The following is a 57131-nucleotide window of genomic DNA, read 5'->3' on the forward strand; positions in this document are numbered from 1 at the left end:
GACCTCTAGCGTCGGGTCCTCCAACTGTTTCAGCGCATCTTCGCCGTTTTCGGCCTCAAGCACAGTATAACCGCGCATCCGCAGCGCCCGGCTGGCAAAGGCGCGCACCGGAGCCTCATCTTCGACCAGCAGCACCACGCCTTCGCCTTGCCGCAACACCACTTTCTTCTGCACCGGAGCCAGCACCTCGGTCTGTGCAGCACCTACGAAAATCGGGAAATATAGCTGAAACACCGAGCCTTCGCCTTCGGTCGAATCAACAAAAATGAAGCCGCCAGACTGTTTGACGATGCCGTAAGCCGTTGAAAGCCCAAGTCCCGTACCCTCACCAACGCGCTTTGTGGTGAAAAACGGCTCAAAGATTTTCTGCAACCGCTCTGGCGGAATACCCACACCCGAATCGCTGACCCGGATCAGCGCATACTCGCCCGCAGGCACCACCGCCCGGTCTCGCCGCATCTCATCTCGCAACGTCAGCGCCTCTGTTTCAATCCGAATCGTGCCGCCGTCAGGCATTGCGTCGCGCGCGTTCACCACGAGGTTCATAATTACCTGCTCCAACTGGCGTTTGTCGGCGCGGATCGGCCCCAGATCAGCGGCATGGCCCAGTCGCAGTCGCACCCGCTCTCCGACCAGCCGATTGAGCAGATGCGCCAATTCCGACAGCACATCCTGCAACTCAATCCGCTCTGGCTTCAGGGTCTGCTTGCGCGAAAACGCCAGCAACTGCCCAACCAAAGCCGCCGCTCGGTTGGCATTTTGATGGATCTGAATGAGATCGGCATATTCGCTATCACTGCTGCTGTGGCGCAGCAAAAGCAGATCGCAATGTCCCGAGATCGCCGTCAGCAGGTTGTTGAAGTCATGTGCAACACCGCCCGCAAGTTGGCCAATCGCTTGCATTTTCTGGCTTTGAACAAATTGCGCTTCGAGGGTTTTTAGCTCGGTTGCATCCTGCAATACGGCCAGCACACCCGGGCGGCCCAAATCGACAATGCGGCGCAGCGTCACCTGCAAAAACACTTCGCCACCCAGCCTGCTTGCGCAAAGCACCTCTGCTCCGCCGGGGATGCGTTCGTTTGCCACATCCGACAACCAATCACCGACCGGGCGGCCCAGCCCCTCAAACAAATCGTGCAGCATTTCGGGCGCACCATCCAGATGCAGCAAATCGCGCGCGGCCTTGTTGGCCTGTCGCAACGCACCGTTTACCTCAAATTTCAGCAGCGCCACCGGTACATGCTCAAAATCCGCCGACATGCTTTCGTCGTTCGGATGCCGCGCCACGGGCAGCAGATAAATCTCGCGCCGCTCTCCAACACCCTCAACCTCGGCCAGGATCGCGCGCACCGGGCCCGTCGCTGCCGACACCTCAACTTCTTCGCCCGAATGCAGCGTACTCGAAGTGAAAACCCGGTCCAGCCGTTTTGGCCGCCCGCCGAGCAGCCTGCGCATCGCGTCATTGGTGAACAGCACCACGCCCGCCTTGTTCGCCGTCAACATCGGCAGGCTCAGCGAGTCCGCACCGCGCCCCGCCGTACTGCGATCCTGAAACTCCTCCAATCGCCACAAATAGCGCGACGGCGTCACCTGATGCACCGAAAGCCGCAGATGGCCGCGCCGCGTCGCCACATCTTCACGCGCCGAACCGGAATGGCTCGCCCGCGCTTGCAGCCGGTACAGCACGGCCGAGGGCGCGGCAAAATGATCTTTCAGCGCCGAAATCAGCGTGCCGCTGTGGGTCGCACCAAAACGATGCTGCGCCGCAGTATTTTGAAAGCCGATTTGGCCCTGCTGATCCGTGGTAAAGCAGGGTGTTGCATCAAGTCCGACCAACGCAATCAGCCGGGCCTCTGTCTGCTGCGCCCCGCGCAGCTCGAACCAGCCCGAGCTTTGCTGCAACACCGCGAGCGCAGAAAACGTCAGCCCGCCCGTCAGAAACATCAGCTGCGTCACAAGTTGCGCCGTCAACATAATGCCAGCCGCACAGCAAATCGCCGCTGCGATCAGCACTTCCAAGCCGATATTCTGATGCCTGCCCGGCAAAAATACCTTGGCCAGACTTGTCGTCGAACTGGCCACTACGCCCTCCGATCCGGGATTCGTTTCGTATAATTCGGTCGCATCATTCTGGCGGGCAAAGTGTTAAGCGCGGCTTAACCGCATCGCTTGTAACGCAAAATCACGTTCAGATAGAGTGAAAATCGTGTCTAAGTTGTGTACGAACTCAAACTTCACGCGTCAATAGCGCCACAAAGAACCCATCCGCGCCCTGCAGCGGTGAAAATCGGCGCTGTAACGGGTTGAGCCAACCTGAATGCTTCGCCAGAAACTGCGCAATTTGCGCTTCGTTCTCGCAATTCAGCATCGAGCAGGTCGCGTAAGCCAGCGTACCATTCGGAGCCAAAAGCCCCGCCACGCTGTCCAAAATCCCCGCCTGCATCTCGCACAAAGCCGTCAATCGCTCTGGCGTCAGCGCCCATTTGCCTTGCGGATCACGCCGCCAACTGCCCGAGCCCGAACATGGCACATCTGTGAGGATCACATCGTAACCCTCTCCAATCGCAGCAGTTTCCACGATACTAATCGCAGCGCCAGCCCGCGCCGCCCGCACCGGAATGTCGCGCATCCGCCGCGGGTCCACATCATGCGCCACCACGCTCGCCTTCGCCTGCGCAGCCATCGCTAAAGCCTTGCCACCGCCGCCACTACAGTAGTCGAGCACGCGCTGTCCGTCCTCCAACGGCAGCGCCTCAATCACCGCTTGGCTTGCCGCATCTTGCAACTCTACCAGCCCCTCCAGATACGCTTGCGATTTCTGGATTTTCCGAGCATTTTCCGTGACTTCCAAGGCTGTCTTCGCTAACGGATGTGGCCTCGTTTCAATCTCCTCCGCCGCCAAAGCCGCCTGCGCCGCCAGCAGCGAAGCTTTGCCCAAATTCACCCGCAGAAACACCGGAGCACGCCTGCGCAGCGCATGCATCACGCCGGCAAAATCATCCCCCAACGCCGCCTGCAACGATGCCGCCAACCACTCCGGGCAATCCAGCCCGACGTTGCCCTCGGGCGTAAATCCCGCATCGGCATCTCCCAACACAGCCGGAGCATGACCTATCCCAGTAAACCACTCCGCCGCATCCAAACCCCGATCCCGCAAGCCGCCTAGCACCAACCCGCGCCCGGTTTCCGAACCGCCAAGCGCCGCATACGACCGCTTACACCGCAGCGCATCGAACACCAGATCGCGCACCGCCGCCCGATCACCCGAGCCTGCAAATCGGCTCGCCCGCCCCCAGTTCGTCAGCGCCTGCTCTGCGCCCGAGCCCGCCAAAATCCGGTCCAACACGTCGATGGCGGCCGAAAGTCGCGCTTGCGGTGTCATGGCCTACCCCTTTAACCCGTGTTTCACGCCTCCCTACCGCGCCCGCGTTTTTCCCGCAACCAAACCCCGGGCCACTCAATCCCCTACCGCCAAATATCCCGCCCCAAATCAGTGCCACCCGCATGATCCCGCCGTTTCAAACCACACCTCTGGCAATTCCCACCGCACCGCCCCATCTTCACCCCAAGCGAGGTGCCATGCCCAATCCCCAAACCGACCATATTCCGCTCTCAAAGCAACTGCTCCGCCTCGTTCAATCCGGCACCTCCGAGCGGGTCAGCCTTGGCGATCTGGTCAGCGGCATCAAAACCCATGCCCGCGCTACCTTGTTGATATTGTTCGCGATTCCGAACCTGCTGCCCGGTCTGCCCGGCACCTCTGCAGTCACCGGCCTGCCACTGGTTTACCTGACTTTGCAGATGATGCTGGGCCGCCCCGCTTGGTTGCCCGGTTTCATCGCCAACCGCTCGCTCTCGCGCGCCAATCTGCTCGCGATCCTGACCCGCGCCGCGCCCTACCTCGCCCGCGTTGAGAAAGTCCTTCACCCCCGCCTGCCGAGCCTGACCTCCGAGCACGCTCAACGGATCATGGGAGCCGTCGGCATCCTGTTAAGCCTGCTGGTGATGCTGCCGATCCCCTTCGGCAACTTCTTCCCCGCCTTGGCCATCCTGATCGCCGCCCTAGGACTGCTCGGCCATGACGGCTATTTCATCCTCACCGCCGCAATAATCGCCATCGCCGCCGTGGTCATGCTGGTCGCAGTCTACTGGGCGCTGATCGCCGCCGTGATCTACATGGCATTCAGCACTACCGCTTGAAACTCGCTCCAAAACGCAAAAAGCCCCGCGCAAACGGGGCCTTCTGATTTCATTTAGCCGCCTCAACCGACGCGGTAATTCGGGCTTTCGCGGGTAATCTGCACATCATGCACATGGCTTTCCTTCAAGCCCGCTCCGGTAATCCGTACAAATGTACAACCCGAGCGCATCTCCGCCACCGTCGCACAGCCAGTATATCCCATCGCCGCCCGCAAGCCGCCTACCATCTGGTGAATGACCTGCGCCGCCGTGCCCTTGTAAGGCACCTGACCCTCAATGCCTTCAGGCACCAGCTTGTCAGAAGCCGCGTCTTTTTGGAAATACCGATCCGCCGAACCGCGCGCCATAGCGCCCAAAGACCCCATGCCACGATAAGATTTATACGACCGCCCGTTGAACAAAATCAACTCACCCGGCGACTCGTCAGTCCCCGCAATCGCAGAGCCAACCATCGCGCAAGATGCCCCCTCCGCAATCGCCTTGGCGAAATCGCCCGAGTACTTAATGCCGCCATCCGCAATAATCGGCACATTGCCCGCAGCACCAGCCGCATCCATGATCGCCGTCAGTTGCGGCACGCCCACACCCGCAACAATCCGCGTCGTGCAAATCGAACCCGGACCAATCCCGACCTTCACCGCATCCGCGCCAGCGCCGATCAGCGCCCGCGTAGCCTCAGCCGTAGCGACATTCCCCGCCACAACCTGCACCGTATTGGACGCCTTCTTGATCCGCTCCACCGCAATCGCGACCCCAGCCGAGTGACCATGCGCGGTATCAATCACCACCATATCGACGCCCGCTTCGATCAGCGCCATTGAGCGTTCAAAGCCCGCATCGCCAGTGGTTGACGCAGCAGCCACCCGCAGACGCCCCAACTCATCCTTGCAAGCCTGCGGGTTCAGCACCGATTTCTCGGTATCCTTCAGCGTCAAAAGCCCGGTCAGCTTACCCGCGCCATCCGTCACCAACAGCTTCTCAATCCGCCGCGCCTTCATCAGCGAAATCGCCTCATCCCGATCAATCGGCTCGCGCAGCAATGCCAAATTTTCAAACGACATCATCGCATGAACCGGCGTTTTATCATCCGACGCAAACCGCATATCGCGGTTGGTCACGATGCCCAAAACCCGGCCCTCTTTATCCACCACCGGAAAACCAGTGATCTGATAACGCTCCATCAAAAGCTTGGCGTCGCCCAAAGTTTGATCCGGCGTCAGCGTAATTGGTTGATAAACCACACCACTTTCAAACCGCTTCACCCGAGAAACCTCACGCGCCTGCGCCTCAGTATCCAGATTGCGGTGAATGACCCCGATGCCACCGGCCTGCGCCATAGCAATCGCCATGCGGCCCTCGGTCACCGTATCCATCGCCGACGACAGCAGCGGAATGTTCATCCGAATGCTTTGGGTGACAAAAGTCGAGGTATCCGCCTCGCTCGGCAAAACCGAGCTCGCTTGCGGCACCAGCAAAACGTCATCAAATGTGAGCGCCTCGCGAATCTCCATGTTCACCTCCAACGGGGTCTAAGGGGAGTGTTCGTTTGACGGTTCCCATTTTCACCGATCCGCAGGAATGGCAAGGCCCAAACGCTGCTTGCGCAGAAAATCAGCCCATGCACACTGCGGACAAATCGGGGGAAACATGCGCGTCGCCATTATCGAAAACACCGCCATCACCCATCACGGTCAAGTCGGCGTGGCTTTGCACGAAGCCGCCGCCACCATCGACCTCTATAAACCGTGGCTGGATGGCCGCCTGCCCCGCCCCAACAGCTTCGACGCGCTGATCTCTTTTGGCGGCGAACAGACCGCTTTGTCCGATCACAGCCACCCGTATCTGCCCGATCTCGCAGCCCTGCTCTACGACACCGCGCTCTCCGGCAAAGCCACCCTTGGCATCTGTCTCGGCGCGCAAGCGATGGCCCGAGGCGCTGGTGCAACCAACACCATCGGCACCAACCCCGAGTTCGGCTGGTGTCAGATCGCCCTCACCGATCAGGGCCGCGCCGACCCCGTCCTAGGCCACCTGCCCGCCACCTTCCCGATCTTCGAATGGCACGCCGACCACTTCACTTTGCCCCCCGGCGCCATCCATCTCGCCACCAATCCCGCCGCCCTAGTACAGGCGTACAAGATCGGCCGCGCAGGCTATGCCACCCAGTTCCATTTTGAGGCCAACCGCGCTGTCGTCGCCGACTGGACCCGCCATTTCCCCGACCTGATAGAGGCGCATCGCCCCGGCTTCATCGCCAATCTAGCCGACATCTCCACCGAGAAAGGCGTCCCCGCCGATGCCCACGGCCTTGCCATCGCACGCGCATGGGTAGCCCTGATCTAACTCACCGATCAGCGCCACCCAAAGCTTAACAAACCCAAAACTCAACTCCGCAACCCACTGATTTCCCCCACTTCCAGAATGCTCCCAACTTGGGAGCACCCCAAAACCCTCACTTCAAAAACGGAAACCAATCCTCGCGCAGCACCTGCCCGGCGACCATCCCATGCCCCGGAAACGGCGGCGAAGTCGGCCCCGGCCGCTCCACATACCGCGCATCATCGCCCAGAACCCGCAGCGAAAACGCCCGCCGCCGAGTCCCCGCCTCATTGCCCCGCGCGCCATGCAGGGTGCGATAATTGAACGCCACCGCATCCCCCGGCTCCATCTCCCACTCCCGCACCGGCATCGCTTCGGCATCCGGGTCCGGCACCGCCATGTAGAGATCCGGGTTCGGATAAAACGAGGTTTCCGACAACCAGCGCGTCGGCAACACTTCTTTCGGCCACAGATGCGACCCCGCCACACAGCGCAAACTCGCCTGTTTCACCGGATCGAGCGGCGACCAAAACGATACATTTTGCCGCCCCTCGACGAAATAATACGGCCCATCCTGATGCCAAGGCGTAGCGCGAGACGTGCCGGGTTCCTTCACCAACACATGATCGTGGAACATCTGAACGCGGCTCGAACTCATCAACTTAGCCGCCACATCCGCGACCTCAGACTGTTTGATCACCCGCTCAAACTCCGGGATGCGATCCCAGTTGCAATAGTCGTCAAAGAACCGCCCCGAATCCCCCGGCCGCAAATTCTCCGCCGCATAAGGCCCCGGCTCGGCCATATTGCGCGCCACCCCGGCCCGCAATTCCTCGACCCAATCCGCCCAAAGCCCCTTAACCAGCACCACGCCATCGCGCTGATACGCCTCGACCATCGCATCGGTAACTTCAACCATCACGGCCTCCTGATTTCACTTGCCCTCAAACATGGCCGAGCCCAATCATAGCCGCAAATAATACCTTTCAATGCAGGTCATAACCAAATGCTATCCCTCACCCTGCGCCAACTGGAATACGCCACCGCCGTCGCCCGTCACGGTGGCGTGACCGCAGCCGCCCAGACACTAAACGTCAGCCAGCCCGCCCTGTCAGTCGCCATTGCTCAACTGGAAACCCTGCTGCAACGCCCGCTTTTCCTGCGCCGAGCCGGTGGCCGCCTGACCCCCACCGCCTTCGGGCGCGGCTGGCTGGAACTGGCTGAGGTACAACTGACCGCACTTACCCGCCTCACCGACCCCAACACCGCCGCCGAAGACATCCGCCTCGCGGTGTTTGAAGACCTCGCGGCTGGCTGTCTGGCACCGATCCTGAACCAAGTAGCCCAACGCGCACCGCAGTTGAAGATCACCCCGCAAGTGATGGATTTTGAAACGCTTTCCGAGGCTCTGCACAAGGGCAAAGCCGACCTCGCCTTGACTTGGGATCTTGGTCTGCAAAGCGATATCGCCCGCCAGACCCTTGCCCGCATCGCCCCCCATGCGATCCTGTCGCCCGATCACCGACTTGCGCAAAACCCAAGCCTGAGCCTCGCCCAACTTGCGGAAGAACCGCTGATCTTAACCGATCAGGGCCTTTCACTCGGTCATATGCGCGGACTGTTCGCGCAAGCCGGGCTGACCCCACAACTCCGCCACCGCACCGCCTCGCTCGATTTGATGCGCAGCTACGCCGCCAATGGCCTTGGCATCGGCCTGTCCTACACCAACCCCGCCGCCCGCCTGAGTTCCGATGGGAAACCCTTGGTTACAAGGCCCATCAGTGATGCCGGGACCGAACCACTTATCCTTGCGCACCTTGCACAAAACCCGCCCTCTGCCGCAGCGCAGCAACTAAGCGCGCTGATCCCAGAGGCGCTGCCAGTCGCATTGCGTGGCGAATCACCGCTGATTATTTGATACCGCTTTGAGCCGGCCCAGCCATCGCAACCTACTGAATTAATTTAAAGTGCTGAGAATCAGGCGAGGCTAAGTATAACCGTCGTTCAAACACTTTGACCCCCCCGCCCATGGCGGCTAGTGTCGCCCCGCAACCTGACCCCTCAATCTGACTTGGGTATCCGACCCCGATGAACCTAAAAGAACTGGCGCAAAAGCTGAACCTCTCGCCCACGACCGTCAGCCGCGCGCTGAACGGTTATCCCGAGGTTAACGATGTGACGCGCGACCGTATTGTAGCGGCCGCCAAGCGCTACAACTACCGCCCCAATACCCGCGCCATTCGGCTGGCTACCGGGCGTGCGATGGCGGTCGGCCATGTCATTCCGGTTGCCACCAAAAGCGAGATTATGAATCCGGTCTTTGGTGACTTTATCGCCGGCGCGGGTGAGGTTTACGCCGCAAATGGCTATGATATGCTGCTGTCCGTGGTCGCAGATGAGGCCGAAGCCGCCGCCTACCGCGATCTGAAATCGCGCGGCGCGGTTGATGGCGTGATCGTCCACGCCGTGCGCACCTATGATCCGCGCATCGCCTGTCTGCAAGACTTGGGTCTGCCGTTTGTCACCCATGGTCGGGCTACCGGTATCGAGGTCGATTATTCCTGGGTCGATGTCAACAACCGCCGCGCCTTCCTGCGCGCCACCGAGTTTCTGCTGGATTTGGGCCATAGCCGCATCGCCTTGATCAACGGCAAAGAGGAAATGGACTTCGCCATCCGCCGCCGCACCGGATATGTTGATGCGTTGCTGGGGCATGAGATTGCGCGCGACGCCGACCTGATGACCAGCGATGAGATGACCGAGGTCTCCGGCCACCGCGCCGCCAAGCGTATGCTGGCGCTGGATAATCCCCCAACCGCTTTCGTTGCCGCCTCTATGCTCTCCGGCATGGGCGTGCGCCGCGCGATTGAAGGTCAGGGCCTTAAACTCGGTCGTGACGTCTCAGTGATCATCTTCGACGACGAACTCAGCTATCTGCGCAACGGCGAAGATTTGCCTATTTTCACCGCCACACGGTCTTCTGTGCGCGATGCCGGGCGCATTGCTGCTGAAATGCTGCTTGCGCTGGTCGCCGACCCACTGCAAGCCCCACTGCAACGCCTGCTAGAGGCCGATCTGATCATCGGCCAATCCACCGGCCCTGCCCCGCGTAAGTAACGTAGTTTCAACGGCCTGCGGGCTAAAGCTAAGACAATGAGGTCACAAATGTCCAAGCCCCTTGCCCTCGTTGCCGATATCGGTGGCACCAACACCCGCGTCGCTTTGGCCGATGGAAAAGTGGTGCGCCAAGCCAGCATCCGCCGCTATGCCAACGCCGAGTTCACCAGCTTGGAGCCGGTTTTGACCCGCTACATGGCCGAAGAAGGCTTGAAATCGGTCGATGGCGTCTGCGTCGCCGCCGCTGGTCCGGTTCGTGATGGCGTAGCCGTGATGACCAACCTATCGTGGGTGATCGACGCCGCTTTGCTGATCCGCGCCACGCAGGCTTCCCAAACAGCGATCCTCAACGATCTACAAGCGCAAGGCCATGCTTTGGGCCATATCGCCCCCGAATTTCTGCGCACCCTGATCCCCGGTCCGCAGCTGGCTGGTGCCACGATGCTGGTGGTCGGCGTTGGCACCGGTATGAATGCCGCCCCGGTGCATGATACCGCCCAAGGTCGCCTCGTCGCCCCGTCAGAATGCGGCCATATCGCGATGCCAGTGCAGACCGAGCAAGATTTCCGCCTGTCGCGCTTTGTCGCCCACTGCGGCACCAATGCGCATGGTTACGCCGGGGTTGAGGACGTTTTGGCGGGCCGTGGTCTGGAACGCATCCACGCCTTCATCACCGCCGAGGCTGGCCATCCGCAAGATCTGAAAGCCGCCGCGATCATGGCCGCCCTTGCTGCCAATGACCCTCTCGCGCGCGAAACTGCCAAGCTTTACATGCACTTACTCGGTCAGGAGCTTGGCAACCTCGCGCTGATCCACCTGCCGTTCGGTGGCATCTACCTGATCGGCGGCGTCGCCCGCGCCATGGTGCCTTACATGGATGAGATGAACCTCGCCGCTGCTTTCCGCGACAAGGGTCGCTTCGCCGAGTTCATGCAAAGCTTCGCGGTCTACGCGGTTGAAGACGATTTCGCGGCGCTCACCGGTTGCGCCGCTTACCTGGCCAGCGGTGGCCGGGATTAACCCCCGGTTAAGCCCCCAGCCGATCCGCGATAAAGCTTAACGCCACCTGCAAGCCATCTGGCGCAATGCCATGCCCGGTGCCTTTCATCACATGACCAAACACTTGGAAGCCATTGGCGACCAACGCGTTTCCCGCAGCAGCCATTTCTGCGAATGGCACCACCGGGTCTTGATCGCCATGTATCAGCAGCACCTCAGGCTTCACCTGAGCTTCAGCGCCTAACAGCTCGGGAAACATCAGCATTCCTGAAATCGCCAGTACTCCCGCCAGCACATCAGACCGCCGCGGTGCCACGTGCAGGCTCATCATCGCGCCTTGCGAAAATCCCACCAGCACCAGCGCCTTCGCCTCCAAGCCTTCCTCTGCCAACCGGGCATCCAGAAATCCGTTCAAATCCTCGGCAGCGCGCGCCAGACTGGCTTTGGCCACGCTTTCCGATGACCCATCAAACCGAGGGATGCCAAACCACTGCCGCCCGAACGCAGTACCAGCACAAGCCTCGGGTGCATCCGGCGCGTAAAACACCGTTTCGGGCAGGTGCGCCGCTAACGTACTCGCCAGCCCCAACAAATCCGCGCCGTCGGCACCGTAGCCATGCACGAACACCACCATCGAGCGGGCAACCCCTGAAGCCGCCGCCACGCGCCCGAATTTCAACTCTCTCATCGGATACCTTCCCGCGATTTTGCCACATGATAATAAGCCCATAGCACCCGGGCTGCAACGCTGCGCCACGGGCTCCACGCTTCGGCCATCAGCCGGAAAGCCTTTTCCGAAGGTCGCTCCGAAAGCCCGAGCAGCAGTTTCGCGCCTTCCTGCAACGCCAAATCACCCGGCGCAAACACGTCCGCGCGGCCCAAGGCGAACATCGCATAAATCTCGGCTGTCCAACGCCCAATCCCCGGCACCGCGACCAGTTCGGCAATCACCACCTCATTAGGCATCGCCCGCAAGGCTATGAAATCAATGCCAGAAGCCGCGAGCGCCCGCGCATAGCGCGCTTTCTGCCGCGACAGCCCAACGCTGCGCAAATCTTCATCCGAAGCCGCCAGAACACCCGCCTGATCGACCACGCCGCCAGCTTCCATCCGCGCCCAGATCGCATTCGCCGAGGCCACCGAAACTTGCTGCCCAACAATCGCATCCAAAAGCGCGGTAAATCCATCGGCATGACGCCGCAGCGGCAGCGCGCCGACCAGTTCCAGCGCCTGCGCAAACCGCACATCCGAGGCCGAAAGCCACGCAGCACCCTCGGCCACGCAATCCAAACTCTCAATAATCCGCCCGACCATAATCCCTCCACCCCCGCTCAAACGATAAGACCAGAGCGAATCCCCCTTGCCGACACCAAAACCCACCCCTACCGATGGCATATGACGACAGATCAAGACAGCCTCGCCCGCCGCAACGTATATGTGCTCGTTGCCTCTCAAGCCATTCTCGGCGCGCAACTGCCGATGATTTTCATCATAGCCGGGTTGGCGGGCCAAAGCCTTGCGCCCAATCCCTGCTGGGCAACCCTGCCGATCTCGGCCATGGTGATCGCTTCAATGCTGACGGCGACGCCAATTTCTGCGTTTATGGCGCGCTACGGTCGGCGCGCGGGCTTCGTCGCGGGCACATTGGGCGGCACCTTGGGCGCGTCAATCGGCGCTACGGGGCTTTATCTTGGCTCGTTTAGCATCTTTGTGCTCGGCGCATTCTTTTCTGGCATTTATATGTCAGCCCAAGGCTTTTACCGCTTCGCAGCCGCCGATACCGCATCCGATGCCTTCCGCCCCAAAGCAATTTCTTGGGTAATGGCGGGCGGTCTGCTGTCTGCAATTGTTGGGCCTGAACTGGTAAAACTGACGAATTCTCTGTTGGTCGTGCCGTTTCTGGGCACATATCTCACCATCATCGCACTGAATTTGGTCGGTATCTTTTTGTTCGGCCTGCTTAAAATTCCCAAACCGCCAGCGCCAATCGCAGGCAGCGCCCTGGGCCGCAGCCGAGCCGAACTGATCCGCACCCCAGCCATCGCGGTTGCGGTGATCGTTGCCACGGTGTCTTATGCGCTGATGAATTTGGTGATGACCTCGTCGCCGCTGGCCGTTGTCGGCTGTGGTTTTCAGAAATCTGACGCCGCGAACGTTGTGATGGGACACGTCTTGGCGATGTATGCGCCTTCCTTCGTTACAGGCCATATCATCGCCCGTTTTGGCACCCAAAGAGTGATGGCAGTGGGCCTGATGATCCTCGCCGCTGCCGGAGCAGTTGCGATGGCTGGCGTCGATATTTTCAACTTTTTCGCAGCGCTGATGCTGCTGGGATTTGGCTGGAACTTTGCCTTCATCGGGGCCACCACCATGCTCACCACGCTGATTGTCCCCGCCGAGCGCGGCCGGATGCAAGGCATGAACGACCTCATTGTGTTTGGCGGCGTCACCCTTGCCAGCTTCTCGTCGGGTGGCCTGATGAACTGTTCTGGCAGCTCGGTGCAAGCTGGTTGGCAGGCGGTAAACCTCGCGATGTTGCCGTTCTTAGTGTTGGCAGGCGGCGCGCTGATCTGGCTGGCGCTGCGGCCAAAGCAGGTCAGCGAAGCATGATCCGCGCCGCGACCCCCGCCGATCTGCCGCAGCTTTGCACCATGGTCCACGCCCTCGCCGACTATCACGGCGATACCGCCACAGCGACGGTCGCCGACCTGCGACGCGATCTTTTTGGTGCAACGCCGTGGCTGCACGCCTTGGTTTTCGCCGAGCCGCGCCGCCTGCTGGGCTATGCCGCCCTCACGCAGTTGGCGCGGGTGCAATACGGCCAACGCGGCATGGATTTGCATCACTTGTACGTTTGTACGGACTATCGAGGCGATGGCATCGGTAAGGCGCTATTGGCCGCCACCCTCGACTACGCGAGGCATAATAACGCAAGCTATGTGACGGTGACAACGCTGCCCGGAAACGCCATCGCACAGGCGTTTTATCTGGCACAAGGCTTTCAACCAGCCCCAACCACGGGCTTGCGCTATGCTCTCAACCTTGCGGACAAATCTTAACCAAACCTTAATTCGTCGGCTAAGCCCTTGATTTATCGTCGCTGTAAACTTGTCCACACGTGGCGCTCACCAACGCCCCGAAAGTGCCTGCCACGTTAGTCGCCCCCGGCGCGCAAACTCCGACAAGCCCATACGACCCTCCGCGACAATCATCGGATCGGCGACAACCTGTCTCAAAAGCGCCTCAGCCTGCCATCCAGCAAGCAAAGCCGGAGAAGCCTTGCCCACCCATCGCCGCCCTACCCGCGCCGCCGAAATCTTCTGCAGTCCCCGCGCCGCCAAGTCTCGGACCGCCCCCGGCCGCCCGTCCACCAAAGGTCGCCGCCCGCGTTCCTCAAGCGCCGGAACCGCCCGCAAATACGACGCCAAGCCCGCAGCCCAGCCATAATCGCGCACCGCCTGCTCCGCCCGATCCTGCGCGCCACAAGCCCGCGCCGCCAGCCACATCAAGCCGCCCGAAGTCTCATCAAGATACACATCAAACGCCGCCTGATCCTCAAACGGCTCGGAGTACACATCCCAAACCCGCGCCGCCGCCATTCTATCCAGCACCGCCACATCCAGCCCCGCGGCCCCGATCAATTCATGCAGCGGCCCCGCCACCTCATGCGCCCGAGGGGCCGGTTCCGTCACCACATCGCGCCACCACTGCAGCCGCATTTCCGCAATCATCGGCTGTTTCGTCACCCACGGCGCCCGCGCGATCTCCAGATTGAACGCATAAAGCGGCCATAACCGGCCCCGCATCTCAACCGGAGCGGCCATCACGGCGGTGAACCGATCCGGGTCGCCCCGTTCAACCAGATCAGCGCAAGCAGCCAAACTCAAACCGGAGCTCCAATATCACGGATCAGTTTCCAGTTGATCGCATCCAACAACGCTTCAAAACTGGCGTCAACGATGTTCGCCGAGACGCCGACGGTGGACCACCGCCGTCCTTGGCTGTCTTCGCTGTCAATAATGACTCGGGTCACCGCTTCAATGCCGCCCTGGGTGATGCGAACTTTAAAATCAACCAACCGCAGGTCATCGATTACGCCCTGATACGGCCCGAGATCTTTTGCCAAAGCTTTCGATAGAGCATTCACCGGGCCGTGATCGGTGCCGGTTTCATCCATGCTTTCGGACACCGACAGCATTTTCTGCTCACCGATTTTCACCACAACCACGGCTTCGGAGAGGCTGACCATCCGGTCGTATTTATTCTTCCTCCGCTCCACCGTTACCCGGTAACGCTTGACCTCAAAGAACACCGGCAGCAGTCCGAGTTCTTTGCGCGCGACCAATTCAAAACTCGCCTGAGCGCTGTCATAGGCATAGCCTTGATCCTCGCGCTCTTTCACGATTTCGAGGATACGCCCCAGCCGGGGATCGCCCGCATCGACTTCAATGCCCGCAGAGATCAGTCGGGCGCGCAGATTAGATTGACCGGCCTGATTTGACATCGGAATGATGCGTTCATTGCCCACCGTCTCTGGTGGTATATGCTCATAAGTGTTTGGGTTCTTTAAGATTGCGCTCGCATGTAGACCCGCTTTATGAGCGAAAGCACTCGCGCCCACATAGGGTGCGGCACGGTGCGGCACGCGGTTTAGTATGTCGTCTAACATGCGGGACAGGCGTACAAGACTGCTTAGATTCTCGGTTGAGACGCCACAGTCCAACTGGCTCGCGAAGGGCTCTTTCAGCAGCAGAGTCGGGATTAGAGTGATCAGATTGGCGTTGCCGCAACGCTCCCCAAGTCCGTTCAGCGTGCCTTGTATCTGCCGTGCGCCCGCCTCGACTGCTGCCAGTGAGTTCGCCACAGCGTTGCCGGTATCGTCGTGACAGTGGATGCCTAAGCGATCACCGGGGATGCCAGCGGCGATCACCTCTGCCACGACGCGGCCGACTTCCGAAGGCAAAGTGCCACCATTGGTATCGCATAAAACGATCCAGCGCGCGCCTGCACCATAGGCCGCGCGCAAGCACGACAGCGCGTAGTCGGGGTTGGCGCGGTAGCCGTCGAAGAAATGCTCGGCGTCAAACAAAGCCTCGCGACCTTTGGCGATTACGTGCTTGAATGAGGCGGCAATCGCTTCTCTGTTTTCCTCAAGGGAAACACCGAGGGCCGTGGTCACGTGAAAATCATGGGTTTTGCCGACCAGACAAACCGCAGGCGTTCCCGCATCCAGCACAGCCGCCAGCACATCATCATTCTCGGCTGACCGCCCGACCCGCTTGGTCATCCCAAACGCCGTCATTGTGGCGCGTGTCTTTGGCGCGTTGGCGAAAAACTCTGAGTCGGTCGGGTTTGCGCCGGGCCATCCACCCTCAATGTAATCCACTCCTAACGCATCGAGCGCCGTGGCAATCTGGCGTTTTTCGGCGGTGGAGAATTGCACGCCTTGGGTTTGCTGTCCGTCGCGCAGGGTGGTGTCGAACAGGTAGAGACGCTCGCGGGTCATTTGAGGGACTCGAGCTTGGCGGGGTCGAAGTTGGGGCCGCGCAACAATTCAACGCCGGATTTCAACATGCGCACTTCTATACCAGCAGCAATCAAGGTGTCTTTTCTCGCGTCAACCAATGAAAAGTTTTTTGTAACACTTGCCTCAGCTCTTAGCCGATTAAGATCCGCTGCCAGTGGCGAAAGCAGAGCATCGCCTCGGACATTAACAATGCCGCGCGTTTCGTCAAAGCTCTGTGCTTTCGCAAGGGCCTGCGGATGTGCTTTTAAATCAAAGCCAAGTAAAATCTGGGACGCATATAGATCATCGAGATGCTCCCCGAGTTCATGTCTGGAAACCCGCTTCTCCAGATTTTTCCGGCGCAACTCATTCGTGGCAAGCGAGGTATTTAGATCGTCTTTAAGTGCCTCAACTATCCACGGAAACGGTTGACCGATTTTAAGATTTGAAAGCGTCTCTTGCCCCGAAGTGCCGAGAATCCCAGCCATCTCATTAACTGCAACTTGAGCATCACTCGCTTTTCTCATCGTCCAATCCATCGGCTTGCCGTAATGCGTCCCCAAATACACCATCCGGATCACCTCGCCCGGATAGCCCTGATCCAGCAAATCCCGCACCGTAAAGAAATTCCCCAAGCTCTTGGACATCTTCTTGCCCTCGACCTGCAACATCTCGTTGTGCATCCAGACATTTGCGAAACTCGCTTGCGGATGGGCGCAGGAGCTTTGGGCGATTTCGTTTTCGTGGTGAGGGAACTGCAAGTCCAACCCGCCGCCGTGGATGTCAAAACTCGCGCCCAGCAGTTCGTAACTCATCGCCGAGCATTCGATATGCCAGCCGGGGCGACCGAAGCCCCAAGGGCTTTCCCAGCCGGGAAGATCTGCGTCGGAGGGTTTCCACAGCACGAAATCCATCGGGTCTTCTTTATAGGGCGCGACTTCTACCCGCGCGCCTGCAATCATATCGTCTATGGTGCGACCAGATAGCGCGCCGTAGTTTTTATACGAACGCACACGGAATAACACATGGCCGTCGACGGCATAAGCATGGCCTGAGGTAATCAGACCGTCGATCATGGTGATCATCGCGCCGATATATTCGGTGGCACGGGGCTCGGCCTTTCTCAATCCAGCTTCGCTTCGATCTTCTCGGATGCTGGGCCGCAGCGCGCCCAAAGCGTCCATATCATCATGATACCATTGGATAGTTTCCTCGGTCCGCTCGCGGATCAAGACCTCCAATGGGCGCGGGTCGCCGGCTTGTTGGCGGGCCAAAGCGGTGGCGTTGATCTTGTCATCCACATCGGTGAAATTGCGCACATAGGTGACGTGATCGGGCCCATAGACGTGGCGCAAAAGCCGATACAGCACGTCAAACACCACCACAGGACGGCCATTGCCGAGGTGGGCGCGGTCGTAAACCGTCGGGCCGCAGACATACATCCGCACATTTTCGGGATCAATCGGGGTGAAGATTTCCTTCGCCCGCGTCTTGGTGTTGTGCAGTTTGATCATTGCAACCCTCGTCTTTAGCGCTCGCATTTGCCTGCGGCGGGTTTATCAGCTTGATCCTGTTGAGGGAATGAGGTGATGGCCCGCTCGACTATTAGTCAGCAGGTAATGCCGCAAATGATGATGCCCATCGTGTTCATCTCTGCTTAATAGCGCCGAAATGGCGGTGCGCCAAGTCCCTTTGACAGCGCAGGCGTTTGACGTTGCACGCGCCATTGGCCCGATCGCGAAACCGGAGGCAAAACGATCGGGCGGTGCGTGAATCGCAAATGATTTTGCTAAATTTCCGCGGCCATTATCGGCACAAACCAGCGGCGATAATCGGGCGTTTTTGATGCACCCGTCGCCGCCGTTGATTGTGATTAGTCGCGTTCGGCCAGCGCCAGCCATTCGGCCTCAGCTGCGGCGAGTTGGGCTTGGCGTTCGGACAACGCCTCACCGGCTTTGCGGAACTTCACCGGTTCTTTGGTGAACATCACCGGGTCGGACAGCAGATCAGACACCTTGCCGATCTCAGCTTCAAGCTTTTCAATCAGCGCAGGCAAGGCTTCGAGACGTTTGCGTTCGGTGAAGGTTAGACCCTCAGTCTTCCTCGCATCGGACTTTAGGTTATTCGTAGAACTTCCTGATTTAGCTGAGTTATCGGCAGTTAGCGTGCCACCTGAAACCACGCGCTGATTTTGGTAATCGGTCCAGCCACCGGGGTAGACCGAAGCACGGCCCCGGCCTTCCATCGCCACGGTTGAGGTGGCGATGCGGTCAATGAAATCGCGGTCGTGGCTGACCAGCAGCACGGTGCCATCGTAATCGCCGAGGATGTCTTGCAGCAGGTCGAGGGTTTCGACGTCCAGATCGTTGGTAGGTTCGTCCATGATCAGCAGGTTTGAGGGCTGCGCCATCAATTTAGCCAGCAACAACCGGGCCTTTTCGCCGCCAGAAAGCGAGCGCACCGGGGCGCGGGCCTGGCTTTCGTCGAACAGGAAATCTTTCAGATACGCGATGACGTGCTTCGGGTTGCCGCGCACCATCACCTGATCGGAACTGCCTGAGACCGCCATCAGCGGGTCATTGGTCAGGCTGTCCCACAGCGTCGCGTTCGGGTCGAGACGCGCGCGGGCTTGATCGAACACCGCAATATCGAGATTGGTGCCGAGTTGCACCGTGCCGGAATCGGGCATAATTTCGCCCGTCAACATTTTGAGAAGCGTGGTTTTGCCGACGCCATTGGGGCCCACGAAAGCGACGCGGTCGCCGCGCTGTATCCGCAGATCGAAATCTTGCACGATGATCTTGTCGCCGAAAATCTTGCTGATCCCGCGCGCTTCAATCACCCGTTTGCCCGATTGCGTGCCCGATTCGAGCTCCATCATGGCGGTGCCCTGACGACGGATTTGCGCGCCACGTTCATCGCGCAGGGCAGCCAGAGCGCGGACCCGGCCTTGGTTGCGCTTGCGTCGGGCAGAGATGCCCTCAACCGCCCACTTCGCCTCGGCTTTGATCTTGCGATCCAGCTTGTGGCGGGCTTCATCTTCTTCGGCCCAAACGGTTTCGCGCCATTCTTCGAAGCCGTCAAACCCGGCCTCGCGACGTTTGACTTGACCGCGGTCAATCCACAACGTCGCCCGTGTCAGCGCCCGCAAGAACGCGCGGTCGTGCGAGATCAGAACGAAAGCGGTGCGGGTGCCTTTGAGTTCTTCTTCAAGCCATTCAATAGCTTGGATGTCGAGGTGGTTGGTCGGCTCGTCCAGTAGCATGAGCTCTGGCGCTTCGGCCATCAGCTTGGCCAAGGCGGCGCGGCGGCGCTCACCACCAGAGGCAATCGAGACCAAAGTGTCGGGGTTGAACTTCAAACCCTCGGCGACCATCGGCACTTTATATTCTTCGCCATCTGGCAAGCAGCTGGCGGCATAATCACCCAAGGTCTCGAACCCCGACAGATCCGGGTCTTGCTCCATATAGCCGACTTGGACGCCGGGCGGCACCACGCGGATGCCTTTGTCGGGTTCAACAAGCCCCGCCATCACCTTCATCAAGGTGGATTTGCCAGAGCCGTTGCGGCCGACAAGCGCCACCCGATCACCGGGTTGGACGACAAGATCAAGCTCGTCAAAAACAGGATTGCCGCCGAAAGTCAGCGAGATGCCAGAAAGCTGGAGGAGGGGTGCGCGTGCCATGCCGCCTGCTAGGACACCTTTTAGGCGGCGTCAATCGGCGATGGCACGCAAAGTACGCGCATTTTTATCCGGCAACTGCGCGCAGAGCACGCGCGCGGGCGGCTGGAATCTTAGCGATCTCCACTGCGGTGAACACATGCAGGGTATCTAGCTGGCGATCAATCACCGCATGATCGCTGACCCAGCCTGCCATCGCAAGATAGGTGCGCAGCAGTGGTGGTAGGCTTTGCAGGGCCTCACGCAGATCGAAGGCGAAATCCTTCAAGCAGCTGTCGAAGTGGACGGTTTCCTTAGCTTTTTCCAATGGTCGCCAAGGTGCAGGCGCTAGATGCCCGCGCAACATGGCCAAGGCTTTGGCATGGAGCCGCCAGTCGGTGCCCTCGAATGATGAGCAGCCAAACAGCAGGCTTACCCGCTGTGCATCGACAATCTGCGCCATTGCGCCCCAAGCCAGCCGCAAAATGTCGGGGTCGTTCCAATCGGGATCAAGACAGAATCGGCCGAGCTCTAATTTCGCTCCGGCAAAGCTTTCGAGCGCGGCAAGCCCGTAAACCTGCGCCGCATAGCTTTCAGCCAAGCTCTGCCCCGCGCTAAATGACATCAGCCGATAGCAGCAGACCAGTTTGCCGCTGGCGATATCTTCGACGAGCACATGCTGACACAGCGCGTCAAAAGCGTCAGCATCGCGGCCTTCGGCACCGACAATGCCGCGACGGACGAGAAAACTGCGGTGCCGCAAGCTTTGCGCGCGGGCGAGGTCGGCGGCATCCAATGCCAGCCGCACCAGGTATTGACCTTTCACCAGCGGTATCACTTAGGCGAACCTCGCGAAAATCGTCGCTTGTCACATAAACATGCCTGCGCTACCCCGGCGAAGCAAGCGCAGGAAAAACCGTTATCTGAGCAGTTGATCCGCTGTCAAACCACCGACGTTGCCAAACAGCTGCTGCAAAATGCCGGCGGCTTTGACATTATCCTTGGTGACACGCCGAGACAGCGGCACGATCTGGCCCTTCTCAAGCCCAAACCGTTCAATATTCTCAACAATGCCCGCTTCGGTGAAGCTGATCGCCACCACCTCGCGGGTGATCTCTTTCGGCGGCAACGCGCCGTAGGTTTGGAAACGGCTTTCGACGTAGTACCAACCGACATCGTTCAGCAAACCAGAGGCCGAGGGTCGCCCGACTTTGGTTGCCACGGTTTCGCGGTTGTCGGTGCCGACTGCAATCAGCGCCAATTCTTCATCGGTAGGGATGTATCCGTGATCCCGCACGATCGGCGAGCAGGCGGCGACGAGCACCACCGTCATGACAATCACCCAAGCGCGAAGGTGGCCGCCAGTGGCGATCCGCGTCGATTTACCGAAAAGCTGCGCCATTGTGCCCTCATCATCGTGGTCTTGCGCCATCCGCCGCCCCACCTTAGCCTTGCACCTGTCCGTTTGGGCCAGTATCGCAAGACAAAGGCGGCGGTTGCCAAGGCCCGTTGCTTTCGGCTTACAGAAGGAAGCGGCTCTGTTCAAGAATGGAACGCGGATTGGGTCTATAACGCCACCGAAAACATGGACCTAGACGTTGCCGACGACACAGGTTGTATGGAAACGAAAATTAAGGCCACACAAAAGGCCGCAGAAAAACACTGGCCTAACTGCGAAAGTTTAGCGAGATTGCCTTACGAACCAGGCAAAGGGGATATCAAAATGACTGATGCGACAGCTTCCAATCCGGCCCTGCCCCGCCAGCCCTACCGTTCCTCGCTGGTGTCTGGCCGCAAGACCGTGCGCTTTACCTTCGCACCTGACGTGGCGGAGCGACGCCTGATTGCAGCGGCACTCGACCTAATTGACCTGCCGGAGTTTACCTATAAGGGCGAACTCTCTCCCGCGGGCCGTGCTGACGTGGTGCTGCGGGCCGATCTGTCTGCACTGGTTGTGCAGCCCTGCTCGGTCACGCTTGCCCCGGTGCACAGCCGCTTGGCCGACACCACAGAGCGTCGCTATGCGCAGGAATTCGCCGAATCCAGTGCTGATGAGTTGGAAATCCCCGATGAAGATATCGAGGCTCTGCCCGAGGTAATTGACGTGGCCGCCGTGGCAATCGAAGCACTGGCCCTCGCCTTGCCGCTGTATCCACGTGCGCGCGGTGCCGAGTTTACGGAAGCCGCCTTCGCCGCACCCGGCGTAACGCCTCTGAAATCGGAAGATTTGAAACCGTTCGCTGGGTTGGCCGCCTTGGCATCGAAGCTGAAAAAGCCTGAGGAACCCGAGGCATAGCCGCTGCGCTGCATGATTGCAGAATGGGGCTTGCGCGTGGCGGGAATCTCACTATGTTCCGCGCCTCAATAGGGGCTTTGTTGCGCGGTCGTTCTATGTGTATCAAGACTCTGAAATCAAAGTAAAATCCGGGGCCAGTCCCCCACTATCCGAGGTCGTGACATGGCTGTCCCGCAGAACCGCACCACCAGTTCCAAGCGCAATATGCGTCGCTCGCATGACGCATTGGTTGCTGGCAACCCGCAAGATTGCACCAACTGCGGCGAGTTGAAACGCCCGCACCACGTGTGCCCTTCTTGTGGCCATTACGATGCCCGCGAAGTCGTGGCTACCAAAGCTGTCGAAGTTGACGAGGACGCGGCGTAAGCCGCCCCTAGCCCTGCTTAGCACCCCGTGGCAACCGGAACAGATACTCCGTCTGACGTAACTGGACCGGGCATTGGTGCAAGCCGCATCGTCATTTCTATTGACGCGATGGGATCGGATCGCGGACCGGGGGCTGTTGTCGCCGGTCTTGTGCTGTCTGCTGTCAGTTTACCGGATGCAGCATTCCTGCTGCACGGTGATTCTGCGGTGCTGTCGCCGCTGTTAGCGCGCCATCCTGATTTGGCTGACCGTGTTACATTGCGCCATACTGACCGTGTGGTGACGATGAACGATAAGCCAAGTCAAGTGATGCGCCACGGCGAAGGCACCTCAATGTGGTCGTGCATTGATGCGGTGAAGAATGGTGAGGCAACTGTTGCGGTGTCGTGCGGCAATACCGGGGCTTTGATGGCTGTTGCGATGATCCGCCTGCGCAAGCTGCCCGGCGTCAATCGTCCGGCGATTGCCTGCATGTGGCCCTCGCGCAATCCCGGTGGCTTTAACGTGATGCTGGATGTCGGCGCGGATATCAAAGCTGAAGCCGCCGACCTTATCCAATATGCCGCGATGGGCGCCTCTTATGCGCGCAACGGTATGAAGCTGACCCGGCCTCGAGTCGGTTTGCTGAACGTCGGCACCGAAGAACACAAAGGCCGCGCCGAGTTGAAAGAAGCCAACGAGCAGTTGGCTTTGGCGGCTGAAGCTGGCGATTATGATTATGTCGGCTTTGTCGAGGGTGGCGATTTGCCCTCGGACCGCGTCGATGTGATCGTATCCGATGGCTTCACCGGCAATATCGCGCTGAAAACCGCTGAAGGCACCGCCAAGCTGATCTCCGACTTTATGAAAGAGGCGTTCAACGCTGGCATCTTGTCGAAGTTCGCGGCGCTTCTCGCGCTGAACTCACTGAAGCGTCTGCAACGTCGGATGGACCCGCGCCGGGTCAATGGCGGGATCTTTCTCGGGCTGAACGGCACCGTGATCAAGTCGCATGGCTCTGCCGATGAAACGGGCGTCGCTGCAGCGATCAGTCTCGCTTACCAGCTGTCCAGCGCGGGCTTTCTTGAACGGCTTGCAGCGCGGGTTGCATCGACGGGCCGCGCGGGGCAGGATGCTGTGGTGGATGCAGAAGGTAAATCCAGCGAATGACAATACGAGCCGTGGTGACGGGCGTCGGGCATTATTTGCCGGACCGCATCGTGCCCAATACCGAACTTGAAGCCTTGGTTGAAACCACTGACGAATGGATCAAGACCCGCTCGGGAATCGAACGTCGTCATTACGTAGCCGAAGGTCAGACCACCGCTGATCTTGGCACGCGCGCAGCACTGGCCGCGCTGGCAGATGCCGGGTTGGAGGCTGCTGATATAGACGCGATTATCGTCGCAACTTCCACCGCCGATTTTACCTTCCCGTCGGCCGCTACGATGATTCAGGCCAACATAGGCATGAACAAAGGTTTTGCCTTTGATGTGCAAGCCGTCTGCGCTGGCTTTGTGTTTGCGCTGACCAATGCCAATGCGCTGATCCTGACAGGCCAAGCCCGCCGCGTGTTGGTGATCGGGGCTGAGACGTTCAGTCGCTTGATGGATTGGAAAGATCGTTCCACCTGCGTGCTGTTTGGCGACGGCGCGGGCGCTCTGGTGCTGGAAATTGCCGAGGGTACGGGCGACAATAGCGATCGCGGCATTCTTGCGTCCGATCTGAATTCCGATGGGCGCTATGGCAACTTGCTTTACGTTGACGGTGGTAGTTCAACCGGCAGCACCGGCTATCTGCGGATGGAGGGCAAAGAAGTTTTCCGCCACGCCGTCGAAAAGCTCGCTGAAACCGCCCACACCGCACTGGGTAAGATTGGCCTTACCGGCGATGATGTCGATTGGATCGTGCCGCATCAGGCGAATATCCGCATCATCGAAGCCACCGCGAAACGTATGCGAGTGCCGATGGATCGCGTCGTGGTGACGGTGCAAGACCACGGTAACACCTCGGCTGCATCGATTCCTTTAGCGCTGTCGGTTGGCAAGGCGCGCGGGCAAATCAAGCGGGGCGATCTGCTAGTTACAGAGGCAATCGGCGGCGGTTTGGCGTGGGGCTCGGTAGTTCTGCGTTGGTAAGGCGCTGAAATGCGCTTTTAAGAACGTCTGCCAAGCCACTGTTATTGACTCGCAATTCGAGAAGACGCATCGTGCCCAAAATAACCCTGGGGGGATATGATGAGCGAGAAGACCTTAACGCGTATGGATCTGTCCGAAGCCGTGTTCCACGAAGTGGGCCTTAGCCGCAATGAATCGTCAGAGCTGGTCGAGGCGGTGTTGCAGCATATGTCTGATGCTTTGGCATCAGGTGAGACGGTGAAAATTTCGTCCTTCGGCACATTCTCGGTGCGGGACAAGACGGCGCGCGTTGGCCGCAATCCGAAAACCGGCGACGAGGTTCCGATCTCGCCGCGCCGTGTGCTCACCTTCCGCCCCTCGCATTTGATGAAAGACCGCGTGGCGGCTGGCAAGAAGTAAGGGTTGAAGCGGATGGACAAGTCGCCAGACGCCTTCCGCACCATTTCCGAGGTGGCTGATGAGCTGGAAACCCCAGCGCACGTGCTACGGTTTTGGGAAAGTCGTTTTCCGCAGATACGTCCGGTAAAGCGGGCGGGTGGGCGGCGCTATTACCGTCCCGCCGATGTAGCGTTGCTGACGGGTATCAAGCGCCTGCTGCATGATGAGGGTCTTACAATTCGCGGCGTGCAAAAAATCTTGCGCGAACAAGGCGTTCGGCATGTGGCTGGCCTGTCCGGCCAACCGGTACCCGACGATATCGACATGGACGCGGAGGCAGCTTTGGAAGCCGCGCTTGCGGCAAACTTTGGCCTGCGCGATGAGCTTGATCTGCCGCCCGAAAAAGCCACCACCGCAACGATCGTGGCGCTGGAAACCGCCCTGCGTCGCAGCGATCCGAAACCGGAACATTTGCCTACGCCCGAGCCCAGCTTTAACTTTGCCGATCTGGTGGAAGATGCGGTTCAGCCCGCCGAATTGGATGCAGGGTTGGATTTCGTCGAAACAGAAATCGAAATCGCCGATATTGTAAGCTTTAGGCACGCGGTACCTACAGACGAAACCCTCGCACCTACGACACTAGGCAAGACGCTGCCCGCAAAAACGCCTTTGTGGCCTGCCGATGCACCGCTGATCCAACGATTGCGCGCCCTGCCCACCCATAGCCTGCAAGATCGCCAAACCGATCTGCACCAGTTGCGCGCCCGGCTGGTTTCCCTGCGCGCACGTTTGCAAGCGCCGCCAAACTACGCCGCAATATAGCATTGATCGCCTTGCGCTTTCCTGCTTGCTCCCGCGCGGAATATCAGTATGAAGACCGCGTGTCGGGCCATAGCGCAGCCTGGTTAGCGCGTCCGTCTGGGGGGCGGAAGGTCGAGAGTTCAAATCTCTCTGGCCCGACCAAAATCGAAACCGCCCGCCTGCCATTGAGCAGCGCGGGCGTTTTCGTTTCCGAGGCGATGTGTGCGATAGACTGTGCGGATTAAAGGATAAGCGATGAGCCAACCCGGCGTGCTACCTGCCCAACGCTTGCGCGGCCTGATCGCCTCGGGTGCCATCGCGGCCAGCCCTGCGATTATCCCTGAGCAAATCCAGCCCGCCAGCCTCGATCTGCGCTTAGGCCACATCGCCTACCGCGTCCGCGCCTCATTCCTGATCGGTAAGGGTCGCAAAGCCTCCGACCGCATCGCCGAATTTGAGATGCACCAGATTGATCTGACGCAAGGTGCGGTGCTCGAAAAGGGCTGCGTTTATGTGATCCCGCTGATGGAGAGCCTCGCCCTGCCCCAAGGCATCACCGCCGTTGCCAATGCCAAATCCTCCACCGGCAGGCTCGATCTGCTCACCCGCCTGATCACCGACGGAGGCACTGAATTTGACCGCATCGCGGAAGCCTACCACGGTCCGCTTTACGCCGAGGTCTGCCCGAAATCGTTCTCGGTGCTGGTCCGCGCGGGTCAACGCCTAAACCAAATCCGCTTCCGTCAGGGCCAAGCGGTGCTGTCGGACGCGGAACTTACGGCGCTGAACGCCCAAGAACCGCTTGTCTCCGGTGAGGCTCTTATTTCCGAGGGTCTCGGCTTCTCCGTCGATCTGAAACCCGCAAATGGTGATCTCGTCGGCTACCGCGCTAAACCGCATACCGGCGTTGTTGATCTCGACAAGATCGGCCACTACCAAGCCTCTGAGTTTTGGGAGGAAATCCATTCCCAAAACGGCCGCATCATCCTAGACCCCGGCGCGTTCTATATCCTCGTGTCCCGCGAAGCCGTCACCATCCCCCCCGATTACGCCGCTGAAATGGCCCCATTCCTCGCCATGGTCGGCGAATTCCGCGTGCATTATGCAGGCTTCTTCGACCCCGGTTTCGGTCATGCCGAAGCGGGCGGCGCGGGCAGTCGTGGCGTGCTGGAAGTGCGCTGCCATGAAGCGCCGTTCGTGCTGGAACACGGCCAAATCGTTGGGCGCTTGGTTTATGAGCGGATGTCTGAACGGCCCGAGACGCTGTATGGCCGCGAGATTGCCTCGAATTACCAAGGCCAAGGGCTGAAACTCGCCAAGCAGTTTCGCACCGAATAGCGCGCCACGGCGCAGATCACCCTTTAGATGCCGCGAACAGGCATGGCTGCGGCTCGGATGCGACCTAAAATCCGTATATAATGCAACGAGGTGCGCATGATGGCTGCGGTCATGGTCGATCAATCCGACCTGCAAACCGAAACTTGGACCGATCCTGTCCGTGGCAGCGTTCGTTGGAAAACCCTGATTTCCGGCGATGTGACCGCGACGGATACGCTTGTCTGCGGCATCGCCATTATGTCCCCCGGCGACACCTTTGCACTGCACAGCCATCCACAGCCCGAGCTTTATTTTGGGCTTGAAGGCGAGGTTGATGTTCAGATCAACGGCACTGCCCATCGTCTGAAACCCGGCGTCGCTCTTTTCATTCCCGGCGATGCCGTGCATGGAGTGCTTGCCGCCGATCAGCCGGTGCGCTGGTTCTACACCTTCGCCGCCAATGCCTTCCCCCACATCGCCTTTACGTTTGCCTAGCGAGGACACCATGAGCCAAGCCGATCACGCCAGCACCGAAGACGCACTCGTCATTTTCACCCCCTCGGGCAAGCGCGGGCGTTTCCCGCATGGCACGCCAGTGCTGACCGCAGCGCGGCAGTTGGGCGTCGATCTCGACAGCGTTTGTGGTGGGCGCGGCATCTGCTCAAAATGCCAGATCAGCCCGGGCTATGGTGAGTTTTCCAAGCATGGCGTCACCGTTGCCGCCGATGCTTTGACCGAATGGAACTCGGTGGAGGAACGTTATAAATCCAAGCGCGGCATGATTGACGGCCGCCGCTTGGGTTGTCAGGCGAAGGTGATGGGCGACGTGGTGATCGACGTGCCGCCGGAAAGCCAAGTGCATAAACAGGTGATCCGTAAATCCGCCAGCCAGCGCGATATCGTGATGGACCCCGCCACCCGCGCGCTTTACGTCGAGGTGTCAGAGCCGGATATGCACGAACCCACGGGCGATTTTGAGCGGCTTGTCACCGCGCTGCAAACCCAATGGGGTGTCGGTGAAGTTGCCGCCGAACTGCCGATCTTGCGCCGTCTGCAACCTGCCCTACGCAAAGGCCAGTGGAGCGTTACCGTCGCCCTGCACAAAGGCAACCACGACGCGCGTCACCGCATCCTTGATATCTGGCCGGGCTTCCATGAGGGCAAGCTTTACGGCCTCGCCATCGACCTCGGCTCCACCACCATCGCCGCACATCTGTGCGATCTGCATGACGGCAGCGTTTTGGCATCGTCAGGCGTGATGAATCCGCAAATCCGCTTTGGCGAAGATTTGATGAGCCGGGTGTCATACGCGATGATGAACCCTGGCGGCGATGTCGAAATGACCGCCGCCGTGCGCACCGCTTTGAACGGCCTTATCCAGTCGATCGCGACCGAGGCAAAGATCGTGCCGACCTCGATTTACGAGATTACTTTTGTCTGCAACCCGGTGATGCACCACCTTTTGCTGGGGATTGATCCTGTGGAACTCGGTCAAGCGCCGTTCGCGCTGGCAACCTCGGGCAGCCTTGTTCTGGATGCGGCCGATCTTGATATCAAAGCGGTGAACCCCGCCGCCCGCGTCTATATCCTGCCTTGTATCGCTGGCCATGTTGGCGCGGATTGCGCAGCTGTGGCTTTGTCGGAAGAACCGAACAAGTCGAAGGAAATGGTGCTGATCGTTGATGTTGGCACCAACGCCGAACTTCTGCTCGGCAATGAAACTCGCGTGCTCGCCTGTTCCTCACCAACTGGCCCCGCCTTTGAAGGCGCACAAATCTCGTCCGGCCAACGCGCCGCCCCCGGAGCCATTGAGCGCGTCGAAATCGACCCGATCACCAAAGAGCCGCGATTCCGCGTTATCGGATCAGACCTGTGGTCAACCGACGCTGGCTTTACCGCCGCTACCGCGACCACCGGCATCACTGGCATTTGCGGCTCGGGTATTATTGAGGCCGTGGCAGAGATGCGCATGGCTGGCCTTGTCGATCAAGGCGGCCTTGTCGGCAGCGCTGAGCAAACCGGCACCAGCCGCTGTATCCCCGAAGGTCGCACCCATTCCTATGTGCTGCATGACGGCACAGCGATTGGCGGCCCGCTGATCACCGTAACCCAAGGCGATATCCGCGCCATTCAGCTCGCCAAGGCCGCGCTTTACGCGGGGGCGAAGCTTCTAATGGATGAGATGGGCATTGAGACCGTCGAAAAGGTCGTGCTGGCGGGTGCGTTTGGCGCGCATATCAGCCCGAAACATGCGATGGTTCTTGGGATGATCCCTGACGTGCCGCTGGATAAAGTAATCTCCGCAGGCAACGCCGCTGGCACCGGCGCGCGTATCGCCCTCTGCAACGTTGCCGCGCGGGACTATATCGAAGCGACTGTGCATCAGATCCATAAGGTCGAAACAGCCATTGAGCCGCGTTTTCAGGAACACTTCGTCAACGCCTCCGCCATTCCGAACGCTGTTGATACCTTTCCAGAATTGTCGAAAATCGTCACCCTGCCGCACGTCAGCTTTAACACTTCAGGCTCGGGTGGTGCGGGCGGTCGTCGCAGAAGGGGGTGATGCTGATGGGGTTGACCTATTTGTAAGCTGCGTTAGCTTGCGGCTATGGATGATCCGATTGCAGAACTGTTGTCGAAGATAGCCGCGCAAGATCGCGCGGCGTTTCGGGCAATCTATTCCAGTGCTTCTTCGAAACTTATGGGCGTCCTCTTGCGTATCTTGGGAAACCGGGCAGAAGCGGAGGATGCGTTGCAAGAGGTGTTTACCAGAGTATGGCTGCGGGCAAGTCGGTATGATGCCGACAAAGGTCGTGGTATGACTTGGTTAATCGCCCTCGCCCGCAACCATGCGATTGACCGCCTGCGCGCCCGCCGTGAAACGCAAGCCGACGGCGATGACGCGATAAACGCGGTGATCGACACCGCGCCGCGCGCTGAAACCCGGCTGATCGCCGTGGGTGAGGCCAAACGGATCAACCAATGTTTTGAGACGCTAGAAACGGAAAAGGCCGCAGCCTTGCGCGGGGCCTATCTTGCGGGGCTGTCCTACATTGACCTCGCTGCCCGCTTCGATGTGCCGCTGAATACCATGCGCACTTGGCTCCGTCGCAGCCTCCTCAAACTGAAGGAGTGTATGGAGCAATGACCAGCACTCCCACCGATCTGCCTGAACTGTCCGATGACGAAGCCCTCGCCGCTGAATATGTGCTGGGAACACTCGATCTGGCCGAACGCAGTGCTGCCGAAGCGCGTCTCCGCCTTGATCATAATTTTGCCGATCTGGTAAACGATTGGCAAAATCGCCTCGCCGATCTGAACGAGGATTATCCTGAAGTCGTCGCACCAAATCTTTTGCCGCAGATCGAAGCGCGCCTGTTCCCGCAAGCCGCCAAATCGCGTGGCTGGTTCGCCTGGGCCGCTGGCCTCGCCACCGCCGCACTGATTGCGGTTGCGGTGTTCGAATTGTCACCGCCTAGCCTGCCCACCACCACAATGACCGCTGAACTGACCGCGGAGGCATCGCCGCTGCGCTACGAAGCGGCCATTGCAGGCGATCAACTGACCCTGACCCGCACCGCTGGCGCGCAAGCCGAAGCGGGCAAGGATTACGAGCTTTGGATCATTGAAGGCGACAATCCCCCGGTCTCCCTCGGTGTTCTGACCGAAGCCTCCGTGACCATCCCGGCCCCGCAAGCGGCTGAAGGCTTCGTGTTGGCCATTACGCTAGAGCCTGCAGGTGGCGGGCCAGATGGCAAACCTACCGGCCCAATCGTCGCCGCTGGCCCGTTGAAAAAAATCTGAGAAAAAAATTTCAGGCAGCTGAAACTTCTGCATCAACCGCTCCGTAACTTCAGGTGTGAGGCAAGACTGGCTTGCCCTAGACCAACATGAGGTAACGAAAATGAACGCTTCCCGTATGATCAAAGCCGCGATGGCAACTGCGTTTCTGGCCCTCTCCACCGGTATGGCGCTCGCTGAAAACCCGATGGTTGGCGGCGCTGAAATGTTCCCCGAGAAAAACATCGTCGAAAACGCGGTAAACTCGAAAGATCACACAACCTTGGTTGCAGCAGTTCAAGCCGCTGGTCTTGCGGAAACTCTGTCGGGCGCGGGACCATTCACCGTGTTCGCGCCAACCAATGAGGCTTTCGCCAAATTGCCAGCAGGCACCGTTGAGAACCTGTTGAAGCCTGAGAACAAGGACGCGCTCACAAAAATTCTGACCTGCCACGTTGTCGGCAAAGAAGTAATGTCCGACGCGCTTAACGGCATGATCAAGGATGACGGCGGCAAGCACCCGGTCCCAACCTTGGGCGGCTGCACTCTGCAAGCCACCTACGAAGGCGACATGATCAAACTGACCGATGAGATGGGCAACGTCGCCACCGTCACTCAGGCTGATGTCAAACAGTCAAATGGCGTCATTCATGTGATCGACACGGTTTTGCTGCCGAAGATGTAATCTAGGCAGAGCCTTCGGATACTGGTCGGGCGTTCACAGTCCCCACTCTGGTTCGATCAGTTGAAGGGTCTTGCAGGACAACCTGCAAGACCCTTTGCATTCAAAGGACTGCCTGTCCAACGGCACCTATGTTGACGATCTCTAGGCTCCTGCGGCACTTTCAATATCTGGCCTTCCCGACCCTGCTTAAAGCAACGCGTAGGCGATCTCAAAAAGCGGCGACGAGCAAATAAGCAGAACCCCCGGCGACCCGAGGCGGCTCGGCTGGCCGAGATCAGGCATTCTCATCAAAAAAAGACTGTTAAATGCAATACGCCCGCCAGACCGAAACGCAATAGTCGCACCTCGCAACCTGAGCCGAACGAAGCGCGCACCGTGCCTTACCACCTTGACGCGGGCGCACGGCTGGCATACCTCACACCGCATCGCGGGTGTAGCTCAATGGCAGAGCAGCAGCTTCCCAAGCTGAATACGAGGGTTCGATTCCCTTCACCCGCTCCAGTCCCCCGCCCCATTCTCGCGGCACAGCAGGCCATACATGCCGATGCGCAGCATCCGGCGCTGGGCACTTCAAATGCCAGACCGCGGACGCGGCATTTACCCAATGCAGCGCTTAGCGTGTAAATATTCCGCTATCAAAACAACAGCTTGTAAGTGTTGCCGCGCGTGTCTGTTGCGGTGCCCGTGCCGCTGGTGGTGCTTGAGCCCATCACGAATCTGCCCTGCACCCGGGTGCCATCTTTGCATACCGCGTAAATCTCGCCGGTGTTTATTCCGCCCACCGATTCTACGCTGCTGTCAAATTTGCCACCCGGACCGCGCAGAGTTAGCGAGACGCCGCGCGTCCTTGATGAGACCTTTGGAGCAAGCGCAGACCAGGTGCCGCTGCATCTGGTATTGTCTGCCAGTTTGAAGCTCAAAGCGCCCGAAGTGCCCGCCGTGGTCTCGGCCGTGGCAAAAATCACGGGTGGCGGCGTCTGCAAGGCAAGCGGTCCAGCGGTCGGGTATAGCTGCATACCACTGCTAGATCCGCACGCGGTCAGGGCGAGCATTGCGATCAGGCCAAGGGCGCGCAAGAACATAAGCTTTCCATTCCGTTCAACGAGGTATCCGGCTTGCGCTGTCGTAAGCCATCCCGCGCGCGCGCGCAACGCAACCCGCCCGTCTTCACTGCGATTTGCGCAGCCACCGGTCGCGCTGCAACCTGAAAACCGCTCAGGCGTCGCATTTTGCGGCGCACAAATTCCACTAAAAAAGCCGAAGCATCACCTGAACACGGTGCGCGCGGCCGCAGCCGCATCCGCCTTCCCCTTTGCCGCCGACTGCGTTAGCAATCAGCAGCTTTCAGGAAAGGAACTACCATGAGCGAGATCAAACGTATTGGCGTCGGCGCCCGCATGTCCGAGGCCGTGGCCTACAACGGCATCGTCTGGCTGGCAGGCCAAGTTGGCACTCCGGGTACCAGCGTCGCGCAGCAGACCAGAGATTGCCTCGCCGAGGTTGATCGAATTCTGGCCGAAGCTGGCACTGACAAGACCCGCATTTTGTCGACGCAAATCTGGCTTGCAGATATCTCGACCTTTGCTGAGATGAATGCGGTTTGGGACACTTGGGTGCCCGCCGGCAACACCCCCGCGCGCGCGACGGGTGAAGCGAAACTTGCGACACCGGAGTATTTGGTCGAAATCATCGTCACCGCTGCTTTGAAATAAACTAAGGGGGGCATTCAGCCCCCCTCGCCTAATCAGGCTCACGCCCCGGGAAATTTCTGACAGAGGTGACCTTAGCCGCGCAGATATTCCACCAGCGCCTGCGTCGAGCCGTCTTTGCCACTCACATCGCCGCCCTCAAGGATCGGCTGCAACGCCAGCGCAAGTTCTTTGCCCAACTCAACGCCCCACTGGTCGAACGAGTTCAGCCCGAGGATCACCCCCTCAACAAATACCCGATGCTCATAAAGCGCGATGATCTGGCCCAGCACGAACGGCGTCAGTTTTGGGTAAACCAGCGTGGTCGAGGGACGATTGCCAGGGAACACCCGATGCTTGGCCTGACGCTCCAACTCCTCGCCGACAGCGTCCTTTTTCTCCATGATCGCGCGGGCTTCGTTCAAGCTACGCCCCCGCATCAAGGCTTCCGATTGCGCCAGACAGTTTGACACCAGCAACAAATGCTGATGCGCCAGATCAGCCTCATGCCCAGCTTTGGCGACCATAAACTCGCACGGCACAACCCGGGTGCCTTGGTGGATCAGTTGGTAAAACGCGTGCTGGCCATTGGTGCCGGGTTCACCCCAGACCACTGGGCCGGAGTGCGTTGCCAAATCGCTGCCATCCGTCGCCACCGACTTGCCGTTGCTCTCCATTTCCAACTGCTGCAAGTATGCAGGCAAACGGCTAAGCCTTTGATCATAGGGCAGAACCGCGCGTGAGGCATAACCGCAAATTTGGTTGTGCCAGATCCCAACCAGTGCCAGCAACACCGGCATATTCTGTGCAAACGGCTCTGCGACGAAATGCTCATCCATCACACGACCACCGGCGAGGAAGTCTTCAAACGCCTCCGGCCCGATCGCCAGCATCACCGAAAGACCAATCGGCCCCCAGACCGAATAGCGCCCGCCAACCCAATCCTCAAACCCAAACACCCGTGCGCTATCAATGCCAAAAGCCGCGGTTTTATCCGCCGCTGTAGACACCGCTGCAAACTGCGCGGCCGGGATTTTCACCTTGGTCGCCATCCAAGCCCGCGCGGTTTCCGCGTTGGTCATCGTCTCAATCGTGGTGAAGGTTTTCGACGCCACAATCACCAAAGTCGTCTCGGGGTTCAGCCCCTTCAACACATCGGCGATATGCGCGCCATCAACGTTGCTAACGTAATGAATACGCGGCCCATCGTGATACGGTGCCAGCGCCAAAGTCACCATCGCCGGCCCCAAATCAGAGCCGCCAATACCGATATTAATCACATCGGTGATCTTGCCACCTTGGCCAGTGTATTTGCCCGTCCGCACTTCGCGGGTGAAAATCGCCATCTGGGCTTTGGTTTTGCGAATTTCAGGCATCACATCGACGCCTTCGGTGAAAATCTTCGCCTCAATGCCACCGCGCAAAGCGGTATGCAGCACAGCGCGGCCCTCGGTGACGTTGATCTTCTCCCCGCCAAACATCGCCGCGCGCTTTTCTGCCACGCCAGAAACCTCGGCCAAAGTCAAAAGCATCGCCTTGGCTTGCTCGTCGATGTTGGTTTTGGAGTAATCCAACCGCGCCGCACCCGCATCAACGCTGAACGCCTGCGCCCGTCCGGCTTGCTCAAACAGCGACAGAATCGGCCGCCGTGCCACGCTCAGCGCATGATCTCTCAGTGCTTGCCATTTTTCCGACATGACCTACTCCACCTGTTATTCGGCCCAGTGAACCGTTGCATTGTCCAGCACGACGCGCACCGGAGCCTCCAGCGCGGTCAAATGTGCCGCAGCCTCAATCGCCGCGCGCTTTTCAGCACCCGTGATCAGAATATGAATATTCATCGCCCCAGCCAGAACCGGAGCGGTGAGCGTGATACGCGGCTCGCCCGCAGCCTCGGCCCGCATTGGCATCAAAGCAGGTGCATCGGCGGCCAAAGCATCGGCCAGACGATCAGCGCCCGGAAACAAGCTGGCGGTGTGCATATCCGTGCCCATCCCCAGCAGCAAAACCGTCAGCGGCAGGTGTTTTTCAACGCCCTCCGACAAAACGCCCAACATGAGCTCCGGCTCGGAAGCCTCTGCATATAAAGGAATAAGCGTTGCTGCCGCGCCCTTGTCCACCAGCAACCTCTCTCGCAGAAGCCGCGTGTTTGAACGGGGGCTATCCTTGCCCACCCAACGCTCATCATTCAGCATCACGGCGACATTCGCCCAATCGAGCGGCAGTCCTGACAGAATATCAAACACCGGACCGGGCGTGGTGCCGCCCGGCACCGAAATTGAGGCGCGACCGTGCATGTTCAGTGCCTCTGACAGCTCACTCGCAATCTTACCCGCGAGTTCGAGCATCAGAAATTCGCGGTCAGGGTATGCTACAAACTTCATCCCTTGATCTCACGCCAGCGCCGACCATCGCGGTGCATCAACATCAAAGCGTCCTCAGGCCCCGACGATCCCGCATCATAGCCTTGTGGTTTATCGCCACGCGCTTCCCAACCTTCAATCAGTGGATCGGTCCAAGCCCAAGCCGCTTCGACCTCATCGCCGCGCATGAAAAGGGTCTGATTGCCCCGGATCACATCCATAATAAGCCGCTCGTAAGCATCTGGCACATCCTCGGCATCGACCCCCAACGCATCGGCAAACGCCATATCCAGCGGCACCTGCATCAGACGCATACCGCCCGGCCCCGGTTCCTTGATCATCACCATCAGGTTCATGCCCTCATTCGGCTGCAACCGGATCACCAGCACGTTTTCCAGCCAACCCTTAGCATCGTCGAAGATCGAATGTGGCGGCTGCTTGAACGTAATCGCAATTTCCGACGCCCGCGCCCGCAAGCGTTTCCCCGTCCGCAAATAGAACGGAGTCCCCTGCCAACGCCAGTTCGACACGTTCACTTTCAGCGCGATATAGCTTTCCGTCTTGCTGCTCGGATCTTCGGAATGCTCAACATAAGAACCCTCACCACCGCCCGCGAGATACTGCCCACGCACGATATGCTCAGGCTTCACCGGGTCCAACGCCCGGATAACCTTCAGCTTTTCATCCCGCACTGCATCGGGGTCAAAGTGATACGGCGGCTCCATCGCGATCAGGCACAATAGCTGCATCATATGGTTCTGCACCATATCCCGCATCGCGCCAGACTTGTCGTAATACGCCCCACGGCCATCGACGCCTACGGTTTCCGCGACGGTGATCTGCACGTGATCGACGTATTCCGCCTTCCATAGCGGCTCGAACAAAATGTTGGCGAACCGCACCGCCATCAGGTTTTGCACGGTTTCCTTGCCGAGATAATGGTCAATCCGGTAAATCTGGGCTTCGGTGAAATGCGCCGCCAGCACCGCGTTCAGCGCCTTGGCCGAGGCCAAATCGCGGCCAAACGGCTTTTCCACCACGATCCGACTTTGCGCATCGGCGATCTCATGCAGATGCAACCGCTCGGCAATATCGCCGAACAAGCTTGGCGCAACCGAGAAGTAAAATGCCCGCACAACCCCGTCGCGCATCAGGTCTTTTAGCTTGCCCCAGCCACCTTCACCCGTGGCGTCAATCGACACATAGCCAATCTTTTCAAGGAATTGGGCGACGATCTTCGAGTCCTGCCGATCCTTCGGCACGAACTCTTCAATCGCCTCCGCCACCAAAGCCCGGAACGAGTCTTCGTTCAAATCGGCGCGCGCCGCCCCAATGATCCGGCTGTTTTCGGTCATCTGCCCGGCCTGGAACCGCCGATACAGTCCCGGCAGGATCTTGCGCTTGGCCAAATCTCCAGTGCCACCAAAGATCACCAGATCAAAGGCGTCTACCGGAATTACTCGCGAAACCATTGGCTTACCTCGCAGCTTGGGCCAGACTTATATACGCCGTTAGCGCTAACGACGCACTTTTACCGCCGCTATCACACCAAGTCTAGCACTGCTTGCACACCCACCGAAAGCCATTGCTGCACGGCAGCAACTCAAATCTCGTCGGCTGGCATCCAGCGCACGCGGCCCACGCCGGTTTCCGCAGCCATCCGATTGACCGCCTGCTCAACCGCTTGGTCCGGCATATCATCGCCGCCGACATGCGCAGTTATTTCGACATCAGACTCAACACTTTGGACGGCTATCTCATGTAAATGCAGCCCGCCGAGCCCCAAGGTGCGCAGCAACAGCCCACGCATGGCCGTTTCTTGATCGGCGGCACATGTCAGCACCACCCGATAAGACCGCGTGATCGGCACTCCGGCCTTGGTGTGCCGCTTCATAAATTTCACCAACGGCCGCAGCCCGAGGTTCACAAAAATAACCATTCCGGTCAGCACGACCGCGAACGGCCAAGCACCGACCCCCGCAAGCAAGCCAACCCCTGCCGAGCACCACAACGTCGCCGCCGTGTTCAAACCCTGCACATTGAAGCCATCGCGGTAGATAATACCGGCCCCCAGAAAACCGATGCCCGACACCACTTGCGCCGCCACCCGGCTGGGGCTCGCATCATGCTCGACGAGTTGGCTGAAAATCACAAATCCCGCAGCGCCCAGCGAGACCAAAGCATTGGTGCGCAAACCAGCCATTCGCTGCCGCACTTGGCGTTCCGATCCGATCACCGCCCCGCAAGACAGCGCGACAGCCATGTTTACAGCGGCGGCGGTAAGGGCGATGGCCATGTAAGCTCCTGTTAATCAGTAACTGTTTTATGGCAAGGCATTGATCCATTTCGCAAGAGGTTATCGACCTCTGAAGTGAAGCGCCCCGGAAAAGCAAATTTTCCGACATAAGGCTTGCTTTACCAACGAGTTCCGTGAACCGTTGCGCGGGTAGTTGCAAATAATTCTATAAAGTCGCCATCGCATCACCGGGCCAGCTGCTTCAAAATCACGATGAATTCGCGCGCGCTGTTTGGAAGTTTGACTTGCGGTCCATAGCCTGTGAGAAAACTTTGCTTTGTCTGGATGGATAAGCGGCAGACTCGTGCGATACTCCCCCGCAACCCCGTTTGTTTTCGCTATTGAATCTTGGCCCGAACCGACGTCAATAAAACCATAGCAAGAAGCACAAAACCAGCCAGCCTACCCCTACAATCAGGAGAGACATATGCCCTATACTCTTACCCGCCGTGCCAGCCTCACGCTCGCTACCATGCTATTTTCTGGCGCTTTCGCACCAGCTTTTGCCGATGCGCTGGACGATGTGACTAAAACTGGCGTGCTCAGAGTCGGCATCTTCCAAGATTTCCCGCCCTTCGCCTCACTGAACACCAGCATGAAGATCGAAGGCTATGATACCGAAGTGGCTGACAAACTGGCTGCCGCTTTGGGTGTGAAAGCCGAACTGGTCGCTATCACCGGGCAAAACCGCATCCCGTTTCTAACAGAAGGCAAGGTCGACGTGCTGCTGTCGATTGGTTTCAGCGACGAGCGGGCACAAGTGGTCGATTTTGCGGCCCCCTATGCGCCATATTATATCGTGGTGATGGGTCCGAAAGAGTTGGACGTCAAAGACGCGGCAGACCTTTCGGGCAAAACCATCGCCGTGAACAAAGGCACGCTGGAGGACACCGAAGTCACTAAAATTGCGCCCGCCGATGCTGATATTCAACGCTATGCTGACTACAGCGGTGTGATCTCGGCCTTTCTTGCGGGCCAAGCACAGTTGATGGTCGTCGGCAACGACGTTGGCGCTACGATCCTCGCGCAGAACCCGGCAATTGAGCCGGTTGAGAAGTTTCAGCTGTTGTCCTCGCCCAGCCAGATGGCGGTGAAGAAGGGCGAAACCGCGTTGAAAGAGGCTTTGGACAAGGCAGTCGCCGATATGAAGGCAGACGGAAGTCTGAATGATGTTGCCGTCAAATGGCTCAAGCAGCCCTTGGCCAAAGACTTCTAATCCAAGCATGGGTTATGAGCTGGATTTCAGCGCGATTACCGCCAATCTGGGCCTGCTCCTCGAGGGGGCGGGCCTGACTTTGATGTTGACCGCGATTGCGGCCACCCTTGGCATGGCACTAAGCATCGGCGGCGCTGCTGCCCGACGATGGGGTCCAGTCTGGGCGCAGACGCTGGTGGGCGCTTATGTTGAACTGATCCGCAACACCCCCTTTATCGTGCAGTTGTTTTTCATCTTCTTCGGTCTGCCAAGCCTTGGCATCAAGCTGACCGCCTTGGCGGCGGCGGCGCTTGCAATGACTATCAATCTGACGGCTTACGGCATTGAAATCATGCGGGCGGGGTTGGAAGCCGTTCCCCCTGGCCAGCGCGAGGCGGGGCTTTCGCTGGGCCTGTCGCCGCTGTCGGTGTTTGTCTACGTCACTTTGCCGCAAGCCGTTGCTGTGGTTTATCCCGCGCTTGTCAGCCAGATCATCATCACCATGCTTGAGTCCGCCGTCGTCAGCCAGATCGCGGTGATCGACCTCACGCATGTGGCAGACCTTATCCAGTCGCGCACCTACCGCGCTTTCGAGACTTACTTCATCGTCACGTTGATTTACCTAGGTATGGCGCTTTTGTTGCGCTGTTTGTTCAACCTCGCCGGGCAGCGGTATTTTGCGGGGCAACGCGGATGATCACCCTATCCCTAAGCGATATTCTCCCCTACCTGCTACTCGCTGCCCGCTGGACGCTGCTGTTATCGTTCATTGCCTTTGTTGGGGGCGGTATCGGTGCAACCTTGCTGCTGCTTTGGCGCTATGGTGCGCCAAAAGTTGGCGGTCGGGCGACCACGGTCTATATTCAACTGCTACAGGGCACTCCGTTGTTGCTGCAACTGTTTTTGGTGTTCTTCGGCTTGCCGTTGCTAGGGATCGAAGTCTCGCCCTTGTTCGCCGCGAGCATCGCGCTGACGCTGTATGCCAGCGCATTTCTGGCCGAGATCTGGCGCGGCTGCGTAGATGCCGTCCCTCGCGGACAATGGGACGCCAGCGCCAGTCTGGGAATGAGTTTCACCATACGGATGCGCTATGTAATCTTGCCGCAGGCGTTGAAGATCGCGATTCCGCCGACTGTGGGCTTTCTGGTGCAACTGGTAAAAAGCACAGCGCTTGCGTCGATTGTGGGCTTTGAAGAGTTGACCAGATCAGGCCAGATCGTCGCCAACGCCACCTTCAAGCCGCTGATCATATACGGCCTTGTCGCGCTGATTTATTTTGCCATCTGCTACCCGCTGACGCTTGGTTCCCGTGTGATGGAACGTCGGTTGCGGGTCACGCGTTAACCGGAGTTCCAGCATGGCCAGCCCAAACGAAACGATGATAGAACTGCGGCATGTCGACAAATGGTATGGTGAATTTCAAGTTCTGAAAGACATCTCACTGACTGTTGCCAAGGGCGAGCGCGTCGTGATCTGCGGCCCGTCCGGGTCGGGAAAGTCTACCGTTATCCGCTGCATCAACCGTCTCGAGGAACATCAAAAGGGGCAGATTTTTGTCGAAGGCGTGGAATTGACGCCCGATAGCAAGAACATCGACCTTGTGCGACGCGAAGTGGGCATGGTATTTCAGCAGTTCAATCTTTTCCCGCATCTGAGCATTCTCGACAACCTGACGCTCGCGCCGCGCCGGGTGCGTAAGCAGTCTCGCGCGGAAGCCGAAGAGCGCGCTATGATTTATTTGAAACGCGTGCGGATTGCCGAGCAGGCCGATAAATTTCCCAACCAGCTTTCCGGTGGCCAGCAGCAGCGCGTCGCCATCGCCCGCGCCTTGTGCATGGAGCCTCAGATCATGCTGTTTGACGAGCCGACATCAGCGCTTGATCCCGAGATGATCAAAGAGGTGCTGGATGTGATGGTTGAATTGGCCGAAGAGCATATGACGATGATCTGCGTGACCCATGAGATGGGGTTTGCCAAGACAGTTGCCGACAAGGTCATTTTTATGGACCACGGCCAGATAGTGGAAATCGCGCCGCCCGGTGAGTTCTTTTCGGCCCCAAAGAACGAGCGGACGCAAATGTTTCTGAGTCAGGTTCTTAAGCATTAATATGCGCCGCGCGCGCCGTACCAGCATCAGCTGTGATATTTATCCAGCACAAAAGACACTGGCTGGTGCGATATCCGGGTGTAACGGCCAGTTCCGCAAAGCGCAACGCACCGACACGCGCGTTGGAGGCTTCATTGTCAACAAGATCAACGCAGGATAGAATCGTTGAAATTACGTTACTCCATACTTAACACTTTTTAAGTGAACCTTGGAGCACCGATGAACCCACGGCAAAACCAACCGATGCCTCGCGGCGATGAGACGGAAACTGTCCGTATCATGTCCGAGCGGTTGCGCCGCTTGCGCAAAGCCAATGGGCTTTCATTGCGGCAACTCGCGGATGCGACGGGAACCTCGGCAAGCTTTCTGAGTCAATTGGAACGCGGTTTAAGCGGTGCCAGCACCTCGACACTCATCCGCATCGCCAATTGTTTCGGGACAAGTATTTCGGAGCTTTTTTCAAGCCCGGAGAGCGGGCAAGACCCTGTCCTACGGCGGCAATTGCGCCCAAGCTTGCCTGTGATGAATGGTCAGCGCAAAATGCTATTGTCGCGCCGCCCGCTGACCCATTTCGAGACATATATCGCCGAGTTCGACATCGGTGGATCCAGCGGAGACGACGCCTATACGCATGGCGACAGCCAAGAAATGATTTTGGTATTGCGCGGTCAGGTCGAGTTGGATCTCGGCGGCGAAAGCCATGTCTTGGACGAAGGCGATAGCGTGGAATACGCAACATCAGTGCCGCACCGGGTCATAAACATCGGAGATGGCCCCGCAGAAGTGCTGTTTATGATCTCTCCGCCTACATCAACGGGCACTTATCTAAGCGAATTTCGCAATAAGCCAAGACCAATCGCCTGACATCGAAACCGACCTTACGAAACTGAAGTCAACTAGGGAGCAGCACGAAATGAAATACACCATAACCCTGAGTCTCGTCACGGCCGCCGCCGTCTGTATGGGGAGCGTCGCCTTCGCTGAAGGCCCTGTTGCGGGTGAAACCGCAGAAGGCTCTCTGGCTGGCAAAACCCTTACCTTCGTCTCTTACGGCGGGATATTCCAAGACGGACAGCTCAAATCACTCGAGGATTTTGTTGCAAAATCTGGTGTGACGCTTCTCTCGGATGGGCCGACCGAAAACGCTAAAATCCAAGCCCAAGTTGAAGCAAAGAACGTGATGTGGGATGTGGTCGACACGGGCGACTTTACCCCCTTCGTGCATTGCGGCACGCTTTTCCAGAAACTCGACTTTACCAAGATCGACATTTCGAAAGTCCCGCCGGGTCAAGTGGGCGAATGCAGCGTTCCAGCCATGAACTATGCCGTGATGTTCCTGTATAACAAAGACAAGTTCAAAGATAATCCGCCAAAGAACTGGACCGACTTTTTTGACGTCGAGAAGTTTCCCGGCACGCGCGGCATTCCCGGCTATGCCGATCCTGAGGGCTATATGGTTGAGTTGGGCCTGCTTGCTGATGGCGTGCCGAAAGATCAGTTGTTTCCCGCTGACATTGACCGTGGTTTGAACAAGTGGCGCTCTATCCGTGACAATCTGGTGCCGTGGACCACCGGTGCCGAAAGCCAGCAGATGATGGAGTCCGGTGAGGCCGACATGGTTATGGTTTGGTCAGGGCGGGGTAAGGCCGCGCTGGCGAACGGGGCAAATTATGCGCCGGTCTGGCAGGATTGGATCGTGGTGAAGGATCAGATTGCTATTCCGATTGGCGTCAAAGACCCCGACGCAGCCCACGCGCTGATCAACGCCTATTTGGGCAAACATGCGCAGGAAGTGATGGCACAGGAAACGTCATACTCGCCAGTCAATATCGAGGCCCAGCCAAAAGTCGATGAGCTGACGGCGGAATTTATGACCAACACCCCGGAAAAGCAGGCGATGGCTTACAACCAAAATGTCGAGTACTGGGTCGCCAATTACGAAACGCTTAGCGCAAAATGGGCGGAATTCGTCGCGGGCAACTGATGCCCTCCGGCGCCGGGGTCAGTCAGGCCCCGGCGCTTTGCAAACGCTGACTTTGTGTCAGTGAAAGGTCATCATGCCAAGCAAACCTGCACCGCGTGTTTTGCGCGGACCACTTTATCTGACCCTGCCGGCGCTCGCCGTGCTTGTTTTGGTGATGGCGGTCCCACTTGGCGTGATCGTTCTGCGCAGCTTTATGGAACCCCAACCGGGCCTCGCAAACTATGTCTGGTTCTTCCAAACCAAAGTAAATATCACAGTGCTGCTCCGCACCTTTTCCATCGCTTTTTGGGTGACATTATGTTGCGTTCTGGCAGCATATCCCTATGCGTTTGCAATGTCGGTTGTGGGGCCCCGGTTGCGGTTGGCCATGATCATGTGCGTCTTGGTGCCGTTCTGGGTGTCGGGCGTGGTGCGCACACTGGCGTGGGTCATTCTTTTACAAGATTCCGGCGTCATCAACCGACTATTGCTGTCGATGGGCTTTGAAAAGGTGCGACTGATCCGCACCCAACTGGGCGTGACCATTGGGATGACGCAAGTGTTGCTGCCGTTCATGATAATGCCGCTTTATGCCGTGATGCGCGGTATTGATCTGAGGCTGTTGCAAGCCGCACGCAGTCTTGGCGCTCATCCTGTCAAAACGTTTCTTCAGATTTATCTGCCACTGTCGCTGCCCGGAGTCTTCGCCGGCGTGACCATCGTATTCATCTTGGCGCTTGGATTCTACATCACGCCGCTTCTGCTAGGTGGGCCGCAATCGACGATGCTCTCCACGTTGATCCAGCAACAGGTGCTGTCTTTGCTCAATTGGGGTCGTGGTGGCGCAATGGGCGTAGTGCTCTTGATCGCGACCTTTGGCATTCTTGCGATAGCGAGCCCATTTATGAAGCGGAAATATCAGATGAGCGGAGGCAGCAAATGAAATTGAATGTCCCTCGTCTGTTGCTGCGTCTGACGTGCCTGTTGATTGCGATTTGGCTGGTGGCTCCCACTCTGATCGTGATCCCAATGTCCTTCGCTGGCCAAAAATCGCTGGCATTTCCGCCAAAGGGATTTTCGCTTCAGTGGTATGAGAACTTCTTCACCAATCCGCAGTGGATCGGCAGCCTGATTGTCTCGGCCAAGGTCGCACTTATGGTAGCCGTTGTGGCAACAATCATCGGCACGATGGCCGCTATCGGGATTGAGCGAATGAAAGGAAGTGCAGCTGGCATCATCCGCGCCGTACTGATAACGCCAATGATCGTGCCGGGCGTGGTGCTGGCGGTGGGCATCTACGCGGTCTATCTGGACACCCGGCTTGTCGGCACTTGGACCGGCTATGTGCTGGCCCACACTTTGTTGGCGATCCCCTTCGTGGTCATCGCGGTCGGTGCAAACCTCGCGGTTTTCGATGCGAGACTGGAAACGGCCGCTGCGAGCCTTGGCGCCTCACGCCTGACCACATTTTTTACCATCACTCTGCCACTGATACTGCCCGGGATCCTTTCCGGTTCCCTCTTTGCCTTCGTCACCTCCTTTGATGAAGTCATCGTATCGTTGTTCATCACCAGCCCGCAGCTGAAAACACTGCCAGTTCAGATCTATTCGTCGATGACACGCGACGCCGACCCGACAGTGGCAGCAGTCGGATCACTAATTTTCCTGGCCACGTCGCTTATCATTGGGCTGGGGCTTATTTTCGGAATGCGGGGGCGCAAAGCATGACGCTTGAAACTGTGACCAAAGGTGCCGCCGTCGACATTTGTGGCGTCAGCAAAGTCTATGGCAATTTTACCGCCTTGGATAATGTGAGCCTGCGCGTGGAACCGGGAGAGTTCATGTCGTTCCTGGGCCCGTCCGGGTCCGGCAAGACCACTACGCTAAACCTGATTGCGGGCTTTACCGATTTAAATGGAGGCGAAATCCGGCTGGGCGAGCGGTCCATTGGCCATGTGCCGGCGCACAAACGAAATATCGGCGTGGTGTTCCAGCATTACGCGCTGTTTCCGCATATGAGTGTCGCGCAGAACGTCGCCTATCCTTTAAAACAGCGCCGTGTGGCCAAGGTAGATCGGGCGCGCGCAGTCGATCTCGCCTTGCAAAAGGTGCAACTGGAAAAGTTCTCGCATCGTTATCCCAGCGAGCTTTCAGGCGGCCAGCAGCAGCGTGTGGCCTTGGCCCGCGCCATGGTGTTCACCCCTTCCCTGCTATTGATGGATGAACCGCTGGGCGCGCTCGACAAAAAGCTGCGGGAGGTTTTGCAACTAGAGATCCGCCGCATCCACCGAGAACTCGGTTCAACCTTTGTGTATGTGACGCATGACCAAGAGGAGGCTCTGGTGCTGTCAGACCGGATCGCGGTGTTCAACAAGGGCCGCATCGAACAAGTTGGCAGCGGCCACCAACTTTATACCCAGCCCGAAACTTTGTTTGTAGGGCAATTTATCGGAGAAAGCTCCGTTCTGCGGGGCACGCATCGAACCCAAGGTAATGAGACCGCGCTGACTGTGGCGGGTGCCACACTCGCCGTCTCCGGTCAGGCAAAGAGCGACGCAGCCCATGTTATTCTCCTTCGCCCCGAAAACGTCAGGGTTCAGCCGAAAGGCACTGGCCGGCACGACGGGATGACCAATATCATCAGCGGCACGGTGCGTGAAATGCTCTACTTGGGCGCCGCGATGAAATACGAAGTGGGGTTGGCCGATGGCAGCCATGTAATTGCCCGTACCCCTACCCAAACCGAACCTTTCGCAATCGGTCAACCGGTAGAACTGGCGTGGAACCTCAAGGATGGCACACTTCTGGCCGATGATGGCTCGACAGCGGGCCACGAAGCGTAACCCGAGGCATGTGAGCAAGATCGGCGAAAGTTTCCTCTGGCTATGGCATCCGGGCACTAAGCGCAGATAGATACCCAAAAGAAGCGCTGTCTTCGTCACTAAATCCTTACCGCATGGCTGTATCTGCTTTCACAAAGTCATGCGACGCATTAAGCATCACAATCTTTGACATTCGGAAAAACCCATGGCGCAAAATGCCACCATTTACAAAGTTGAGCTTTCAATCTCCGACATGGATCGCCACTATTACGAGACCCATAAACTGACCGTTGCGAAACACCCGTCAGAGACGGATGAGCGGCTGATGCTGCGCATCATCGCTTTTGCCCTAAATGCCCACGAGAACTTGGAGATGACCAAGGGTCTTTCAACGGATGACGAGCCAGACATTTGGCAGAAAAGTCTGAGCGGCGAGCTTGATGTGTGGGTGGCTTTGGGTCTTCCGAGCGAAAAGGTAATGCGGCAATCCTGTAGCAAAGCCGACAAGGTTATTGTCTATCCCTACGGCGGCCGGACGGCCGAGATGTGGTGGGAAAAGATCAAAAACAACACCACGCGTTTCGAGAATCTTCAAGTGGTGAGCTTTTCCGAGAAAGACACTGACGCACTGGCGAAACTCGCAAGCCGCTCGATGAGGCTTCAGATCAATATTCAAGACGGCGATGTGATGGTCAGCGCCGACGACAGCATTGTTTACGTTACCCCACTGAAATGGAAAAGTGCTGCCTAGTTTGCGGATGTTCGCCTTGCATACGTATTTTAGTCGCCCAGTGACGCATACCGATTAGCTGTGCGCTCGCCCGGCGTAACGTACTCAGCAAAAAAACTAGCCAGTGGGTTGTTTTCGCGGCGCAGCGAGTGGCCTATTCGCTGAGGCTCGCACTGTGTTGTCCGCGCTGGGCTCTCGCCAAGCTCACCCGGCATGGCGCGCCGCTCTCAACGGCAATCAGCAGACTTGTTCGGATTCAACTCAGAAAACGCGTGTGGGCGACCATCATTGGCTTTTGACCCATCCGCGCCCCGCAGGCTTTATGCGTCAAGCTCGGCATCCCAATACAGATAATCCATCCAACTGTCGTGCAGATGGTTGGGCGGAAACCGGCGACCGTGCGCCTGCATCTCGTCTGTCGTCGGCATCCGCGGCGCTTTTGCCAGATGCAGCCCCGCTTGCTTCAACGTGCGCGAACCCTTGCGCAGATTGCAGGGTGAGCAGGCCGCCACCACGTTCTCCCAACTTGTCACCCCACCTTTCGAGCGCGGCAGCACATGGTCAAACGTCAGATCGCCTCTCGCGCTGCAATATTGGCAACAAAACCCGTCACGCAAGAAAAGATTAAAGCGCGTGAAGGCCACGCGCTTTTGGGGTTTTACAAAATCCTTCAGCACCACGACCGAAGGTATACGAAACTCTTGCCTCTGGCTGCGCACAACTTGATCGTATTCCGCGAGTATCTGCACCCGGTCCAGCACAGCCGCCTTGATCGCCTCTTGCCAAGGCCACAGAGACAACGGGTAATAACTGAGCGGCCTAAAATCCGCATTCAACACCAGCGCCGGAAAATGCTTTAGGCTCGCCGGGTCACGGGTAAACTGAGTTCTAAAGTCGCCGTCCATTCCGCAAAAGACTCCGTGTATCATCAGGTCGTCAACAGGGTGCAGTCGTCTCAAGCCCAACCATATCTGGCGATTTGCCAAGCGCAAGCCCAAGATGTACGGCACTTTGGCCGGCACATATCACAATAGAATGACATATGACCGCAGGCGCGACTCTGATCAATCTTTGAGCAATGGTAAATCGCATCAGTTGCTGACCGCTACGTTTTCTCGCCGATCAGCGGGCTTTGGCCTTCCCACAGCAACCGCGCGCCGCTATCACGCAAAAAAACTCGGAGGAACTGATGCCGCTTTCCCGTCGCGCGCTGCTGTCGCTAAGCCTCAGCGCCCTGACCCTTGCTGCCTGTGGCAGTAAGCCGTCCAAATCCGCGCTGCCTCCCGCCTCTGGCGACACGCCAGAAATGCGTGCGCTGATCAAAAAATGGGCGCGCATCCACGATATTCCGGAAAGCCTGCTGCACCGTCAAATCCGCCGTGAAAGCGGCTATAATCCAAAAGCCCGCAATGGCCCCTATTATGGCCTGCTGCAAATTCATCCGCAAACCGCGGCCACGATGGGCTATCACGGCCCAGCCGCAGGTCTGCTCGACGCTGAAACCAACCTGCACTACGCTGGCAAATACCTGCGCGGCGCGTGGCTGGTATCGCGCGGCAGCGAAGTCCGCGCGATGACGTGGTATGCAAAGGGCTATTACTATGAAGCCAAACGCATGGGCATTCTGAAAGAGACCGGGCTGAGGGGCTAAGGTCAAACTAAGGTGTTTTTGTGTGAAACACCCAAGACCCGACTAAGCAACCCGTGTATACTATCTACATTAGCGTGTGGGTGAACATGTTGCCACCTTTGGGGTTGTCGCAACCGGATAAGCACGCGGTTGAACCGAAAAGCATTGCGAAAATCACGAACGTCTTGAAAAATTTCATTGGATTTCTTTCGGTCTGGATTTCTTTCTGTCGCGCACCTGCAAATGACCTACACAGCATAGTCCCACAAATGCGACAACCTAGCACAATTTAATTTCCATCGGGCAAATGAATCGCAGATCACATCATAGGGCGAAGCTAAAATTGCGAAGCCGCTGACAATGTTTTCCGACCATGATTTTCGCCCGAAATTGCCGCCTACCACCGAAAGCGTTAATATTCCCTAAACGCGCCCCCTCAACATCCTGATAACGCATGATATTTTTACCTTCCAAGTTGGGAGCCTCAATACCATGCATCCCCCACTGAGGATTTTTTGGCCTCCACAAACTCCCGCATCCCTTGAGCAATCCCCTCATCCAAGGCGGGCGCCTCATACTCCGCCAGCCGCTTTTTCCACAGCTTGTTGGCCCGGTAAGCCGCATCATGCGACCCCGCCGCTTCCCACTTTTCAAACGGCTCATTATCGGACAAATCGCTGTCCCAGAACGCAGTTTCATAGTGCGCCATGGTGTGCGAGCAGCCAAAGAAATGATTGCCCGGCCCGACTTCGGCAAATGCCTCCACCGCCAGCTGGTCATCATCAATTTTGACACCGTCGAGATACGAGTGCAAAGCCCCGCACAGATCGGCATCCAGCATGAATTTCTCGTAACTCATGCTCAGCAACCCGTCCAGAAATCCCGCCGAATGCAGGATGAAATTCGCTCCGCAATGGATCGCCGCCATCATGCTCATGGTACCCTCCATCATCGCTTGCGCGTCGGGCAGTTTTGAGGTGGTGAAGTTTCCCGAACACCGCAGCGGCAAGCCCAACCGCCGCGCGAGCTGCCCGATCACCATCGAGCCAATCGCAGGTTCTGGTGTGCCAAATGTCGGACTTCCAGAACGCAAACTCATCGACGACAGGAAGTTCCCGAAAATAACCGGAGCACCCTTCCGCTCCAGCTGCGTCAAAGCACAACCCGCCATCGTCTCAGCCAAACTTTGCGCGATGCCGCCAGCACTCGTCACCGGTCCCATCGCGCCGCCCAAAATAAACGGCACCACCACCGCCGCCTGATTATTGCGCGCATATGCCCGCAAAGCGTTGGTCATGGTGCCGTCCCAAACCAGCGGCGAATTGACGTTGACGTTGCCCAAAATCACGCAGTTCTGGTTAACAAAGTCGCGACCAAACGCGATCCGGCTGAGTTCAATACTGTCCTCAGCCCGTTCTTCCGAAGTAACCGAGCCCATAAATGGCCGATCCGATAACATCAGATGCGCCAGCACCATATCGAGATGACGCTTGTTTACCGGAACATCGGTCGGCTCGCAAATGGTGCCGCCGGAGTGGTGAAAATTCGGGCTCGACTGCGCCAGCTTGATAAAATTGTGGAAATCCTCCAGCGTGCCAAATCTGCGCCCCCGATCCAGATCCATCACGAACGGCGAGCCATAGGCGGGCGCGAAAACCACGCTTTTTCCGCCGATCTGCACCGAATTGGCCGGGTTGCGAGCGTGCTGGGTGAACTCACGCGGCGCGGACTTCAGGATTTCACGCAGCATCCCCGGCTCAAACTTAACCAGCAGACCATCAACCTTCGCCCCTGCCCGCTTCCAATGCTCCAGCGCCACCGCATCGTCGCGAAACTCGATGCCGGTTTCGGCCAAAATCCGGTCAGCGGCGTGCTCCACCTTCAGCAGGTTTTCTTCCGACAAAATATCGTATGTCGGAATATTGCGGACGATATAGGGCCGGCCCATGCCGCTTCCCTTTTTTGACCGCTCCACTTGCCGCGCCTGCCGCCCTGATCGCACACCTTGAACTGTCATCGCTCTCTCCCCGACACCTGTGTCAAGGATGCGCCGATTGCGGTGGGGGTCGCGGTCAACTCCGACTGTTGAAGGTCAGTTTCCGCCGCATTACAGCGGAAACCGACATTTCGGGCTTAGGTGATCACGTCTGGGGTGACCCGCCCGGTATAGTTTTCGATCTTCGCCAGCGTGTGCGCCGCGCGGATCACCGGGGCGAGCGCATCTTGTGGGTCAAGATCAAGACCCTCCGGCCCCGCCGCGTAGCGCTCCAGATACAGTCGCAGGGTAGCGCCCTCGGTGCCAGTGCCAGACAGACGCAGCACGATACGGCTGCCGTCTTCGAACAAAATCCGCACGCCTTGGGCCTTCGAGATCGAGCCATCAACCGGGTCGGTATAGGCGAAATCATCCGCCGCTTGCACGGTCAGACCTTCGAGCGTTTGTCCCGGAAGAGTTGCCAATGACCCGCGCAGCGCGGCCATCATCGCATCGGCCTTGTTGCTGGCAATCGCCTCAAAATCGTGGCGGCTGTAGTAGTTGCGGCCAAACTTGGCCCAATGCTCGGCCAAAATCGCCGCCACCGACTGCTTGCGCACCGCCAAGATGTTCAGCCACAGCAATATCGCCCACAACCCGTCCTTCTCGCGCACATGATCGGAGCCGGTGCCGAAACTTTCCTCACCGCAGATCGTTGCGCGACCGGCATCGAGCAGATTGCCGAAGAACTTCCATCCCGTTGGTGTCTCGTAACTTTCGATCCCCAGCGAGACCGCCACGCGGTCTGCCGCGGCCGATGTCGGCATCGAACGCGCAATGCCCTTAAGCCCCGCCGCATAGCCGGGTGCGAGATGCGCGTTGGCTGCCAGCACCGCAAGGCTGTCAGATGGCGAGACATAAGCCCCTGCCCCCACAACCATATTGCGGTCACCGTCACCATCGCTCGCCGCACCAAAATCTGGAGAATTAGCGCCGAACATCTCATCCATCAACGCCTTCGCCCAAGTTGGGTTCGGGTCGGGATGCATGCCACCGAAATCCGGCAAGGGCGTCGCATTAACACAAGTGCCCGACGCCGCACCGAGGCGTTTTTCTAAGATTTCAACTGCATAAGGTCCGGTTACGGCGCACATACTGTCCATCCGCATCCGAAAGCCGCCCTTGAACAACGCTGCAATCGCTGGAAAATCGAACAGGCTTTCCATCAGCGTGGCATAATTCGCCACCGGATCAACTACATCGACAATCATATCGCCAACCGAGGTGCGGCCAATCTTGCCAAGGTCAATGTCAGCGGTTTCCAAGATATGATACTCGGAAATATCCGTCGTACGCTTGTACATCGCCTCAGTGACGCTCTCAGGCGCAGGCCCACCGTTTGATATGTTGAACTTGACGCCAAAATCCTCGGTCGGCCCGCCGGGATTGTGCGAGGCAGACATGATGATGCCGCCGTCGGTCTTGTTCAGCCGAATCAAATGACTTGCGGCCGGGGTAGAGAGAATCGCGCCCTGCCCGATGATCACCCGCGCCGCACCATTCGCCGCTGCCATGCGCAAAATGATCTGCGCCGCAGTATCGTTGAAATAGCGTCCATCGCCGCCCAGCACGAATGTCTTGCCCGCAGCACCCACGACATCGAAAATCGCCTGCACGAAATTCTCAAGGTAATGCTCGCCCATGAAAATTGGCGTTTTTTTGCGCAAGCCGCTGGTTCCGGGTTTTTGGCCGGCGATGGGCTGAGTTGAAATGATGGTCATGTGGCACCTCTTGCGCGCAGGGGTTCAAAAACAAAGACGGATTGCGGCGGTATTTCCAGCCGCTTGCTGTGAAGCTCGGGGGGCAGATCGGGTCTCGTGCTGTCCAATATCAGCAGCCATTCTGTCGCGGTATCGGGCAGACGTAAAGCTGATGTTCCCCCGCCATTAAACACGAGGTATAGCGCATCCGTTTGGTCCGGGCCTTCTGCGGCCATGCGCAACTCCAGCCCAATGCAACGGAAACTCGGGTCGTTCCAATCGTTCGGCGTCAAGATCGCGGCATCGCCTCTGCGCCATATCGCATCCGGCAGACCATCCGAAAGCCTGTTGCGAGCGTGTAGAAAGCCGTTCTGCCGGAGCACCGGGTGGGCTTTGCGCAATGCGATCAATTTAGCCACGAAAGCCACAAGATCGGTATCCGCCGAAGCCCAGTCGATCCGCGTCAGATCATTGTCTTGAGCGTAGGCGTTGTTGTTGCCTCCCTGACTGTGACCCAACTCGTCACCCGCAAGAAGCATCGGCGTGCCTTGTGACAACATCAACGTCGCAAGCAGGTTGCGCTTTCGCAAATCACGCGCATCGCGGATCAGCGGATCAGGGCTCGGCCCCTCAACCCCCATATTATCGGCGTGATTGTCATCGTGGCCGTCGCGGTTATCCTCACCATTGGCGAGGTTGCGCTTGATGGTGTAGCTGACCAAATCTTCCAGCGTAAATCCGTCATGCGAGGTGATGAAGTTGACCGACGCCGTCGCCGGTCGCCGCGAATGATCAAACTTATCCGCCGAACCCATCAGGCGGCGCGAAAACTCCGGCCCCAGCCCTGCATCATTGCGCCAAAACCGCCGCACGCCGTCGCGGTATTTGTCGTTCCATTCCGAAAACGGTGGAGGATATGCGCCGAGTTGATAGCCGCCCGGCCCAAGATCCCAAGGCTCTGCGATCAGTTTGACCCGCGCCAGAACCGGGTCTTGCCGGATTGCATCAAAGAAACCGCCCTGCGGATCGAAGCCGTTCGGCTCGCGGCCCAGCACGGTTGCAAGATCAAAGCGGAAGCCGTCAATATGGACCTCTTGCACCCAATAGCGCAACGAATCCATCACCATACGCAGAACCGCCGGGTTGGTAAGATCAAGCGTATTGCCGGTTCCGGCATCATTGGCATAGTGGCGGCCGCCTTGGATCAGACGGTAATAACTAAGATTGTCCAAGCCGCGGAACGAAAGCGTTGGCCCCCATGCGTCGCCCTCTCCGGTGTGATTGTAGACCACGTCCAGCACCACCTCGAGCCCCGCCGCATGTAGCGCTTTCACCATCGACTGGATCTCGCGCAAAGGTGTCGCGCCGCCGTAGCGGGGTTCTGGCGCGAAATATCCCATGGTTTGATAGCCCCAATGGTTACGCAAGCCCTTCGCCACCAAAAAGCGGTCGTCGAAATAGGCTTGTACCGGCAGCAGTTCAACCGTGGTGACACCCAACCGCTTGAAATGCTCTATCATCACCGGATGTGCCAAACCGGCATAGGTACCGCGCAGCGGCTGCGGAATACCAGGATGCCGCATCGTCAGCGCTTTGACATGCGCCTCATAAATCACCGTATCGGCCATTGGCACCAGCGGTGGGCGGTCATTTCCCCAGTGAAACCCGGGGTCAACCACCACCGATTTTGGCACCGCAAACGCACTGTCCCGCGGGTCAAACGAGCCATCTCCCCGAGACGCCCCGACTTTATAGCCCATCACCGCATCCGACCAGCGCAAGCGCCCAGCCAGACCGCGCGCGTAAGGATCAATCAGCAGCTTGTGCGGATTAAACCTCTGGCCTTCGTCCGGGGCGTAAGGCCCATAGGCCCGCAAACCATAAAGCTGGCCGGCCACCAGACCTGCGACATGCAGATGCCAAACATCGCCATCACGATCGGCAAATGCCAGGCGCGCTTCCTCGCGTCGGCCATCGGGCGAATAGAGGCATAGCTCTAGCGCCGTCGCATGAGCTGAGAAAACTGCGAAGTTCACCCCATCGTCCGTAAGGGTCGCCCCCATCGGCCAAGGCCGCCCGCGCGACGTCGCATAAGTCAAAAGGCTCACGCCAGCATGTCCGCGTAAAGCTTTGCGTAAGCGGCGGCCGACGCTTGCCAGCCAACGGACTGCTTCATGGCGTTCTTCTGCATCTGCGTCCAAACCGGCTTGTTGGCGAAAAGCTTCACCAACTGCCGCAGGGCTTGACCAAAGGCTGTCGCATCGACCGGGTGGAACACAATCCCCGTTGCCACGCCCGCGCTTATGGCTGCCGGGCTCGCGTTGATCACCGTATCAGCGAGCCCCCCCACCAATGACACCAGCGGCACCGTGCCATAGGCCAGCCCGTACATTTGGGTCAAGCCACACGGCTCAAATCGGCTTGGCACCAGCACGGCGTCACCAGCGGCAAACAGACGATGGCTGAACGTCTCATCATAGCCGATCCGCACCGACACTCTGTTCGGGAACCGGGCTTCCAGCCGACGCATCGCGGCTTCCATCAAAGCATCACCAGAGCCCAGAATAGCCAGCCCACCACCAGCAGCAACAAACTCGGGAATGCAGATTTCTAACAGATCAATGCCTTTCTGATCGGTCAACCGGCTCACCAGCACAGCAAGCGGCCCCGGCACATCTAACCCCATCTCGGCACAAAATGCCGCGCGATTGGCGGCTTTACCCTTCAGCGACTTCGCAGTGTAAGGCACGGGCTCAACCGCAGGCGACCAGACGTCCGTGTCCACGCCATTCAGGATGCCCGTCACTGCGCCCGCGCGCTGCGCAAGCACCCCCTCCATCCCCATGCCGAACTCTGGCCGCATCAACTCGGCAGCATAGTTGGGCGACACGGTGGTGATCCGGTCGGCATAGACCAGCCCGGCTTTCAGACTGGACAACCCGCCATAATATTCCAACGCTCCGGGGTAAAACTGATCAAACGGCAACCGCAAATCCGCCAAAGCCTGCGCCGGAGCCCAGCCTTGAAACGCGATGTTGTGTACGGTCATAACCGACGCTACGCCCCCCGTGCCGCCATAGCTCAGATAGGCCGGAGTGAATCCCGCCTGCCAGTCATGCGCATGCAAAATATCCGGCTTCCAGCCGTCGATGCCATCCCGCGCCAAGCGCGCCGCCACCCAGGACAAAGCCGCAAACCGCCGCGCATTGTCGAACCAATCGCCACCCGGGCCAGCATAAGGCCCACCCTCACGGTCATAAAGATGCGGCGCGTCCAGCAGCATCACTTGCAGACCGTCAAGATCACCAGCCATCACTCGACCGTCGCCGCCAAACAGATTTGGCTCAAACCAAACCTCATCGAGTTCATTAAGACGTGGCCGCAACGCCCTGTAAGCTGGCATTAAAACCCGCATATCCCAGCCGACCTTGGCCAAAGCGCCGGGCAAAGCCCCTACCACATCCGCCAACCCGCCGGTCTTGATCAGCGGAACACATTCTGATGCGACCGACAGCACCCGCCCGCGCGTTTCAACCGGAGTCTGCATGGTCATCCTCTGTGCTCAAATATCCTCGGGTGGGGTCTGAGGAAGGCAGATGGCCCACCCCAGCTTTCAACCCGCTTACCCCTTGTCAGGACAACGCCCGCGCGCGCGCGTCAAGCATATCTTGCGTGATCAGCACGATACCACTCTCAGTGCGGCGGAACCACTTCGCATCCAACTCGGGATCTTGCCCCACCACCAATCCATCAGGAATAATCACCCCACGGTCGATGACGCAGTTTTTCAGCTCGGAATTGCGATTGACCACCACTTGCGGAAGCGCCACGACATAATCGAGCGTGCTGAACGAATGGGTGCGACAGCCGGTGAACAGCAGCGAGTTGCGCACTTCCGACCCCGAGACGATACAATCGCCCGACACCAGCGACGAAACCGCCATGCCGCGACGGGTTTCCTCGTCATGGATGAACTTGGCAGGCGGCAAAATTTCCGAATACGTCCAGATCGGCCAGCTTTGATCGTAGATATCCAGCTTGGGGATGAAATCGGTGAGATCGATATTAGCCTGCCAGAACGCATCAATCGTCCCGACATCGCGCCAGTAAGGCTCGGTCTCCAACCCGGATTTTACGCAAGAATCCGCAAATTTATGCGCCACGGCCTTACCGTTTTTCACAATGTCCGGGATCAGGTCATTGCCAAAATCGTGGCTGGAATTGTCATCCGCCATATCGCGGATCAGCAAATCGCGCAGGAAATCCCAATCGAAGATGTAAATCCCCATTGAGGCCAAAGCATTGTCCGGGTCGCCGGGAATAGACGGCGGATCGGCGGGTTTTTCAAGGAACGAAGTGATCCGCATATCCTGGTCCACATGCATCACGCCAAAGGCCACAGCCTGCATCCGCGGCACGGTCAGACAGCCGATGGTAACATCTGCACCGCTGTCGACATGCTGCTGCAACATCACCTCGTAATCCATCTTGTAGATGTGGTCACCCGCCAGCACGACAATGTATTTCACACCATAAGAATCAACGATATCAATATTTTGCGCCACAGCATCCGCAGTGCCGAGATACCACTTGTTCTCTGCCACACGCTGCGAAGCAGGCAGAATGTCTAGATACTCGTTGCGTTCTGCCCGGAAGAACCCCCAACCGCGCTGCATATGACGGATCAAACTGTGCGCTTTATACTGCGTGGCAATCGCCATTTTGCGGATGCCGGAATTCAGCGCATTCGAAAGAGCAAAGTCAATAATCCGGGTTTTGCCGCCAAAATAAACTGCGGGCTTGGCACGACGATCTGTCAATTCCTTCAGCCTGCTGCCCCGGCCGCCAGCCAGAACAAAAGCCATAGCCTGCGATGACAAACGGGCGTTGGGTCTTGGTTGCATGGTAGTCCTCCCTTTACGCGGATCAAAGCCCGCTTATCCCTTGATATCAGCCTGCTTCAGCCAGACCGCCGACAATGGCGGCAGATTGACCGAGGCCGAGTGCGGGCGACCGTGATGCGGGATCGCCTCTGCCATCACGCCGCCAAGATTGCCGCG

Annotated in this window: 55 protein-coding genes and 2 tRNA genes (1 of these 57 running past the window's edge); 33 read left to right on the plus strand and 24 right to left on the minus strand. The window is 58.5% G+C overall.

Features of this window, described 5'->3' with window-relative positions; translation table 11 throughout:
* Together JWS10_RS14340 and JWS10_RS14345 are read right to left on the minus strand one after the other, a co-directional pair.
* Positions 1–1974 (minus strand): ATP-binding protein (locus tag JWS10_RS14340; RefSeq protein WP_299508602.1); only part of this gene is annotated, 1974 nt, incomplete at its 3' end.
* Between the two features lie 253 nt (positions 1975–2227).
* The gene (locus JWS10_RS14345; protein ID WP_299508509.1) at positions 2228–3382 is read right to left on the minus strand and encodes an RsmB/NOP family class I SAM-dependent RNA methyltransferase; all 1155 of its coding nucleotides are present in this window, start codon (positions 3380–3382) and stop codon (positions 2228–2230) included.
* Between the two features lie 197 nt (positions 3383–3579).
* Here JWS10_RS14345 and JWS10_RS14350 point away from each other — a divergent pair, with 197 nt between their 5' ends.
* Positions 3580–4200 (plus strand): exopolysaccharide biosynthesis protein, encoded by a 621-nt coding sequence (locus JWS10_RS14350; RefSeq protein ID WP_299508511.1) that lies wholly within the window; start codon positions 3580–3582, stop codon positions 4198–4200.
* 62 nt (positions 4201–4262) lie between these two features.
* Here JWS10_RS14350 and guaB read toward each other — a convergent pair whose 3' ends face one another.
* Positions 4263–5711, minus strand: coding sequence for an IMP dehydrogenase (gene guaB, locus JWS10_RS14355; RefSeq protein WP_299508513.1), 1449 nt, complete (start codon positions 5709–5711; stop codon positions 4263–4265).
* Positions 5712–5847: 136 nt separating this feature from the next.
* Here guaB and JWS10_RS14360 point away from each other — a divergent pair, with 136 nt between their 5' ends.
* Positions 5848–6543 (plus strand): type 1 glutamine amidotransferase, encoded by a 696-nt coding sequence (locus JWS10_RS14360; RefSeq protein ID WP_299508515.1) that lies wholly within the window; start codon positions 5848–5850, stop codon positions 6541–6543.
* Positions 6544–6652: 109 nt separating this feature from the next.
* Here JWS10_RS14360 and JWS10_RS14365 read toward each other — a convergent pair whose 3' ends face one another.
* Complete coding sequence (locus JWS10_RS14365; RefSeq protein WP_299508517.1) at positions 6653–7438, minus strand: phytanoyl-CoA dioxygenase family protein; 786 nt, start codon at positions 7436–7438, stop codon at positions 6653–6655.
* A gap of 87 nt (positions 7439–7525) precedes the next feature.
* Between JWS10_RS14365 and JWS10_RS14370 the strand changes: the two genes are divergently transcribed.
* The 3 genes from JWS10_RS14370 to JWS10_RS14380 all read left to right on the plus strand — a co-directional run bounded on the left by JWS10_RS14370 (position 7526) and on the right by JWS10_RS14380 (position 10656).
* The gene (locus tag JWS10_RS14370) at positions 7526–8437 is read left to right on the plus strand and encodes a LysR family transcriptional regulator (protein ID WP_299508519.1); all 912 of its coding nucleotides are present in this window, start codon (positions 7526–7528) and stop codon (positions 8435–8437) included.
* Between the two features lie 170 nt (positions 8438–8607).
* Positions 8608–9636, plus strand: a complete 1029-nt coding sequence (locus JWS10_RS14375) for a LacI family DNA-binding transcriptional regulator (protein ID WP_299508520.1) — start codon at positions 8608–8610, stop codon at positions 9634–9636.
* A gap of 48 nt (positions 9637–9684) precedes the next feature.
* Entirely contained in the window at positions 9685–10656 is a 972-nt protein-coding gene (locus tag JWS10_RS14380; RefSeq protein WP_299508522.1) for an ROK family protein, read from the plus strand.
* 7 nt (positions 10657–10663) lie between these two features.
* On the opposite strand, the gene JWS10_RS14385 is transcribed toward JWS10_RS14380, so the two are convergent.
* Both JWS10_RS14385 and JWS10_RS14390 read right to left on the minus strand, forming a co-directional pair.
* Positions 10664–11323 (minus strand): alpha/beta fold hydrolase, encoded by a 660-nt coding sequence (locus tag JWS10_RS14385; protein WP_299508524.1) that lies wholly within the window; start codon positions 11321–11323, stop codon positions 10664–10666.
* Entirely contained in the window at positions 11320–11949 is a 630-nt protein-coding gene (locus tag JWS10_RS14390) for a DNA-3-methyladenine glycosylase 2 family protein (protein ID WP_299508526.1), read from the minus strand. Before JWS10_RS14390 ends, JWS10_RS14385 begins: the two co-directional genes overlap by 4 nt.
* A gap of 81 nt (positions 11950–12030) precedes the next feature.
* Between JWS10_RS14390 and JWS10_RS14395 the strand changes: the two genes are divergently transcribed.
* Both JWS10_RS14395 and JWS10_RS14400 read left to right on the plus strand, forming a co-directional pair.
* Positions 12031–13245, plus strand: coding sequence for an MFS transporter (locus JWS10_RS14395; RefSeq protein WP_299508528.1), 1215 nt, complete (start codon positions 12031–12033; stop codon positions 13243–13245).
* The gene (locus tag JWS10_RS14400) at positions 13242–13694 is read left to right on the plus strand and encodes a GNAT family N-acetyltransferase (protein ID WP_299508530.1); all 453 of its coding nucleotides are present in this window, start codon (positions 13242–13244) and stop codon (positions 13692–13694) included. The genes JWS10_RS14395 and JWS10_RS14400 overlap by 4 nt, the downstream gene beginning before the upstream one ends.
* Before the next feature lie 66 nt (positions 13695–13760).
* Here JWS10_RS14400 and JWS10_RS14405 read toward each other — a convergent pair whose 3' ends face one another.
* The 6 genes from JWS10_RS14405 to bamE form a co-directional block, all read right to left on the minus strand.
* The gene (locus tag JWS10_RS14405; protein WP_299508532.1) at positions 13761–14522 is read right to left on the minus strand and encodes a squalene/phytoene synthase family protein; all 762 of its coding nucleotides are present in this window, start codon (positions 14520–14522) and stop codon (positions 13761–13763) included.
* Complete coding sequence (cimA, locus tag JWS10_RS14410; RefSeq protein WP_299508534.1) at positions 14519–16141, minus strand: citramalate synthase; 1623 nt, start codon at positions 16139–16141, stop codon at positions 14519–14521. Before cimA ends, JWS10_RS14405 begins: the two co-directional genes overlap by 4 nt.
* Positions 16138–17655 (minus strand): cysteine--tRNA ligase, encoded by a 1518-nt coding sequence (gene cysS, locus JWS10_RS14415; protein WP_299508536.1) that lies wholly within the window; start codon positions 17653–17655, stop codon positions 16138–16140. The genes cimA and cysS overlap by 4 nt, the downstream gene beginning before the upstream one ends.
* Positions 17656–18014: 359 nt before the next feature.
* Positions 18015–19826 carry an ATP-binding cassette domain-containing protein gene (locus JWS10_RS14420; RefSeq protein WP_299508538.1) on the minus strand — a complete coding sequence of 604 codons (1812 nt, stop codon included), beginning with the start codon at positions 19824–19826 and terminating at the stop codon, positions 18015–18017.
* A gap of 64 nt (positions 19827–19890) precedes the next feature.
* Positions 19891–20640 (minus strand): GNAT family N-acyltransferase, encoded by a 750-nt coding sequence (locus JWS10_RS14425; protein WP_299508540.1) that lies wholly within the window; start codon positions 20638–20640, stop codon positions 19891–19893.
* 81 nt (positions 20641–20721) lie between these two features.
* Complete coding sequence (bamE, locus tag JWS10_RS14430; protein WP_299508542.1) at positions 20722–21234, minus strand: outer membrane protein assembly factor BamE; 513 nt, start codon at positions 21232–21234, stop codon at positions 20722–20724.
* Between the two features lie 291 nt (positions 21235–21525).
* Between bamE and JWS10_RS14435 the strand changes: the two genes are divergently transcribed.
* The 14 genes from JWS10_RS14435 (at position 21526) to JWS10_RS14500 (ending at position 32043) form a co-directional block, all read left to right on the plus strand.
* Positions 21526–22098: a YceD family protein gene (locus tag JWS10_RS14435; protein WP_299508544.1), complete on the plus strand. Its 573-nt coding sequence runs from the start codon at positions 21526–21528 to the stop codon at positions 22096–22098.
* 162 nt (positions 22099–22260) lie between these two features.
* Complete coding sequence (rpmF, locus tag JWS10_RS14440) at positions 22261–22464, plus strand: 50S ribosomal protein L32 (RefSeq protein WP_054006057.1); 204 nt, start codon at positions 22261–22263, stop codon at positions 22462–22464.
* Between the two features lie 72 nt (positions 22465–22536).
* Positions 22537–23613 (plus strand): phosphate acyltransferase PlsX, encoded by a 1077-nt coding sequence (gene plsX, locus JWS10_RS14445; RefSeq protein ID WP_299508603.1) that lies wholly within the window; start codon positions 22537–22539, stop codon positions 23611–23613.
* Entirely contained in the window at positions 23610–24581 is a 972-nt protein-coding gene (locus JWS10_RS14450; protein WP_299508546.1) for a beta-ketoacyl-ACP synthase III, read from the plus strand. Before plsX ends, JWS10_RS14450 begins: the two co-directional genes overlap by 4 nt.
* A gap of 99 nt (positions 24582–24680) precedes the next feature.
* The gene (gene ihfA, locus JWS10_RS14455) at positions 24681–24980 is read left to right on the plus strand and encodes an integration host factor subunit alpha (protein ID WP_284323277.1); all 300 of its coding nucleotides are present in this window, start codon (positions 24681–24683) and stop codon (positions 24978–24980) included.
* Between the two features lie 12 nt (positions 24981–24992).
* Positions 24993–25781, plus strand: a complete 789-nt coding sequence (locus JWS10_RS14460) for a MerR family transcriptional regulator (RefSeq protein WP_299508548.1) — start codon at positions 24993–24995, stop codon at positions 25779–25781.
* 63 nt (positions 25782–25844) lie between these two features.
* A tRNA-Pro gene (locus JWS10_RS14465) sits at positions 25845–25922 on the plus strand.
* 93 nt (positions 25923–26015) lie between these two features.
* Positions 26016–27098, plus strand: coding sequence for a 2'-deoxycytidine 5'-triphosphate deaminase (locus JWS10_RS14470; protein ID WP_299508550.1), 1083 nt, complete (start codon positions 26016–26018; stop codon positions 27096–27098).
* A gap of 96 nt (positions 27099–27194) precedes the next feature.
* Positions 27195–27572, plus strand: coding sequence for a cupin domain-containing protein (locus tag JWS10_RS14475; RefSeq protein ID WP_299508552.1), 378 nt, complete (start codon positions 27195–27197; stop codon positions 27570–27572).
* Between the two features lie 10 nt (positions 27573–27582).
* Positions 27583–29640 carry an ASKHA domain-containing protein gene (locus JWS10_RS14480; protein ID WP_299508554.1) on the plus strand — a complete coding sequence of 686 codons (2058 nt, stop codon included), beginning with the start codon at positions 27583–27585 and terminating at the stop codon, positions 29638–29640.
* Between the two features lie 45 nt (positions 29641–29685).
* Positions 29686–30225: a sigma-70 family RNA polymerase sigma factor gene (locus JWS10_RS14485; protein WP_299508556.1), complete on the plus strand. Its 540-nt coding sequence runs from the start codon at positions 29686–29688 to the stop codon at positions 30223–30225.
* Positions 30222–30881, plus strand: a complete 660-nt coding sequence (locus JWS10_RS14490) for an anti-sigma factor (RefSeq protein ID WP_299508558.1) — start codon at positions 30222–30224, stop codon at positions 30879–30881. The genes JWS10_RS14485 and JWS10_RS14490 overlap by 4 nt, the downstream gene beginning before the upstream one ends.
* 115 nt (positions 30882–30996) lie before the next feature.
* A complete protein-coding gene (locus JWS10_RS14495) occupies positions 30997–31542 on the plus strand; it encodes a fasciclin domain-containing protein (RefSeq protein WP_299508604.1) in 546 nt (181 codons plus the stop codon).
* Between the two features lie 427 nt (positions 31543–31969).
* Positions 31970–32043: transfer RNA gene (locus JWS10_RS14500), tRNA-Gly, on the plus strand.
* 134 nt (positions 32044–32177) lie between these two features.
* Here the strand turns inward: JWS10_RS14500 and JWS10_RS14505 are convergent.
* Positions 32178–32624: a hypothetical protein gene (locus tag JWS10_RS14505; RefSeq protein ID WP_299508560.1), complete on the minus strand. Its 447-nt coding sequence runs from the start codon at positions 32622–32624 to the stop codon at positions 32178–32180.
* A 279-nt stretch (positions 32625–32903) separates the two neighbouring features.
* Between JWS10_RS14505 and JWS10_RS14510 the strand changes: the two genes are divergently transcribed.
* Positions 32904–33254: a RidA family protein gene (locus JWS10_RS14510; protein ID WP_299483265.1), complete on the plus strand. Its 351-nt coding sequence runs from the start codon at positions 32904–32906 to the stop codon at positions 33252–33254.
* A gap of 71 nt (positions 33255–33325) precedes the next feature.
* On the opposite strand, the gene pgi is transcribed toward JWS10_RS14510, so the two are convergent.
* From pgi to JWS10_RS14530, 4 genes are all read right to left on the minus strand, one after another.
* On the minus strand, positions 33326–34927 hold the full coding sequence (gene pgi / locus JWS10_RS14515) for a glucose-6-phosphate isomerase (protein WP_299508562.1): 1602 nt from the start codon (positions 34925–34927) through the stop codon (positions 33326–33328).
* A 15-nt stretch (positions 34928–34942) separates the two neighbouring features.
* Positions 34943–35614 (minus strand): 6-phosphogluconolactonase, encoded by a 672-nt coding sequence (gene pgl, locus JWS10_RS14520; protein WP_299508564.1) that lies wholly within the window; start codon positions 35612–35614, stop codon positions 34943–34945.
* On the minus strand, positions 35611–37065 hold the full coding sequence (gene zwf, locus JWS10_RS14525; protein ID WP_299508566.1) for a glucose-6-phosphate dehydrogenase: 1455 nt from the start codon (positions 37063–37065) through the stop codon (positions 35611–35613). The genes pgl and zwf overlap by 4 nt, the downstream gene beginning before the upstream one ends.
* Positions 37066–37196: 131 nt before the next feature.
* The gene (locus JWS10_RS14530; RefSeq protein WP_299508568.1) at positions 37197–37889 is read right to left on the minus strand and encodes an MgtC/SapB family protein; all 693 of its coding nucleotides are present in this window, start codon (positions 37887–37889) and stop codon (positions 37197–37199) included.
* 427 nt (positions 37890–38316) lie between these two features.
* Between JWS10_RS14530 and JWS10_RS14535 the strand changes: the two genes are divergently transcribed.
* The 10 genes from JWS10_RS14535 (at position 38317) to JWS10_RS14580 (ending at position 46727) form a co-directional block, all read left to right on the plus strand.
* Positions 38317–39105 (plus strand): transporter substrate-binding domain-containing protein, encoded by a 789-nt coding sequence (locus JWS10_RS14535; RefSeq protein ID WP_299508570.1) that lies wholly within the window; start codon positions 38317–38319, stop codon positions 39103–39105.
* Between the two features lie 7 nt (positions 39106–39112).
* Entirely contained in the window at positions 39113–39781 is a 669-nt protein-coding gene (locus JWS10_RS14540) for an amino acid ABC transporter permease (RefSeq protein WP_299508572.1), read from the plus strand.
* Positions 39778–40428 carry an amino acid ABC transporter permease gene (locus JWS10_RS14545; protein WP_299508574.1) on the plus strand — a complete coding sequence of 217 codons (651 nt, stop codon included), beginning with the start codon at positions 39778–39780 and terminating at the stop codon, positions 40426–40428. Before JWS10_RS14540 ends, JWS10_RS14545 begins: the two co-directional genes overlap by 4 nt.
* A gap of 13 nt (positions 40429–40441) precedes the next feature.
* Complete coding sequence (locus JWS10_RS14550) at positions 40442–41191, plus strand: amino acid ABC transporter ATP-binding protein (RefSeq protein ID WP_299508576.1); 750 nt, start codon at positions 40442–40444, stop codon at positions 41189–41191.
* A 279-nt stretch (positions 41192–41470) separates the two neighbouring features.
* The gene (locus tag JWS10_RS14555; RefSeq protein WP_299480684.1) at positions 41471–42055 is read left to right on the plus strand and encodes an XRE family transcriptional regulator; all 585 of its coding nucleotides are present in this window, start codon (positions 41471–41473) and stop codon (positions 42053–42055) included.
* Positions 42056–42104: 49 nt separating this feature from the next.
* Positions 42105–43175 (plus strand): extracellular solute-binding protein, encoded by a 1071-nt coding sequence (locus tag JWS10_RS14560; RefSeq protein WP_299508578.1) that lies wholly within the window; start codon positions 42105–42107, stop codon positions 43173–43175.
* A 73-nt stretch (positions 43176–43248) separates the two neighbouring features.
* Positions 43249–44097: an ABC transporter permease gene (locus JWS10_RS14565; protein ID WP_299508580.1), complete on the plus strand. Its 849-nt coding sequence runs from the start codon at positions 43249–43251 to the stop codon at positions 44095–44097.
* Positions 44094–44882 carry an ABC transporter permease gene (locus JWS10_RS14570; RefSeq protein ID WP_299508582.1) on the plus strand — a complete coding sequence of 263 codons (789 nt, stop codon included), beginning with the start codon at positions 44094–44096 and terminating at the stop codon, positions 44880–44882. Before JWS10_RS14565 ends, JWS10_RS14570 begins: the two co-directional genes overlap by 4 nt.
* Positions 44879–45997, plus strand: a complete 1119-nt coding sequence (locus tag JWS10_RS14575) for an ABC transporter ATP-binding protein (protein WP_299508584.1) — start codon at positions 44879–44881, stop codon at positions 45995–45997. The genes JWS10_RS14570 and JWS10_RS14575 overlap by 4 nt, the downstream gene beginning before the upstream one ends.
* A gap of 184 nt (positions 45998–46181) precedes the next feature.
* On the plus strand, positions 46182–46727 hold the full coding sequence (locus JWS10_RS14580) for a YaeQ family protein (protein ID WP_299482295.1): 546 nt from the start codon (positions 46182–46184) through the stop codon (positions 46725–46727).
* Between the two features lie 299 nt (positions 46728–47026).
* On the opposite strand, the gene JWS10_RS14585 is transcribed toward JWS10_RS14580, so the two are convergent.
* Positions 47027–47611 carry an HNH endonuclease gene (locus JWS10_RS14585; protein WP_299482322.1) on the minus strand — a complete coding sequence of 195 codons (585 nt, stop codon included), beginning with the start codon at positions 47609–47611 and terminating at the stop codon, positions 47027–47029.
* A gap of 284 nt (positions 47612–47895) precedes the next feature.
* Here JWS10_RS14585 and JWS10_RS14590 point away from each other — a divergent pair, with 284 nt between their 5' ends.
* Positions 47896–48357: a lytic transglycosylase domain-containing protein gene (locus tag JWS10_RS14590; RefSeq protein ID WP_299508586.1), complete on the plus strand. Its 462-nt coding sequence runs from the start codon at positions 47896–47898 to the stop codon at positions 48355–48357.
* 463 nt (positions 48358–48820) lie between these two features.
* Here JWS10_RS14590 and JWS10_RS14595 read toward each other — a convergent pair whose 3' ends face one another.
* The 6 genes from JWS10_RS14595 to glgB form a co-directional block, all read right to left on the minus strand.
* On the minus strand, positions 48821–50353 hold the full coding sequence (locus JWS10_RS14595) for a trimethylamine methyltransferase family protein (protein ID WP_299508588.1): 1533 nt from the start codon (positions 50351–50353) through the stop codon (positions 48821–48823).
* Positions 50354–50469: 116 nt separating this feature from the next.
* The gene (locus JWS10_RS14600; protein WP_299508590.1) at positions 50470–52092 is read right to left on the minus strand and encodes an alpha-D-glucose phosphate-specific phosphoglucomutase; all 1623 of its coding nucleotides are present in this window, start codon (positions 52090–52092) and stop codon (positions 50470–50472) included.
* On the minus strand, positions 52089–54179 hold the full coding sequence (gene glgX, locus JWS10_RS14605; RefSeq protein ID WP_299508592.1) for a glycogen debranching protein GlgX: 2091 nt from the start codon (positions 54177–54179) through the stop codon (positions 52089–52091). The genes JWS10_RS14600 and glgX overlap by 4 nt, the downstream gene beginning before the upstream one ends.
* The gene (gene glgA, locus JWS10_RS14610; protein WP_299508594.1) at positions 54176–55618 is read right to left on the minus strand and encodes a glycogen synthase GlgA; all 1443 of its coding nucleotides are present in this window, start codon (positions 55616–55618) and stop codon (positions 54176–54178) included. Before glgA ends, glgX begins: the two co-directional genes overlap by 4 nt.
* An 85-nt stretch (positions 55619–55703) precedes the next feature.
* Positions 55704–56975, minus strand: a complete 1272-nt coding sequence (gene glgC, locus JWS10_RS14615) for a glucose-1-phosphate adenylyltransferase (RefSeq protein ID WP_299508596.1) — start codon at positions 56973–56975, stop codon at positions 55704–55706.
* Positions 56976–57008: 33 nt separating this feature from the next.
* A protein-coding gene (gene glgB / locus JWS10_RS14620; protein ID WP_299508598.1) for a 1,4-alpha-glucan branching protein GlgB crosses the window boundary here: on the minus strand, positions 57009–57131 show its final stretch. It continues 2070 nt past the right edge of the window; the window shows 123 of its 2193 coding nt (coding positions 2071–2193); its start codon lies beyond the right edge, outside the window; it ends in the stop codon at positions 57009–57011.

This window comes from Cypionkella sp. (assembly GCF_028290025.1).
GTDB lineage: Bacteria > Pseudomonadota > Alphaproteobacteria > Rhodobacterales > Rhodobacteraceae > Cypionkella.

What these genes read in the sequence shown, in the direction of transcription:
- JWS10_RS14565 (WP_299508580.1), top strand. Translation starts at nt 43,249, where the DNA reads ATGCCAAGCAAACCTGCACCGCGTGTTTTGCGCGGACCACTTTATCTG.
- JWS10_RS14475 (WP_299508552.1), top strand. Translation starts at nt 27,195, where the DNA reads ATGATGGCTGCGGTCATGGTCGATCAATCCGACCTGCAAACCGAAACT.
- JWS10_RS14600 (WP_299508590.1), bottom strand. Translation starts at nt 52,092, where the DNA reads ATGACCATCATTTCAACTCAGCCCATCGCCGGCCAAAAACCCGGAACC.
- JWS10_RS14380 (WP_299508522.1), top strand. Translation starts at nt 9,685, where the DNA reads ATGTCCAAGCCCCTTGCCCTCGTTGCCGATATCGGTGGCACCAACACC.
- JWS10_RS14595 (WP_299508588.1), bottom strand. Translation starts at nt 50,353, where the DNA reads ATGACAGTTCAAGGTGTGCGATCAGGGCGGCAGGCGCGGCAAGTGGAG.
- pgi (WP_299508562.1), bottom strand. Translation starts at nt 34,927, where the DNA reads ATGTCGGAAAAATGGCAAGCACTGAGAGATCATGCGCTGAGCGTGGCA.
- JWS10_RS14560 (WP_299508578.1), top strand. Translation starts at nt 42,105, where the DNA reads ATGAAATACACCATAACCCTGAGTCTCGTCACGGCCGCCGCCGTCTGT.
- JWS10_RS14530 (WP_299508568.1), bottom strand. Translation starts at nt 37,889, where the DNA reads ATGGCCATCGCCCTTACCGCCGCCGCTGTAAACATGGCTGTCGCGCTG.
- JWS10_RS14370 (WP_299508519.1), top strand. Translation starts at nt 7,526, where the DNA reads ATGCTATCCCTCACCCTGCGCCAACTGGAATACGCCACCGCCGTCGCC.
- JWS10_RS14580 (WP_299482295.1), top strand. Translation starts at nt 46,182, where the DNA reads ATGGCGCAAAATGCCACCATTTACAAAGTTGAGCTTTCAATCTCCGAC.
- JWS10_RS14360 (WP_299508515.1), top strand. Translation starts at nt 5,848, where the DNA reads ATGCGCGTCGCCATTATCGAAAACACCGCCATCACCCATCACGGTCAA.
- JWS10_RS14585 (WP_299482322.1), bottom strand. Translation starts at nt 47,611, where the DNA reads ATGGACGGCGACTTTAGAACTCAGTTTACCCGTGACCCGGCGAGCCTA.
- JWS10_RS14435 (WP_299508544.1), top strand. Translation starts at nt 21,526, where the DNA reads ATGACTGATGCGACAGCTTCCAATCCGGCCCTGCCCCGCCAGCCCTAC.
- JWS10_RS14350 (WP_299508511.1), top strand. Translation starts at nt 3,580, where the DNA reads ATGCCCAATCCCCAAACCGACCATATTCCGCTCTCAAAGCAACTGCTC.
- JWS10_RS14570 (WP_299508582.1), top strand. Translation starts at nt 44,094, where the DNA reads ATGAAATTGAATGTCCCTCGTCTGTTGCTGCGTCTGACGTGCCTGTTG.
- JWS10_RS14575 (WP_299508584.1), top strand. Translation starts at nt 44,879, where the DNA reads ATGACGCTTGAAACTGTGACCAAAGGTGCCGCCGTCGACATTTGTGGC.
- JWS10_RS14510 (WP_299483265.1), top strand. Translation starts at nt 32,904, where the DNA reads ATGAGCGAGATCAAACGTATTGGCGTCGGCGCCCGCATGTCCGAGGCC.
- cimA (WP_299508534.1), bottom strand. Translation starts at nt 16,141, where the DNA reads ATGACCCGCGAGCGTCTCTACCTGTTCGACACCACCCTGCGCGACGGA.
- JWS10_RS14545 (WP_299508574.1), top strand. Translation starts at nt 39,778, where the DNA reads ATGATCACCCTATCCCTAAGCGATATTCTCCCCTACCTGCTACTCGCT.
- JWS10_RS14395 (WP_299508528.1), top strand. Translation starts at nt 12,031, where the DNA reads ATGACGACAGATCAAGACAGCCTCGCCCGCCGCAACGTATATGTGCTC.
- JWS10_RS14480 (WP_299508554.1), top strand. Translation starts at nt 27,583, where the DNA reads ATGAGCCAAGCCGATCACGCCAGCACCGAAGACGCACTCGTCATTTTC.
- JWS10_RS14375 (WP_299508520.1), top strand. Translation starts at nt 8,608, where the DNA reads ATGAACCTAAAAGAACTGGCGCAAAAGCTGAACCTCTCGCCCACGACC.
- JWS10_RS14505 (WP_299508560.1), bottom strand. Translation starts at nt 32,624, where the DNA reads ATGTTCTTGCGCGCCCTTGGCCTGATCGCAATGCTCGCCCTGACCGCG.
- ihfA (WP_284323277.1), top strand. Translation starts at nt 24,681, where the DNA reads ATGAGCGAGAAGACCTTAACGCGTATGGATCTGTCCGAAGCCGTGTTC.
- JWS10_RS14385 (WP_299508524.1), bottom strand. Translation starts at nt 11,323, where the DNA reads ATGAGAGAGTTGAAATTCGGGCGCGTGGCGGCGGCTTCAGGGGTTGCC.
- JWS10_RS14460 (WP_299508548.1), top strand. Translation starts at nt 24,993, where the DNA reads ATGGACAAGTCGCCAGACGCCTTCCGCACCATTTCCGAGGTGGCTGAT.
- guaB (WP_299508513.1), bottom strand. Translation starts at nt 5,711, where the DNA reads ATGGAGATTCGCGAGGCGCTCACATTTGATGACGTTTTGCTGGTGCCG.
- JWS10_RS14420 (WP_299508538.1), bottom strand. Translation starts at nt 19,826, where the DNA reads ATGGCACGCGCACCCCTCCTCCAGCTTTCTGGCATCTCGCTGACTTTC.
- JWS10_RS14345 (WP_299508509.1), bottom strand. Translation starts at nt 3,382, where the DNA reads ATGACACCGCAAGCGCGACTTTCGGCCGCCATCGACGTGTTGGACCGG.
- JWS10_RS14495 (WP_299508604.1), top strand. Translation starts at nt 30,997, where the DNA reads ATGATCAAAGCCGCGATGGCAACTGCGTTTCTGGCCCTCTCCACCGGT.
- JWS10_RS14550 (WP_299508576.1), top strand. Translation starts at nt 40,442, where the DNA reads ATGGCCAGCCCAAACGAAACGATGATAGAACTGCGGCATGTCGACAAA.
- glgC (WP_299508596.1), bottom strand. Translation starts at nt 56,975, where the DNA reads ATGCAACCAAGACCCAACGCCCGTTTGTCATCGCAGGCTATGGCTTTT.
- JWS10_RS14555 (WP_299480684.1), top strand. Translation starts at nt 41,471, where the DNA reads ATGTCCGAGCGGTTGCGCCGCTTGCGCAAAGCCAATGGGCTTTCATTG.
- JWS10_RS14470 (WP_299508550.1), top strand. Translation starts at nt 26,016, where the DNA reads ATGAGCCAACCCGGCGTGCTACCTGCCCAACGCTTGCGCGGCCTGATC.
- JWS10_RS14535 (WP_299508570.1), top strand. Translation starts at nt 38,317, where the DNA reads ATGCCCTATACTCTTACCCGCCGTGCCAGCCTCACGCTCGCTACCATG.
- zwf (WP_299508566.1), bottom strand. Translation starts at nt 37,065, where the DNA reads ATGGTTTCGCGAGTAATTCCGGTAGACGCCTTTGATCTGGTGATCTTT.
- rpmF (WP_054006057.1), top strand. Translation starts at nt 22,261, where the DNA reads ATGGCTGTCCCGCAGAACCGCACCACCAGTTCCAAGCGCAATATGCGT.
- JWS10_RS14490 (WP_299508558.1), top strand. Translation starts at nt 30,222, where the DNA reads ATGACCAGCACTCCCACCGATCTGCCTGAACTGTCCGATGACGAAGCC.
- bamE (WP_299508542.1), bottom strand. Translation starts at nt 21,234, where the DNA reads ATGGCGCAAGACCACGATGATGAGGGCACAATGGCGCAGCTTTTCGGT.
- JWS10_RS14390 (WP_299508526.1), bottom strand. Translation starts at nt 11,949, where the DNA reads ATGGTCGGGCGGATTATTGAGAGTTTGGATTGCGTGGCCGAGGGTGCT.
- JWS10_RS14540 (WP_299508572.1), top strand. Translation starts at nt 39,113, where the DNA reads ATGGGTTATGAGCTGGATTTCAGCGCGATTACCGCCAATCTGGGCCTG.
- pgl (WP_299508564.1), bottom strand. Translation starts at nt 35,614, where the DNA reads ATGAAGTTTGTAGCATACCCTGACCGCGAATTTCTGATGCTCGAACTC.
- JWS10_RS14590 (WP_299508586.1), top strand. Translation starts at nt 47,896, where the DNA reads ATGCCGCTTTCCCGTCGCGCGCTGCTGTCGCTAAGCCTCAGCGCCCTG.
- JWS10_RS14365 (WP_299508517.1), bottom strand. Translation starts at nt 7,438, where the DNA reads ATGGTTGAAGTTACCGATGCGATGGTCGAGGCGTATCAGCGCGATGGC.
- glgA (WP_299508594.1), bottom strand. Translation starts at nt 55,618, where the DNA reads ATGCAGACTCCGGTTGAAACGCGCGGGCGGGTGCTGTCGGTCGCATCA.
- JWS10_RS14450 (WP_299508546.1), top strand. Translation starts at nt 23,610, where the DNA reads ATGACAATACGAGCCGTGGTGACGGGCGTCGGGCATTATTTGCCGGAC.
- JWS10_RS14485 (WP_299508556.1), top strand. Translation starts at nt 29,686, where the DNA reads ATGGATGATCCGATTGCAGAACTGTTGTCGAAGATAGCCGCGCAAGAT.
- cysS (WP_299508536.1), bottom strand. Translation starts at nt 17,655, where the DNA reads ATGATCAAACTGCACAACACCAAGACGCGGGCGAAGGAAATCTTCACC.
- JWS10_RS14400 (WP_299508530.1), top strand. Translation starts at nt 13,242, where the DNA reads ATGATCCGCGCCGCGACCCCCGCCGATCTGCCGCAGCTTTGCACCATG.